Origin of the sequence: Mesotoga sp. UBA6090, from assembly GCF_002435945.1 — a bacterium.
Lineage (GTDB): Bacteria > Thermotogota > Thermotogae > Petrotogales > Kosmotogaceae > Mesotoga.
In genome coordinates this window covers 1-57,671 of record NZ_DIXC01000040.1, presented here as the reverse complement: position 1 = coordinate 57,671, position 57,671 = coordinate 1, and the positions used below count along the sequence as shown (strand labels likewise).

The window sequence follows — 57,671 nt, the reverse complement described above, 5'->3', positions numbered from 1 at the left end:
CCCCTTCTCCTCTATTACTTCTCCATCTAGATAGAATCCAGTGATCACGGGCATTCTGGAGTCAAGATTGTTCTTGACCGAGAAGACCAGATTCACCTTGTCACCTGCAATGAGGAACTCCGGAAGAAAGCTACTGACAGTCATGGGCTTCCAGGTTTCAAAGCTTGATTTCTCGTAGCTGAAGTCTCCGCCCAGGTCGGCAGCCAGAGCCCTGATTGTCCAGGTGTCAAGATCTTCGGGCACAACAAAGGACAATTCCGCAATTCCATTTTCGTCAGTGAAGGTTCCAGTTGACCAGAAAGCGCTGTCACTGAAAAGCTTTCTTGCCCTTACGTCTGAAGTCAAGCTCTCGTCTTTTCTTCCAAGATCGCCCATTCCAAGAGGGGCACCGCCAGTTACTTTGGATTCAGCGGCAGGCGGCTGAGATTCCAGCAGGTCACCAAGTTTAGCAATAGAAGGGTAGGCAGAATAGTAGAGATCATTGATACTAATTGTATTGAACCCTCTATTGAATGGACTGCCCAGGGACGCTTTCCACTGATCGTAGTCACCTTCAAATAGTGAAAGCATCGCCTGAGAAACCACTGCAACTGTAAGCCCCACACTGGCGGGATCTCCTTCAGCATCGCTTACATGGACTTTCATGTTGACAGTATCACCTGGTCCATATCTATCTTGAGTGAGCAAGCTTATTTTCAGGTCTCTCGAAACCGTCTGGACTCCAATCAGTTGTGACTGAACAATCTGATAGTTCTTGTATCCGACAACAAAGAGCATGAAATTGTCGTATGCATAGTTCTCTGGAATTTCAACCTCAATGGTGTTCTTTCCCTCAGTTGAGCTGAACGGAAACTGTTTGAAATCGCCTGAGAAGTCGGCAATAATCCATAAATCCATTGGTGATGACGTGTAGAATGTGACTTTCGCCTCAGATCCAGGAGCGGCAGATTCGACGGAGTCTATGAGTATGGATCCGTAGTAGTCATAATAACCGCTAGTGTAAACCGAATAGCTGTTCACCACTTCCGGTTCACCTGAAGGCGATCCGTTTATCTCGAAATAAACAACCGTGTCTGACGGTACATCTCTTAGATCAATCAGCACCTCTGCCTTTCCACCACTGTCGGTTGAAAGCTCTTTGCTAAAGATGTTGATTTTCAACTTCTTCTCAATCTGTTTGCCCTTGTCCATAAGAATCACGGGCTCTTCGTACCAGACCTTGATTTCGCACGCCTTTGAAACTGGCGTATCGTCATTCAGCTTCGTTTCAATTTTCACTACTGCCTCTATGTCAGTGAATCTGTAATCTACATCGAAGTCGAAAGTTCCCTGCACTACCTTGAACTCAACCATACTTCTTGATTGCATACCGGTATCGTCTGATACAGTGACAATTGCGTAGTATGATCCACTCTCAAGCTCTTCAACATATCCGATTACCGTATTTCCCAAACCGTCAAGCCGAGCCGATCCATTGTCAACATACTGTTTTCCTTTGTATATTGTGTAATCAACCCTGCCTAGAGAGACTGGGTCCCCAAAATAGTATTGAGACGAGACTTTTATTGTGATGGGTTCTCCTTTTCTGAAGGCCCCGATCGTAGGTTCTGATGTGGTGAAGAACGTAGGTTTCTTGTAGTCGGCAATCTGGAAGTAATAGTAGTCCTCGTTTCCTTCCCATCGGATAATAATCCTGTACGAACCTCTCGTAATCTCCGAGTAAGTTCGGAACGTCCCGCTTACGGAACCCAGATTGTCAGGTTCCAACACTTCACTGAAAACCCCTCTGTTCAAAGGATCAACTATCTCGACTTCGACAGAGTCAATTTCAGGTACTTTATAACCTGCAGGAGTAATCTCTCTTATGAATGACCTGAAGTTCACTACTTCTCCTGCTTTATATGCAGGACGATCAGTGAAAGTCAAGCAAATATCTTTCGATGAGAAGTAGTAATCATACTCTCCGGGTCTCCAGAGAATCGAACCCTCTGCTGACTGAACAAGAATCGCATCATCGACAGTGGGGAGGTAACTAAAGACAAACACTCCATTTTCTGTCCTTCCGATCAGCTCACCGTCTTTAAGTCTGTAAAGGGCAAACCTCTCAATAAAGTTCGAATCGTCTTTCTTCCAGAGTCTAAGCATTGCCCCATCTTCATGAGCAAGCAGCTGTGCACCAACCATCCGATAGCTTGTCATGAGCTTAGCGCTACCTGACTGCGATGAAACAACAATAAGCCTGAGGCCCATTAGAGCTTTCTCGGGCAAGTATATCCTTTGTTTCTCCTGTACTGTCTGTCTGAAAGCAAACAGTGGATCGCCGGAGATCCTGACATCTCCTGTGGTAATCGCCCCTGTAAGGTCCTGCTCATCAAGATCATAAATCTTGATATCGATGTAGTTATCCTTACCGTCTGTGTATATGCTAGGCAAATCGTCCAGAGAATACAGTTCTAAGAAAGATGATCTAAGCTCATAGCCGTACTGCTGAATCTGAAAGGCAATTGCCGTCAATCCAGTAAATAGAATAATCAGAAGAATCAATGAAGCCTTTCTCATCGCGTTCACCCTCCATTATTGCCGGGGTAGAAACTTGAAAGCGTATACCCCGAGATAGTTTTCGTTATTGTGTATCGGTAACCACTGATAAGGCATTGTTCTCAGATAATCTTCCATTCTCCAGAGCTTAAGAACACCTGAATCGGTTTCGGAAAGGGGTCCGGTATGATAGATTAACCCATCGCCAGTGTAAATCATCGAGTGAAAAGTTGATGGAGAGGGGTGGTGAAAAAAGATTATATCTCCAGGTCTTGCGACGCTGAGATCCCTGCCCTTAAATACCATACTACTACGGACAAGGTTGTAGGCATCTGCAAAATAAGTGAATTCTCCTTTATTGCTAATGAAAATTCTGTTCTTCAAGATTGGAATATCCGGGTAGTTATACTTCTTAACGTCGGGAATTGCCTGAAAATCTATCCCTGTCTTTTCATACCAAAGCTCTTTATCAATGTCCGAATCAAAAAACCATTGTTCGTCGTGCCTTTTAAGCGCCTCTCTGGCTGCGAATCTAATCAGCCCACTGCAATCTCTTTCTTGTGAGCTCCATCTGCTTGAGAATTCAATGACCTGATAGGCTGAGATGTTCACGAACCATGCTCTAAAACTTTCGGCGTCTTCCAAATCAAGGACCAGTTTGTCAGGAAAGCCGTCTGAGTCACTATCGATAAACTCTTCGAACTCAAGGGAAAGACTCTTGCGAGCCCTAAAGAGTCCCGAGAACGAAATAACTATTACGGCATCCTCGTCATCTGCACGAAAAGAATAGACCGAAGAGTTACTTTCGCTTGTGAACCGTTCCAGAGTTGCTCCTCTAACATGGGAGAGTATGGGTCTCTCATAAGCCGAATGAGGTACTGAAATTGAGAAAAACTCACCCCGTCTGATGGGGCCTGGCTTTGCTGTTATTGCAGTGTAATCACGTTTGAAATTCAGATAAGTTGCAGAGATGGCAATGGTTGTTAAGGCAATCAAAAAAAGATAGACGATGTTGATCCTATTCAAAAAAATCTCCCCTCAGAAATCCCCTCGCAATGACTTACCGTCTATAAGACTGAAGGCAAAGTTTTTGGTTCGAGGACTGTCTCTGACAAAACGACCACTCCTCTCCTATATCTTTCCATCTAATTGAGGATTTCCATCTCATCGAGGGAATGAAAAATTGGCCTTGTCAATCTGTTATTATTAGAGCAGAAGAGAACCGGGAGGTGACGATTTGCGAAAGAAAAACGCTCTATTCACTTTAGCAGCCATTATATTCTTTATTTTGCTTACTTCTGGTTGCACTGGATATATACTGGCAAAACCAGATAGCATAGTAACTAGACTGGAGAGGGAGATCAACAGGGGAAGGGAAGACAGAATTCTTGAGCTTTATGCAGAAAAGATTTGGGTCGCCACTTCGGGAAGTCCTTCGGGAAGGCTCCTTTCAAAACAAGACGTCGCCTATTTCTATAGTGAGTTTTTTGAGCTCTACGATGGTATTACTTACAGAGTGGAAGTTCATGGAACTGAAAGAGATTCGCGAGAAGCAACAATAAGTGTGTTCTTCACTCTAGACTACTCGTATGAAGAGAAGAAGGACTCAAAGAGCGGTGAGAGTACTATCTTACTTACGGGAATCGGAAGTCATTGGAAGATTTCGGGAGAATTCAACAATCCGATAATTAGTTTCTTTTAACCCGCCTCCATGTAATAATAGACTGAGGGCTATCCCCAATTCTGCAAAGATGTAAACGTTGCGCTGAGTGGTACATTGACCTGTTCTCTGGAATCACTTTTTCTTTGATGAACAGCAATCTATTTCTCGGTTTCACCTATTGCTGCCATCACTGAAGCGACAATCGATTCACTTGATGCAGTCGCTCCAGTTACAAGATCCACTTCAAGACTCTGGGCTTCGACAATTCTGTCTGTTAAGACTTCTGCACTTCGGGCATATCTGTCCGAACGATTCTGAACAATTCTTATCTCGACTATGCTCCCATCCCGTATCTCAACCTCAAGTGCAACGTAACCTTCTCTTCCAAGATAAACTCCATCCTCCAGATTACCAGCTGTGAACTCATCTGCTGAGTCTTCTCCTGTCTAGTGATCTGCCAGTTGAATTGAATACTACTCCGATTATTACCATCGAGATAACTAAGAAAAGAGAAACACTAACCGTGTATTTCATTTATACCTCTCGTCTGCCATCACTAATCAAGGAAATTATCTCTCGCATCTAGGCAAAAGAGACTTCCTGAATGAAATATTCTGATTACAGTTATCGGATTTATTGTATGATTCAGAGCATTCACCAGGGAGAGATCTTGAAAGACTCTATACAGCAGCAGAACTGGAGGAAATGATCCCCATGATGTCGTCAAACAGCAGCTTAGTCGCGCCCTTACCCATCATGACGCTCTTATCTATCTTCTTCACTGAATGTATCACAGTCGAATGCTGTTTCCCGGTTTCTCTAGCTATCTCCGTTACTTGCTTTCCAAAATGATTCTTCAGGATGTACATTGTCAGCTGTCTTGCCAGAACAATGTCTTTGCTTCTGCTTCCTGACTCGATCTCTTTTCTCGTCACTTTCATGATTTTCTCGATTGCAGAGTAGATCTGGTCGATAGGTCTTTGAGAAACAGGAACATTCACTGATCCTGTGAACGACTGAAGAATCTGAGTCGCCAGAGAAAGATCTATCTGAGATCTGAAAACACTGCTGTGAACAATGAGCTTTATAATCGCCCCCCGCAATCTTCTCAAGTTCCCGTCAATGTTGTCTGCAAGGACTTTCGCAACATCGTCAGGCAGTGAAACCGATTCTCTCTGCGCCAGTTGCTTAGCAATATGGAACCTCGTTGAAGGTTGAGGCTCCTGGATCGACATAAGCATCCCCATCTGGAACCTTGATTTGAGCCTGCTGTGAAAGGTTTCCAGCTCCTCAGGATTTCTGTCAGAACAGATTATCAGCTGCTTTCTAGAGTCATGAAGCTCATTGAACGAGTGGAAAAACTCATTCTGAACCCCCTTCTTTCCAATGAGAAACTGTATATCATCAATCAGAAGAATATCGGACTTCTTTCGATAGTGATCTCTGAACTTCTGAATGTTGTTCTCTTTTATCGACTGAATCATGTCGTTCATGAACTGCTCGCTGGTGATATAGAGCACTTTCTTATCGGGAAAATTGCTCATGGTTTCTTGAGCGATAGCTTGAAGAAGGTGTGTCTTGCCTAGACCTACGCCTCCATAAACGAAGAAGGGGTTGTACTTTCCTGGACTTTGAGCTACATCCAGTGCAACTTCATAGAGAGCCTTATTTTCGCTACCGACGACGAAATTGCCGAAAGTGTATTCGGGGTTTAGATTTGAGATCATTAGCGGTTTTCTCTTCAACAATGAGCCGGAGGTCTGCGGACCGGTGGAATCCTCTGAGGGCATCGCTTTGTTTTTGTAGATGATTTCAAAGGGTATTCTCTTGCCGAGGAGCTCGGCTATAGAATCGGAAATTGCTCCCCCATACTTCGTCTGAAGCCAGTCCTTTATAAATAGATTTGCAACAGAGAAAACGACCTTCTCTTCTTCAACTTCCTTCAATTCGAATGTGGAGAACCAGTTGTCCCAAGTTTTCTTTGAGACCTTCTTCTTCAGAGTGCTTATGATCGAATTAGACACAACGACCTCCACGGGATATTAGCTGTAACCCTGAAGTGAACCGCATAATAGGAAATACAGAATAATAAGTAGTACCGAAGCACTTACTACTATACCAGACTTAACACTCAGAAAAAATAGACAAATTTTGTGTTCCACTACAGAAAGGGGCAGACCATTTGTCTGCCCCTACATGTGATCGTTAAGAATTGGAAACTATTCTACTTTTATTGACTGAACTGGACAGGAATCAGCGGCATCCTGTGCACAAGCGGCTTCTGTTTCCGGGACAATCGCTTCTGCCTTTCCGTCATCATTCATCCTGAAAACGTCGGGACAAATCCCTTCGCATACTCCGCATCCAATACAAGTATCTTTGTCTACGTATACTTTCACACTCACACCTCCACCAGAAAAATCATGTGCATTATATCATGACCTTGCATTCTTCTACTATTATCTTGGCCATCTCCAGACCAACTCTCTTCTGACCCTCCGACGTACTTGCTCCTACATGAGGAACACAGATGACGTTCCCCAGTCCGATAAGTTTCCTTCTCAACTCGTCGGACGGCGGCTCCACCTCAAAAACATCAAGGGCGGCTCCAGAAACCTTGCCTGAAACGAGCCCATTATAGAGCGCCTGCTCGTCTATTGTTCCTCCTCGGCTTGCATTGATAATGATAACGCCGTCCTTCATCAGGGAGATCTCTTTTTCGCCAATTATATGTTTCGTTTCCGGTGTCAGAGGGATGTGAAGAGAAATCACGTCGGACTTCTCTAGCAGGGATTCAATTGTGGTCATGAGCTCAACTTTCATGTCCGTTTCCTTGACAAATGGATCGAAGGCACAGACATTCATGCCAAAGGCAATCGCTCTCCTCGCAACTTCTCGTCCAATAGCTCCGAAACCTATCAGCCCAATAGTCTTGCCAAAGATTTCGACACCCTTGAGCTCCTTCTTCTCCCACTTTCCTTCCTTAATTCCGTATGTACCTCTTGGAATATGCCTGACAAGTCCAAGAAGCAATCCGAAAGTCAGCTCTGCCACCGATATCGCATTTGCGCCAGGAGTATTTCTAACAATGATATTGTGTTTCCTTGCCGACTCAACATCAACGTTGTCCAGTCCAACTCCGGCTCTGGCAATTAGCTTAAGCTTCTTTCCAGCTTCAATGACTTCAGAGGTGACCTTTGTCGCGCTTCTTACAACTAGCACTTCAATCTCGGGCATTATCTTCATCAACTGATCTTTGTCGAGATGCTCTGCAGATATCTGGAAGAGATTGCTGTCTTCGAGTATCTTCATAGCGGTTTTGTCAAGAGGATCGTTAGCATGAAGTCTGAGCATCACGCACCCTCCTCTTCAAATATCTCCATAGCTACTCTTGCTCCAGTGCCAAACTCAACCTTGAATCCAAGCCTTCTCAAGACCTTTTCCAGAGAAGTAAGCGCAGTCACAACATCATAGTCAGACATGTAGCCTAGATGAGCAATTCTGAAGATGTTCCCTTTCATTGTCCCCTGTCCGCCGGCGATTGTCACTCCATATTCATCTCTCATGATAGAAACGATTTTGCCTCCGTCAACACCTTCCGGCACTTTGACAGAAGTGAGAACGTTTCCCGGTCTTCTGGAAAACAGCTCCAGTCCCATGGCCTTTATAGCTTCTCTTGTTGCCTTTCCCATAAGTTCGTGCCTTGCCCAGACATTCTCCATTCCTTCTTCAAGGAGCATTTTAACTGCGAGACTCTGCTGATAGATCAGATTTACCGCAGGCGTCCATGGAAGAGGGTCTTTGAGATATTTCTTGAGATTGAAATAAAAGCTTGTAGATTTAGTGTTCTTTGCCTTTTCAACAGCCTCTTTGCTGAAAGATATGAAAGCCAATCCAGGAGGCAGCATAAAGCCCTTTTGAGAACCGGAAACGACAATGTCCAATCCCCATTCGTCAGTGAGCAAGGGCTCGGCAACCAGACCGCTAATACCATCAACGGCGATCAGCTTTCCTGCCCTCTTGACGACTTTGCTGATGCCTTCGATATCCATTACGGTACCTGTAGATGTTTCACTAAGAGTTGTCAGAACCGCAACCGCATCGGGATTATCATTAAGAGCCTTTTCAACCAATTCGGGTGTGTAGAAATCCCCATACTCTCTCTCGATCAAGACAATCTCTGCACCGAAAGTCTTTGCGAGCTCTAGCCATCTTTCGCCAAACTTTCCAACACTGCAGACTATGACTTTCTCGCCAGGATTTACAATGTTCGTTACGGCCATCTCCATGGCACCTGTTCCTGAAGAAGCAAGAATGAACAGATCGTTCTCAGTCTTGAAAACCTTCTTGGTACCGCTTACTGCATCTTCATAGATCTTCTTGAACTGTGGAGTCCTGTGGTGAATAGTATCCCTAGCGCCTTCAAGGAGTACATCGATAGGAACCGGCGTGGGCCCGGGAGCAAGTAAGTAGTTCTTCTTAATCATCTTTGCCAATTTTGGCACCTCCAATTCAATCTCGTTTGGTTTGATTTCTGTATCGAAATAATCCACTTGATGTACTATCAAAGACAATAATGAGAAACAGAGAACATTCGATTTCTCATCTATAGTTTAGAACACGAATGTTTCTATCGCAACGCCCAGAATCTTCAAACAAAGACAATGATTATTGGTAGAAGCATTGCATCACTCTTTTACTTTGTTTTGCGCCCTACAGATTGCCGTCCCCATTTATTGAAGCGTTACGAAGAGCAATCGCCGGAACGACTGTCCTGTAGGGGAGCGTTTTATGTACTCATAATGCTAAGATGAGAGAAGCAATCAAAAAACTCGAAGGAGTGAATCGTTTGAAAAATCTGGTTCTCTTGGTAGTCTGGCTTTTCGTAGCTCTTTCACTCTTTGGGGTTTCAGCAATTCATGAGGCGTCCTGGGGTGTTCAGGGCGCCACCGATGGTCAGTTAAGTGATCCGCATGGTCTTGCCTCCGATAACAAAGGCATGATCTATGTGGCCGATACCTTGAACCATCGAATCCAGATCTTTGACAGCAATGGAAAGTATAAGGCTTCCTTCGGCAATTATGGAAGCGCAAACGGTGAATTCCTTTTCCCACATGATGTTGTAGTGGATTCGGAGGGATACATCTATGTTGCAGACTCCCAGAATGGGAGGGTTCAGAAATTTGACAACCGGAACGAATTCGTGAAAGCCTGGGGCACGAAAGGACCTGAGCCAGGTCAGTTCGATGGTCAGATGTTCATGGCAATCGACGGTTCCGACAAGATATACATTGGGGATACATTCAATCAAAGAGTTCAGGTCTTTGACAATGAAGGAACCCTCTTGATGACGATGGGGGCAAAGGTGAACATGTTCGATGCAATGAATCCCGGTAATCTTGCTTCGGTATCCGGTGTCGGAGTAGACATAAAGGGGAACGTCTACATTTCCGACGATATAGTGAGAAGAATCCAGAAGTTTGATGGCAAAGGGAATTATTCGGCTGAATGGGCCGCAAGCTATGCTGGAAATTGGGGACAACCCGGAGAATCAGTAATCGACCACCTCGGAAACCTTATCTACATAAATAAAATGACCAGCAAGATTGTTGTCTTGGATCCAGAAGGAAGCTTTCTTTATGAGTGGGGAGGCTCAGGAACAACTGTCGGTTTCTTTTCGAGGCCAATTGATATATCTCTCGGCAGCTATGGACACGTGTTTGTTCTTGAGCAGTCGGGCAACAGGATTCAGAGGTTCAGGATAGCTAACTGATACTACTTCTAACAACCAAGTGCAAGAAATCACCGTGGAACAAGTCGAAAGGAAAAGGAGGCTGATTTATGAAGAAGTTTATGGTCATATTGCTACTGGCTGTGTTGATTACGAGTTTTGCACATTCACAGAGGCTTCTGCCACAGGACAGCGCCAGATTCATTAGTATCGTGACAGAGGGTACTTTCAACAACTTCCCGGACAAACTTATCGGAGAGTCATTTGAATCATTCTTCGAGGTAACGAGGTGGAAGTACTCCAGAGTAGGGAGTGAGAACTTCGTAGAATTCACCGGAACCTTCACAGATGAAAACAACGAAACGACCACAGTTACGATGCGCTTCTCTGTTAAGGAAGAGGACTCGACTTTCCTGATGGACTACTGGGAGATTAATGGAGTCCCACAAGACAACGCAAATCAATTTGCATTCCTTGAGAAGATCTTCCTTCCTGACAGGGCCGACGTAGCGATTTCGATCGTCAAAGACGGGTACTTCTATGACTTTCCAGACAAGTTCATCGGAGAATCATTCAGCGTCTTTTTCATCGATGGTTACTGGGATTACTTCGTTTCTTCAGACAATCCAGATGTTGTAGAATTCGTGGGATCTTTCTACAATGAAAATGGGTTGGCACAAGCGGTTTTTCAGTTTGTGGTCGATGTCGAGCAGAGAACATTTGAAATCGAGTATCTGGGAATCGACGATGTTACTCAGGACGAGACAATGATTGACGCTACGCTTAATTCGATCTTCGCAACCAAGATCGCAGAAGTCAAGAATTCTTATTTCGACGTCTACTACAACTGGATGACTCTGGGAGAAGCTTTCGATGGCTTCTTCTATGACGCATACTGGGACTACTTCGTCTCTACCGATGATCTTGACATTGTAGAGTTTAATGGGAGTTTTGATCTAGGAGGTATTCCTGCAGAAGTATTCGTCCAATTTGAAGTGTATGATGATGGAAGCTTCGACCTCTATTACTGGGAAATTGACGGATACTATGAAAGTATAAATGCATTCTATTTGCTTCTTGAACTGATTTACTATTGATGCTCCAGAATAGGAGGCCCTAACGGGCCTTCTATTCTTTACTGAATGCTCGGGAAATCCCTCCCTGTATACAACGGTTACGTATTAACAGAACTAAACTCAACTGTCTCGCTCGAGTTCATCTCTTCTACTGAACAGTCATTATGACATCTTCCAAACCAACAAACGCTGATTTTGCAATTTCTAGTATATTCTGGCTGTCTTATGAAAAGATAACTCTCATTAATTACCGTTCGGCTACCTTGACAGATTGAAGAGGAGATTTACTATGAGAGCAGTTTTTTCGTTTGCGCAATTTCAGTTCTGGTCTTTTTCACCTTAGGATCGATCGCTTTAGCCGGACTTGAAGATGTTTCTCTTAATGATCTTGACCTTCTAACCTTCTCGACAAGTGAGTCGATGTTTACAATTCAGCATCATCGAAATTCGATAAAAGTCCGGCAATTCAGCTTACGTTTTGGTAGAAGGAGAAATCTTTGACCTGTCATCTTTGCGTCTCTGGTCTACCGGCAACCACATGGGACTCCATAATTCCGGCCAGGAACTGACATACGAACTGAAAACACACTCTCTCCTCACAAGGAGGCGAAGACCTCCGATATCAAGTCGGTAGGATTGCAGGTTGTGACTCTTGAAGAACTTGAGAGTTAAGACGGCAAGGACGGCAAAAAGAGCTACGTTGCAGTAGAGGGTAAGGTCTATGACTTTTCCAGATTCAGCAGGTGGCCGAGTGGCTCGCACCAACTCGGTACTCATCTCGGCGGAAACGAGTTAGCCTCTGAGTTGCTGAAAGACTCTCCGCATGGTATCCGTAAGATTTCGGGAGTCGATGTGATTGCGGCACTTGGTATCACAATTGATAAGCTCAAGAAAATGGACGGGCATGACGGCAAAAAAGCATACGTGTCCGTGGAAGGGAAAGTCTACGACGTCTCTGAGCTATCCTTCTGGCGGAACGGTTCTCATCAGGGCGATCTCCATCTCGCCGGCAACGATATCACAAAGGAAATTCTCACCGACTCTCCTCATGGGTTAGCCATACTTGACAGAGCCTATCTGGTAGGGCTTCTGGTATTTACTCGCGAACAGCTTGCTCGATTCAACGAGATGGCTGAAAACAAGAGGTATGTAGCATACGATGGCACAGTATTCGATGTCTCCGACTTGGAACTCTGGGAATTGGATTCCGGGATGGAGTTGAGTGGTGAAGAGGATGATACAGAGATCGAGCGACTCCAACAGGCAATAAAAATCGGCTACCTTGTCAATAACTGAGCTGAAGATTGGGTTTCAGCAGATAATTGGGAGTCTCTGACTTCGATCTAGAAGAGAACCGAAACAGTTTCTCCAGAATTTCGGAGAAGCGTACAATCATCTGACGCAATTTGGAAAATGCAGTTGGGATCGTTTGGGAGAAAGGATTTCCAGAAGGGCCGGTTTTCGAGAGCATTTGCCTTCTCATGAGCAGAGTTAATTATCTGAATGAAGGCAGCTGAGAAATGCGGCCCGGAAAACTGCCAGATCCATGTGCTGACAAAGGAGAGCGAGCCTTGCTCCCGAAGAGTCCAGGTCAGATCTTCCGAACTTCGAATTCTTTGAGGGAATAAGCTATACCGTCAACTTCCAGCCTTGTCTTGTGCGAAGACGAATTCAGAAGGATAGTGTGAGATTCCGTTCTTGTGATCCTACCAAACCCGTCTAATCTCCTTCGGATTCCCGCTTCGACGAGCAGGCTTTCGAGAAACTCCGTATGGGGAACTGAACTCAGGTAGTACTTGTTCACGCTCCTTACCAGGGCGGGATGACCAGGATATGGCCCGTCAAGATAGACTCCAAGTATTTCACAGTCGTCCGCTGGGAGGATTCTTTCCGCAACAAAAGAACAGGAGAAAACACGATCAGCGAACGATATCTTCACTGTCTCTTCAATCCCGCCGGCATCACCGACTCGAATGCCGATCAATTCCTCTAGAAAGCTGTCTTCGCTTTTCTTGATGAAATTGTGACCATCTTTTTGATCTGTAAGTGCCGTGAAGAAAACCTTCCCTCTAAACCTCTTCAACTCTTCAACGAAACATCGCTCAAGCTTAAGACTCGAAGGAACGAAAGCAACCGAGTACCCTTCCAGCGAGTCTCCGGGAAAAACAAAATCGACGTTGTAGCCAAGATTCCTTATTGCCCTGTAAACTGGCAGAATCGCATCGAGTAAGAGATCGAATCTATTGTTGAGATTGTCCGTCTCGTTTATCCAGAAGTTCTCATAATCATAATAAATTGCCGCTTCTCTCTGTGGAACGACCGCATCCCAGTTACTCAGTTCCTGAATGACTCTTGAAAAAACCTTTGCACGTTCAGTAGGTTCGCCGTCATAATCCAGAAGACCTGTGTGAAACTGCTCGGCACCAAATGGCAGTTGCCTGAATCTGAAGATGAGAGATCCGAAAGCACCGTGCGCGAAAGACTGCTTGACCCAGAATGCCAGTTGATCGGCATTGTGAGAGGAATTTATCGCGCGCCAATTTACCCTTCCAGGTTGTTGCTCCATCACGAGAAATGGCTGCTTCTTGAGACAGCGCATCAGGTCATGATTAAGTGCTTGAAGATCCGGGTCATAATCGGCCACAATGTAGTTGTCCCAAGATACGAAGTCGATGGAGTCCGAGAGTTTCTTATAGTCAATTTCCGTGAAATTGACCATAAGATTATGAGTTATTGGCGCCTCGCTCTTCGTTTCAATGATTTCTCTCTGCAAATTATGATAATCTATCGCAGAATCAGAGGAAAACCTCCTATAATCTAGTACCAGCGAAGGGTTAGGCGATGTCAAAGTTCTTCTGGGCGGGTCTATCTCTTCCCATTCATTGAAAATCTGACTCCAAAAGACAGTCCCCCAAGCTCTGTTGAGGTTCTCGATGGAACCATACTTTTTCTTAAGCCAGTATCTGAATGAAGCGGCGCAGTCTTCACAATAGCAGACCGTCGAATTATGGCATCCGTATTCGTTATCGATTTGCCATGCGACTATCCTGGGGTCTTTCCCAAAGTGGTCTGCAAAAGCCTCGACTATTCTTGCCGTTTCCTCGCGATAGATCTTCGAGTTGAAGCAGTAATGCCTACGGCTTCCACTTGCGATCACCAGTCCATTGACATCCTTCTGAAGTATCTCGGGATACTTCTTCGTCAGCCATGGTGGGGGCGCACACGTAGGAGTTCCCATAATTACCTTTATTCCTTCTGAATCGAGAAGATCAATCACCTCGTCAAGAGTGGAAAAATCGATTTCATCTCTTCTTCTTTCGACTACGCTCCAGGAGAACTCTCCTATACGTATCACGTTTAAACCCATTTCCCTCATCATTTTGACGTCTTCTTTCCAGCGCTCGCGAGGCCAGTGCTCCGGATAGTAAGCTGCTCCAAACCAATTCATCCCTTAACACTCCCAACTGTAAGTCCTTCTATGAAGTACCTCTGGAAAAGAAGGAATACTACCAGAGGAACAACTGCTGCAATTATAGACCCTGCAGCCATCACATTCCAGCTCGTAATCCATTGACCCTGAAGATTGACAAGACCCAAGGTAACCGGCTTGAATCTGTCGCTTTGTATCAGTATTAGAGACCAAAGATAGTCGTTCCATATCCATGTGAACTCGAGAATTCCCAAAGCTGCCATAGCAGGTACTACGAGAGGCAAAACGATTCTTCTGTATATCAAGAAGTGACCCGCTCCGTCAATCATCGCGGCGTCGAATATACTTGCAGGAATTGTCTTCATGAAGTTTCTCAGGAAGAACGTGCAGAAACCAAGCTGAAATGCAATATGAAAGAGAATAACACCGATATAGCTATCGTAGATTCCGAAAGAGATCGACATACGATATACGGGTATCAAAAGCATCTGAAAAGGAATCAGCATACCTCCGACAAAGATCATCAAAATAGTTTTGGAAAGTCTGAAATCGTACCATGCCAGCGCGAATGCACCTAGACTGGAAAGGAACAGAGCGCCAAGAACGGATGGTACCGTAATTATGAAGGTGTTCATGAAGTACCGGCCCATATTCGCGTCCTGCCAAGCAGTTGCGTAATTCTCGAATCTTAGTTCTTTTGGTGGTTCCCACCATCTTCTTCCCATCATGAGTTCATCCATGCTTTTCAGTGAAGTAAACATCGTTATGACAAAAGGCATTAGCCAGACTAGCACCAGGAGGGTGGCGAATATGTAGAAAAGGGTCTTCTTCATTCGTTTCCGACCTCCTTTTTCAACACATTCCGCATATATACCACAATGAATACCAGAGTAATCAAGAACTGAATTGTTGCAATTGATGATCCGTAGCCCATCCTGTAATTGTTGAATGCCTTAATGTACATGTAATTCGCCATCACAGATGATGAGTAGAAAGGTCCACCGCGTGTCAGAACATAGACAATATCGAAAGCCCTGAGAGAATCGATAACGCTTACTGTAACAGCCACAACGGTCGCGGGCTTGAGCATCGGAAGAACGACATTCCAGAATCTCTTCCAGGGACCAGCGCCATCAACCGTGGCAGCTTCGACCAGTTCTTTCGGAACACCCTTTAGCCCGGCAAGAAAAAGAACCATAGCGTAAGAGATCTGCCTCCAAGACGCTGCCATTATCAGAGAGTAGGTTACCACGGAGGGGTCGCTCAACCACGAAACACCTTTGAATCCCAGCAACGCCAAAAGACTGTTCAAAACGCCGTTTCTAGGCTCGAGAATCCAGGACCAGATTTGTCCAATGACAACGAAGGAAAGGGTCATAGGAAGGTAGATTAGTGTCTTGTACACTTTGTTTCCCTTGAAGCCTTGGTCAAGCAGAAGAGCAATCCCCAGGCCCGCAGGTACACATACCACCGCAAATCCAATCAGCCACTTAATATTGTTGATCAATGAAACAATAAAATATGGGTCTCTGAACAACTCTCTGAAGTTGTCCAGGCCGATAATATCTTTGGACATCGAGACCCCGTCCCAGCTGGTGAAGCTGAGAAGAAGCGTACTGATCAAGGGATATATGACCCATATAGAATACATCGTAAGAGGAAGGGCAAGGAAAGCCCATGGAACCCATCTCTTGCTTCTCATTATTTCCTCCAAATGAAGGGTGGGTCCTGCGGACCCACCCTGTACAGAAGCCTTATTTGTATATTCTGTTTCGTTCTGCTTCGAGGTTCTTCAGAATCGTATCGAGTCTGGAAGGGAAGGTCATGAATTCCACAAAGCCGTTCATACCCGCATTAGCCATTTCTGGATCAGTATCTCGATCATAGAACTGCATTACTCCGTCAGATGAAAGTATCATTTCCAGGCCTTTCTTAGCATGGTCGTCCGGTGCGGGAACATGCTTATTGGCAGCCAATCTTCCAAGTTCCGTGGCAAAGTATTCTTGCGCTTCCTTCGAAGCGATGAATTTGAGGAATGTCTTGCCTGCCTCTTTGTTCTTGGCATTTGCCGGCATCATGAAGCCGTCGATTGGTGTATCCTCGAACAGACCTACATTCCCGTCAATGACCGGGAACCTGAAGAAGTCAAGATCATCCTTCACATCAGGTGGAGCAACATCCTTTATGAACTGCCCCATCAGGTACATGCCTGCTTCACCTGTGAAGAGATAAGTGGCGGCTTCCTGCCATGTGTAGGATGTTGCATCCTCAATGAAATAACCGTTTTCGACAAGCTGTTTCCAGTAAGCGAAAACCTCCTTCATTCCATCATCCGTGTAGGGGATTTCCCCATTTGTAAGCTTAAGCGCATAGTCAATTCCGTTTACTCTCATGTTGAGGTAATCAAAGACCCCGGCTGCTGTCCAGAGATACTTCGTTCCTATAGTTATCGGGATCATGTTGTTTGTCTTGAAAGTCTCGCAGACATCCAAGAATTGCTTCCAAGTTACGGGAACAGTAATCCCAAGCTCTTCGAAAATGGATTTCCTATAGTACACGCCCCACCAATACCATGATTGTGGCAGGAAATAGATTTCGTCACCATAACTGGAAGCACTTACAAAGGCCTTTGGGAAGTCAGCTTCGAAACCATTCTCGAAAATATCGCCAATTGGTTCCAGGAGATCCTTGCTGGCAAAGTATCTCATTCTCTCTCCTGCAAACCAGGTGACAACGTCTGGCGGATTAGATGAAGTAAGCCAGGTTCTTAGGAGCACTTTGAAATCTTCGTGAGCAAATGTGTTGACGGTTACCTCAAAATCGGGGTACATGGATTCGAATTGCTGTACTAGTTCCCCAAACACTCTCTTCGGTTCCGGGTCGGACATGTAGGAATTAACAACAAGTTTTTGAACCCCCAAGCCAACCAGAGCCAATGAAACTAGCAGAACAGTTAGTAAGACTCTTTTCACTTTCGCCACCTCCTGTTTACGCACTCTTGCGCTGTATGAATTCCGGGGTGAAGACTATTTTTCTGACATCTTCACCCAATATAGTTTTGAAGGCTTCTTCCACCATGCTTCGAATCGGAATTCTTAAAGTAGTTATTCCTGCTATTTCGGCCATATATACATCGTCATAGCCGATTACTCTAACTTCACTTCCAAGCTTCACTCCTCTCTCTTCCAATGCCTTCATCACCCCCAGAGCCATCATGTCGTTATAACAGAAGAAGGCTTCTGGAAGCTTGTGTAGTTCCTTAACCCTTCTGCAAGATGCTTTCCAGTCTACTTCACAATACAAAACCTTATCCTCGGATACTTCTCCAAAACCTTTTCGAAATCCTTTCATTCTTCCTCTTGTAGTGAACTTTCGCGGATTTCCCATGATCATTACAGCATCACTAATTCCAGCGCTCCTAAGATAGGCACCGGCCTTCGACGCACCAGAAATCTCATCGATCGAAACCTCGGAAATCTCTTCATTTTCAAAATGAACTCCGAAAGATACTACTTCTGTTCCGGAACTTATCACATCTATTAGATGAGCGCTTTCATATCCTTCAGGAGCAACTACTATGGCATCAACCTTGATGTCGAGAAGCGACTTTATCGCCTTCTTTTCCTGGTCAAGCCTCTTGCTCGTGTCCGATACAATAACAGCCATATTGTTCTCTTCTGCAAGGTCTTCAAGATCTCCAACCACCTGCGAATAGAAGGGGTTTCTAATGTCTGAGACCACAATTCCGATTCTCCCCGCTTTCCCGCCCCTGAGAATTCTGGCATCCTTGTGAGGTTCGTACCCGAGCTCCTTTATGGCTCTTAATACTCTCTCTCTGGTCTCGTCGCTCACAGAATCCCTAGAATTTATCACTCTGGATACGGTCATCATAGATGTGCCCGCCTTCTGTGCAACTTCTCGCAAGGTGGCTCTCTTCAAGACTGATGATCCCCCTTTCACTTGTTAACGTTAACTGTTAACGTTAACATTATACATTCTTCTTTTCAGTTATCTAAGCCTTGTTATTTCTGATTGTGATCAGAGAGAGGCAATCTAGACCGAACGGAGGCGATTTTCTCTTTAGAGCGCATCCATAGATGAGCAGGCTGTTTGAACCAATAGGTATTTGCTGTCCAGAATCGAAGTAAATCACTAAACTACAGACGGTGTTCTGCAAAACAAAGGATCCACGAAGTACCTTAATTAATCCAATTCCCACTGGACGCTCGAAGTAATTCGAAGGATACTCGAAATTGTTTTGAGAAGCCTTTCCAGAGATTTCGGCCGACTCTCGAAAATTCGAAGACTTTGATATGAAGTGAAGCAGACTTCAGTCCGGAAAGTCTTCCGCAAAGTTCCCATTCTTCGAAGGTTACGGTTCTTTAGTACTGTGAGACTATGAGAAAAACGTTGACTTTCGATTTGATTCAGTTCACTGAGGGCTTTTCAGCGAAAATCAGATGACAGGTCTCATATAAGCAAGTACTGAAAACTCAGAGTACTAATGGATGGTATCACCTAATTCTCTGCAGAAAAAGAAATGCCGAAAAGTCAGGACCTTGAAAGGGTTGAGAATAGTCTTTGCCAGAGCTTTCTTCCGGAAGAAGCTACGAAAAACACTTTTGCGAGAATACGACACAGTAGTTAGAGACCTTAAGTCTTGTTTTCTGATATAAAGCTGGCACTATGCTTTTATTCTGGACGAGCATTGCCATTCAGGCAGATGTTTTGGGAGCCTAAGAATTACAAGTAGAATACGCATTTTTCCTTCTCGACCGGAACCGTCAGATGTCGTCTTCTCAGATGGGAATGATACTCTTGACAGACAATGAAGCTGAAAGCGGAATCTCATATTCTCTTACCAGAAGTGTGTAGATTATCCTTTTTCTTTGAAAGCCAAATCTAAGGAAACTCTAAGGAATGAATTGTAAAATAACTTGTATTGCTTGGACGAAGGGAGGTGCACAGGGATGAAGAAAGTAGTCATAATCGCAGTTGTACTTCTTCTGATAGCAACTCTCACGTATGCTGTTGGCCAGCAACTCAGAGGAAACAAAGGTTCTAAACTTGCTCCTGAAGAATGCCCGCGTTTTGTTGACGAGGATGGAGACACCGTCAATGACCTTTGCCCGAACGAAGGGGAGATGTTTCACAAACGTTTGAGGGCCGGCACTTGCGAAAACGAAAAGGCCTTTGGCGGAGGAAGAGGACTACGAAGAGGCCTGGGTAATCGCTGAGTGTGAGAATATGCATCTAGAGAGGGGGCCTATGCCCTCCTCTTTATTGTTTGCTCAGACTTGCTTTCGACCAGTACCAAGAGAGATTCAAGCTACTTACCTCTCTTTAGCCGGGGATCCTTGTGTGCGGCATCATGATCAGGCTACTCGTCTCAACGGTTTTGTGAAAAGAAAGATGGTTTATTACAATCAATAAGATAACCTGCCATGACAAAAGCCACGCTAACAACCGAAATGAAGATAAACAAAATAGCAAACGAACCGATTCCTTGCGAATATTCATCTACAGTGTTTAGAAACCAGTAAGGGTAAAAACCTGTAAGACTTCCCGTATGACGGCGACCGCTGCGTAAGCAGAGAATACATTGCCCACAAGATGGGATAGGGGAGTTTGCAAGAACTCTTCTCTTTAAGCTGAAGTTCCCCGACAGGAAATGAATGAAATCCTTTGTCAGAGAGAAAAAGACAAATAAATGTTGTGAAAGTGTAGACAGTAAGTAGTCAATTGTTAATTGACTTCACTCTTTCCTTTGTGTTATCATTCTGTTATGAAGAGCAAGCCTAAAGGCCTTTATTTAGCGAAGATTGTGAGTAAGTACAAGGACAGAGAATACTTCACTTATCTTCTCAGAAGAAGTTATCGCGAAGACGGTAAGGTGAAACAGCAAACAATAGCCAATCTTACTGAATTGCCAGAAGTTACTAGAAAATTAGTCAAAGAGAGTCTCCAGGGAAGAGTCTTCCTTCCTTCCGAAGAGGCTATAGAGATTACTCGTTCGAGGGCACATGGTAATGTTGCCGTGATAAAGAAGGTAATGGAGGATCTGGGTATTTCCAAATTGCTTTCTTCTCGAAGGAGTAGAGAAAGCAATCTGGTAGAGGCGATGATAGCTGCAAGGATAATAAACCCTCAGACTAAGCTTTCCACAATACGCTGGTGGGACAACACCACTATTCCAGAAGAGTTCTCTGTGGAAGATGCAGATGAAGATGAGTTATATATTGCTCTGGACTGGTTGCTCCAAAGGCAAGAGACGATAGAAAGGAAACTTGCGCAGAGACATTTAAGCGAAGGTGGTCTTGTTCTTTACGAAGTCTCTTCGAGTTACTATGAAGGAAGTCATTGTGAGCTTTCGAGTTATGGTTATAACAGAGACAGGAAGAAGGGAAAGAAACAGATAGTCTATGGACTCATGACGGATTCTAAGGGTATACCCATTTCCATACAGGTATATCCGGGCTGTACGAGTGATACCAAAACGATAGGGGAACAGGTAGAGAAGGTAAGAAAAGAATTCAAAGTAGAAAGGTTCGTCGTGGTTGGAGACAGAGGGATATTAACGCAGGGACAGATAGACGGATTGAAGGCTCTCGGTGGAGTTGACTGGATTAGTGCCTTCAGAGGGCCTACGATTAAGAGTCTCTACGAGAATGGGGAGTTACAGCTTAGCTTATTTGACGAGAGAGACCTTCTTGAGATAGACTCACCCGATTATCCTGGAGAGAGGTTAATAGTCTGCAGGAATCCCCTTCTTGCAGAAGAGAGAAGGAGAACGAGAGAAGACTTACTCAGGGCGAGCGAAGAAAAGTTGAACAAACTCATGAGGAGGGTCGCTTCAGGAAGGTTGAGGGAAGCGGGGAAGATAGGGCAGGCACTGGGGAGGATAGAGAACAGGTGCAAGATGGCCAAGCATTTCATCTTCACGATAGAGGATGGGAAGTTCGATTACAGGAGAAATGAAGAGAGTATAGCCTTTGAAGCTTCCCTTGACGGATTCTATATAATCCGAACCAGTGTAGAGAAAGAGAAGTTGACTGCAGAAGAAGTGGTGTACAGTTGCAAGTGTCTATCCAGAGTTGAGAGGGCATTCAGAACACTCAAGGGAGTGGATCTGAAGATACGGCCAATACACCACTGGCTTGAAAAAAGAGTAAGGGCTCACATATTTCTCTGCATGCTCGCTTATTATGTTGAATGGCATTTGAGGGAGTCATGGAAGAGCATGATCTTCACTGACGAATATGCCGATAGAGAACATGTACTACAGGCTGCTAGATCCGAAAGCGCGCTTGAGAAGACGAGAAAGAAGAAGTTGAGTGACGGGACACCGGTACACAGCTTTCAGACTCTTCTATCTGAAATGAGCACGATTGTCTGTAACGATGCCAGGGTACCTGCAGTACCGGAGATACCTTCATTCACGATAATAACAACTCCAAACGAGGTACAAAGAAAAGCACTTGAACTTGTCGGATTGAAACAACTCAGCAAACGTAGACAGAAATAACCGCTTCATTTCTCTGAAATCCTTTCAGATAGCTATTTCTTGCTTGTTCAGTTCTGGAACTTCAATTTAAGCAGCAACCAGCAAATTATCGCGCTGACGGTATAATATAGTGCAACAGGTTATTTGCCATCAAAGCCAGCCCTTCGGGGCGGTAGAGCCCGAAAGAAGAAAATGGAAACAGTCATCGTGACCATTATTCATAGCACTGACCCACCGGTCAAGATTTGTAATATTTCGTCGGCTCCAGGTGACTCTTGGCGTCTTCCGTCGAATACGATATTTGCAAACGCAACTACTAGGATGATAAGGTTAGTCTGCAACGTGTAGTAGCTGAACTGAGCGATGGCATCAGAAGGTCCTTTAGAAAGTGATAACTGCGAGACTATTACCAAAAGGGAAAGGCTGAGTACTGATAGTTCTGCAATTAGTCTTGCGTCTTTCTTCATCAAAGCATATCCCTTTCTTCGGAGTGAAGTCAACTGCTCGTAAGTGCTCCCCAATTTCCGTTGCCTAACGATGATTAGGCAATAGAGAATACTGTCTCTTCCTTAGGAAGCCACTCGCTTCAGCAATAATAGCAAGTCTCTTTACGAAAGAGATTTCAACCGTAACTTCATTAAGAATAGTTATTTCGTTAATTAGATTGAGGCTCGCTTATGATCTTACTTTTTGAAACGAAGAAGTATAATAAAGTAGATGTTACAGAGTTTTCAAAGGAGAAGATCGATGAGCTTATTCGATATGATATCGGAAAAGCTAAATGACGAGGAAACATCTTCAATGGTTGCGAAGTCTGTTGGAACTACTCCAGACAAGGTACAGAAGGTAACTCAGCTGGGACTGCCAGCACTATCGCAGGGGCTCGTACGAAACTCCTCTACCAAAGAAGGAGCCGAATCACTAAACAGAGCTCTGGATAAGCATCAAGATGAAAGCTTTGATAACGTGAAATTCGTCATTTGAAATTCTGACAGGAGCGAAGGGCAGAGGATTCTGAGCCACATTTTCCAGAAGCAAAAGAAAGACGTGGATTCCGGAATTCTTTCACAGATAGCGCCTTTGCTTCTGGCAGCACTGGGAAATGAGAAGAGGAAAAGCAATGTCGATTCATCGGGAATCGATAGTTTTCTTAGTAATATCGCAGCTAACAGCAACAGTGGCGGCATGATGTGAAAGACGACTGATTTGCTGGACAAGGATAAAGCCGGTAGTTTTCTCGATGATGCCGGTAGTTTCTTTGGAAAGCGCTTTAAGAAATAATTCGACAATTTCTACTGACGATCAGTCAGTATCCGCAATACAGGATTTTAGAAATAGCACAAATAGAAGGGAGGAATTTGGATGGCAAAGCTTACTATTGTTGAAGGAATCGGACCGGTATTTGAAAAGAAACTCAAGGATGCGGGTGTAAATTCAATCGAGGCTCTTCTGAAGACCTGCGCAACAAAGAAAGCACGGGCTGAACTTGCTAAGAAAACCGATATTCTTGAAGAGACTATCCTTACCTGGGTGAATCACGCAGACTTGATGAGAATCAAAGGAATCGGGGGGGAATACTCCGAGCTTCTTGAAGCCGCCGGAGTCGACACGGTGCCAGAACTTTCTAAGAGAAACGGTGATAACCTATATGAAAAGATAGTAGAAGTAAATGGGGCTAAGAAGCTTGTGCGAAAACTTCCAGCTAAGAAGCAGGTTCTTAACTGGATAGAACAGGCTAAGAAGCTGCCAAGAGCAATACAGTACTGACTTCAGCAAGACGTATTACGTAATACTGTGTGTGGAGAATGGCCGGGTTTACCCGGTCATTCTATTTGGAAGACCTAGGAGTTCTAGCGCCTGAAAACCAGTTGGAATTGTGTCAATGGTATAATTCTAAGTATTCGTATCCTCTAACTCTTCCAACACTTTTTGGAGGGATCAAAGTGAGAGTATCTGACAGAACAGACTATGTGAGAATTGAAACTTTGATAGTCAAATCATTTTCCAAATACTGGGGTTCTTCCAACTGGTGGATCGACCGGAGATATTCCTGAAGATTTTTTGTAGTTTGTTTTCGCAAATACAATTTCACAGGTTATTCGGCGTTCCAACGAGGACGAGAATGAGAATCAATCTAAGAGATGATCTCCCTATGCAGCAAGTTTCTTTTGGAGTCTGGGAGAAAGATGACAGAAGGGTATTTGCAGCAACTCATTCTGGAAACGATAGAACGGGGGAAAAAATGGATATAGCTTCATACAGCAAACAAAAACCTCCATCCAGATATTATTGATAAGGAAGGGCCTCAACATATGAAGTCGTTTCGTTTGGAGTGAACGTGAGTGTATCCATCTCTAGAACTAAACAATAGCACTGATCAGAAGAAACCTCCAGATCGGCCTCGAGCTAAGTATTTCGAAAACCCAATCAGCTGAGGTCAGTTCTTTCGAGGGCCTTCTCCAAACCAGGAAGTGCGAATTCCAGTTTATGCAGGGGGAAATAATGCAGAAGAGTTCTGAGAACACAAAATGGTATAAGCTTTCGGTAGAAGAAACACTCCAGAATTTGGACAGTTCGAAGCAGGGAATCTCATCAGAAGAAGCGACAGAGAGGTTAAGTAAGTTCGGCCCAAATGAACTTCCGAAGAAGAAACCCGTCACTATTCTGCAGATAGTTCTCTCACAGTTCAAGGATCCCTTGATCTACATTCTTCTAATTGCCGGCTTCATTTCCATAGTAATTGGCGAACCCGATGATGCTATCTTCATACTTGCTGTTGTGATCTTGAATGCAATACTCGGAACAACTCAAGAATACAAGGCCGAGAAGAGCGCTGAGGCTCTGCTGAACATCATGAAAGAAGAATCAAGAGTAATACGCAACGGGGAGACCAGAAAAGTGAACTCGAAGGAATTAGTGCCTGGGGACATCATTCTTGCCGAATCGGGCGATAGGCTGTCTGCCGACATCAGGTTGATAGAAACGAACAATCTCTCTTGCGACGAATCATTTCTCACAGGCGAATCTACCACAGTTGAGAAAAACACAGATCAACTGGATGAAGATCTTGAGATTGGCGATCGAAAGAATCTGGCTTTTGCCGGTTCAACAGTAATAACGGGTCGAGCAAAAGGGGTTGTAATTGCAACAGGCAGAAACACTGAGATCGGAAAGATTGCAGAAGTAGTTACCGGGGCCGAGCAAGGAAAAGCCCCTCTTGTAATAAGAATGGAGAAATTTACGCGTAGGATCGCGTATATAGTACTAGTTGCGGCGGCTGGATTCGCTCTCATCAGACTTCTTCAGGGATACCCTCTGTCTGACGTTTTCTTTCTCGCCGTGGCGCTCTCCGTTTCTGCCATACCCGAGGGGCTTCCCGTTGCTTTGACTGTTGCCCTTTCGGTCGCAACAAGCAGGATGGCAAAAAGGAACGTGATTGTTAGGAAGCTCGAAGCAGTTGAGAGCCTGGGAAGTTGCACGGTTATTGCGAGTGACAAAACTGGGACGCTAACTGTAAATCAGCAAACCGCCAGATTGGTGAAACTTGCTTCTGGAAAGGAATATGAGATAACTGGCGAGGGATACAACGACGAAGGGCAGTTTCAGGGAATCGATCATGAGATTCCGAAAGCTCTGAAGGAATTAATAAAAATCTCTGTCGTCGCGAATGAAGGCACTCTTGAAAAGACGAACGATCAGTGGCATCAAAGTGGCGACGCTATGGATGTTGCTCTTCTTTCGATGGCTTACAAATCGCGACTTTCGCCAAAGTCACTTCGCGAAGAGACTCGGGTTCTAAGAGAAGTTCCGTACGAATCGGAGAACAGATACTCTGCAGCCTTTTATGAAGAAGAAGGAAGGACGATTTGTGCTATGAAGGGCGCAACCGAGACGATCCTCGTGAAATGCAAAACCATGTTGAATGACAATGGAGGCAACGATAAACTCGACAGTAAAGCGATTGAAGCAAAAGCACTTTCATTAGCTGAAGACGGGTACAGAGTGTTGGCCTTTGCTTCAGGGAAAGTGGAAAATGAGGATGTTGAGATTGAGGAGATCAACGATCTTGTGTTCATCGGGCTCGTTGGATTCATAGATCCACTGAGAGCTGAAGTCAAAGATGCAGTGAGAGAAAGCCAGGAGGCGGGAGTTAGGGTCATCATGATAACCGGAGATCACCCGTCCACGGCCTTGGCAATTGCAAAAGAACTCAAAATCATCGCAGCAAACGACAAGGTTGTTACCGGCAAGGATCTGGAGAACGCCGGCGACCACGAAGGTAAGGAGTTCACTGACCTATGCCTTTCTTCTACTGTCTTTGCAAGAGTATCTCCTGTCCAGAAGCTTCATATTGTTGAAGCGCTGAAGAGAGAAGGACACTTCGTAGCAGTTACGGGTGACGGTGTAAATGACGCGCCAGCACTGCAAAGGGCGAACATTGGCGTAGCAATGGGGTCAGGTACGGATGTTGCCAAAGATACCGGTTCGATAATCATAACAGATGACAACTTCGCTTCAATAGTATCGGGAATAGAGGAAGGTAGATTCGCGTTCGCAAATGTGCGCAAAGTGATCTACCTGCTAATATCTACGGGCGCTGCGGAACTCCTGCTATTTGTTCTTGCCGTGCTGTTCAACGTTCCTCTCCCATTGGTTGCTGTCCAGATTCTTTGGTTGAATCTTGTTACCAACGGAATTCAAGATGTTGCTCTAGCCTTCGAAAAAGGCGAGCCCGGAGTCATGCGGAAGCCACCAAGAAGAACCGACCAGGGTATTTTCGACCGACTGATGATTGGAGAGACGATTTTGTCAGGGTTCTCGATGGGACTTATCGCTTTTGTTGCCTGGATGGTGCTTCTGGCTTCAGGAATGGAAGAAGGCTATGCAAGAAACTTGCTTCTTCTCCTCTTAGTCCTGATGCAGAACGTTCATGTTTTCAACTGTAGATCAGAAACTGAGTCAGCCTTTAGAGTACCCCTTAGCAGAAACTACATTCTCATTTTCGGAGTCTTTGCAGCACATGGACTTCATCTGCTTGCGATGAACACTTCCTTATTCCAGAATCTGCTCGGAGTTTCTCCGGTTTCGATTTCGCAGTGGCTTATTTTGCTGGCATGTGCGACGCCTTTGCTGATAGTAATGGAGCTTTTCAAGGCGTTTCAGAGAAAAAAGACGCATAACTGATTGCGATATCTTAAAGACGACTTCGACTCAGAAATCAGAGTTCTTCATGATGAAACCCAAGAGCATGCTGTTCAACACATCCGGCTTTTCAAATATCGTCACATGGCCGCTATCGGGAATTACTGCAAACTCGGCCTTCTGGATTCGATCGGCTATAATCTTGGAAAACTTTCTGGGCTTCAGAATATCTTCTTCCCCGCAGACTACAAGGGTTGGACAGCTAATTCTCTCGAGCAGGTCAGTCATGTAAACGTCCCCCAAAAAAGTTTCATATAGGGCAATCTGGCCTTCAAAGTAATCGGAATTGACTTTTTCAAGGGACATCGCTCTCTCTTCAAGCATCTTCAAGTTGTTTCTAATGAAGGAATCACCATAGATTGTCGGCACCATGTCCCAGAAGAACTTCTTTGGATTTCCACCTTTGGCTGCATTCTTCCAACCTCTAACAAAAAGCTTGAGAACTTCGTCGAGCTCGCTTACCGAATCGATGACCGAAATCGATTTCACGGTGTCCGGAAAATCTATCGCAAACCTTAGGGCAACTTCTCCGCCGTAAGAAGTACCGATAATGTGTACTTCATCGATACCAAGCTCCTTCATGAGAAGATAGGCTTCTTGAGCATGTTCTTCGAAAGTGTAGGGACCCTCAGGTTTTTCCGAGAGAAGCTGGCCCTTGAAATCGTGAAGGAGAATCTTGTACCCGAATTTCTCAAAGACACCCGTCTGAAGCGACCAGCTGTTTGCAGAAGCCATAACTCCATTGAAAAAGGCGACCGTTCTTTTCCCTTCTTCGTTCCCTCGGATCTCATAATAAAGTCGAGTTCCATTAATTGTTTTGTAAGCCATTTTGTCCTCCCCTCAATACTTTACTGTTTAACGACATAACATAAACTACGGGATTACGACATTGCTGTTCAAGAATGCTCATCTCCAAATGAACGGATTGCTTCGCTGAAGGAGTTCCTGAAGCCATTACGACAGTGACAAGCACTGGATCTTTCTTCGTCGGTGAGATCAACAAAGTACTTACCAGACTGAATATCTACAGAGGGCGAATTCAGAAGAAAACCTTCAACTCTTGCCGGTTGAGGTCTGCTCACAAGATAAAACGTCTCTTCAATCGTGTCATCCATCAGCCAGCGTTTCTGATCGTCGCTCAAGATAAGAAAGATGGTGTTTCTATAATGAGTCACTGATAGCCCTCGAGTTCAGCTGAGAGTTCCTTTAGTGGTTGATCATCTCCTCATCATTCAAAGGCTTGTCACCCAGCCTTCTGAACTTCACTCTCGGCTGAAGTTCAGAATCAAGTTCTTCAACGAAAAGCCCGGAATCACAAGCAAACGTAGGTCTGCCGATGAAGCGGTAGTAAGTTTCCGCCTTTGCTCGAACATTGTCGAGCGGACTTGATCCGATCTCTTCGACAATTGGAAGATGCTTGGATGAACATAAACCTCTTAACTGCATATACAATCCGGAAAGCATCTTCCTCATGCTCATCACTTTAGCCGGGTTTCTTGTTCCGTAGATGAGTTCCATACCTACGATCCTCCGAACCACATTGTATTCCTTTCTTCAATGATAACACCCTCAGCCTTTTGCGATTTCTCATCCAGATGAGTCCATTCGCTCTTAAGCAGTCTTTTACCTATTGGTATAAATGCTGAGAGAAATCGTTGAGCGAGAACTCCGCTGGAGAGAACGGATTACCGAGGACCCGTTCCAGTTGAATTGTCTGTGTCGCTTGTGTTGGGACCTCAAAAGCATGTACTGAAAACGCAAGGAAGTCGACTTCTCACTGCTGTAATGACGGCATTCATAACGGCATGCTATCCGCTCTAGGTATAACGGGCGGACAGGGACCAGGTCAGAAACTCGGTAAATTGATGGAAGCAGTCGGAGGGATTGTGTTGATCTCGATTGGCACAAAAATTCTCTTCGAACATCTCCACTAGATCTTTTGCACTAGTCTTTCGATGGTTCCGGCTAGTTGTTTCCCGCTTTCTATAAGATTAGATTCAACCTCCTTCAAATCCTGTTTCATCTGTAATCCTTTGAAGTTTTTCGTCCCGACTACATTCGCACCGGCCTTTTCAGCTTTTGCGGAGAATCTCTTTAGAGCTTTCTTATTTTTCTCACCGGCTCCTACACCTACTAGGAACACACTCTTGCCTTTCAAATCGGCCTTGTTGACAAAGGTATTCATCTGAGATGAAGGATGCCAGGCGAAAATTGGAGTTAGCAGCACCAAGAACTCGAAACCGCCGACATCTGGAAGAGGTTCTTTCAAAGGACTTCCCAGGCCAAGCAGCGCAGAGAACCCGGATATCGATTTCCCTGGCTTTTCATCTTCAAGTTTGAAAAGCTTTGCACCAACAGAATCGGCAAAGTTTTCCGCAATTTTCTTTGTCGAACCAGATCTACTGTAATATACTGCACAGAGTTTCACACCGATCATCCCCTGTTTTCCAAAATTGATCTTCCACTGGAAATTACTTCGACTATCTGGAAATCCCGATCAATGAATAAGATGTTTGCAGAGCCTCCCCTCTTGAGCAGTCCAATTCCCTTTTTCTGAAGATGATAGAATGCAGCCGGGTTTGCTGTAAACGGCTTCAAAGCTTCATGTACAGGAAGACCTCTGTCTTTGACCAATGTTGTGAAGGTCTTCAAAAGAGTATCGACCGGAGCCGACCTTATCCCGACCAGATTCTTTTCTTCATCGAATCTGGGAAGAGAACCGAGGCCATCAGAAGAGACACAGATCCTGTCGAATCTGATCTTCTTGCTGTAGATGTCTTTTAGAACCAGGTGTGTGCTGTGTTCATTGGCAGTGATGTCAATATATCCGCCCTTGTTGCTCACCCAGTCGATACCCTGACTTAAGAGTTCCTCCGATCGACAGATGTGCGTAGGGATAATCTGTCGGGGATTAAGAGTTCCGTCGGCAACTGCTTCATAAAGAGGTTTAAGCTTCTCCTGACCATCTCCAAGATGCAGGACGGTCACTCCAGCCTTGCCGGAAAGCATTCCGGCCACACGCGCGTCCATAGCAAATCTCTGAAGCTCTGTGGAACTAAGGTTGCTGCTTCTATGATCCGAGACGGCCACCTCACCCACGCCGATTATCTCGGGAATGAATACAATATCCCTCATGACATCCCCCGTTAGCGTCATCAAAGGGTATCTGTAAGAGCCTGTCAGCATGTAAGAATCTATCCCGGAGTTTCGGAAGTCCCTAACCTTTGCAAGCAACGAAGCGTGCTCTCTGGTAACACCATCGGTGCCCAACATTCCGACAACTGTGGTAGTACCGACTTCGGCGAATTGCTGTGCAGAACCTTCAGGAGTTCTTGTCGAAAAGCCTCCTTCTCCGCCTCCCCCAATTAGATGCACGTGTCCGTCAACAAATCCGGGAACCGCATACGACTCACCCAGGTCGAATACATCTCCGCTGAGCGACCGCACGGCCGATTCATCAATCCCTTCATCGATTTCGACAATCCTCTCTCCAGAAATCAGAATGTCTTTCCTTCCGAGAGGTTCTGGAGCATATACCTGAACGTTCTTAAACAGAGTTAACATTTATTCCTCCCCTTCCGATCCATAGGCCATAACAGCTTCAAAGGCTAGATCGCGCATTTCGTAATAGTCCTGGAAGGATCTCACCGCCAATATGTCCGGCATAAAAGCTTCCGATGTATCGGATGTCGTCTTCCAATAGGTGGTTGAACAACTTACTAAAATTCCAGAGTTAGGCAGCTGAAATCTCTCTACCTCACCATAGTGCCTCGGACTGCCTCCGGTTGGTTCACCCACAAAGATCGCGTTTGTGCGTTTTCTCATGGAAATGGCATTGAGAACTGCCGAAGAGAAGGTTCCGCGATCGATTAGAACAAAGAGCTTTCCAGTTCTGTTCAATCTCCAATCTATCATCATTCTTAGAATGAAGGGTTCCAGAACAACCGAGCTGCCTCCTCCATTTCCCCTGAGATCAAGAACGAACTTGTCTACTGGGTTTGTCCAGGTGAATAGAAACATTTTCCAATTAAACAGTATGAACGGGTTTCCTTTTTCCGAACCACATGAAGCGTAATGAAAGTGGAGTGTCTTTGAATCAGGGTAGTACTGATACCAGTACTTCCTTCCTTGATAGGTTCTGTCAATCTCATCCACTCTCTTCTGTATCCAATGAAATCCTTCTTGTTGAGGCTTTACGACGGCTTCAATTATCTCTCCTTCCTTTTCGACCTTAAGAAGAAGATCTCCATCCATGTCAACCATTCCCAGGCCCTTCATAATCTCTTCTTTATTCAAATAGTCAGAGTGAGAATGGAGAAATCCCCACTCATTGTCATATGATACAACCTTCCTCAATCTTTCCAACGCGTCTTCGACTTCCATGCCCGCAATCTCAACTACTCTGCAGTTCAGTAGATACTGTTCACTATCCGATGTGGCAACTATATAAAGCCCATCAGTGAACCAGTAAGTGTAAACTGGATACACAGCAAGCCTGCTATCAGGGTAGATCGCCGTGTGGCCGTCTCCAAGCGATGCGACGATCTCTGTAAGCCTTGTGTAGATCTCGCTGGACGACAGGTCGTCCAGATCGCGTTCCAGGCTTTTCAGAAGGCTTCTGAACATACCCTCATCTGTATTGAAAAAGGGATTAGGGTGAGTGCTCAACAGCTTCTCTTCGAGAAACCTGATGTCCTGCCTCCACTCCTCTGTAGATAGATCTTCCAGGCCCTGAGCGAAAAGTGGCAGTGCTAATGAGAGCAGAAGGAAACACATGGATAGAATTCTCTTCATCTTCACCATCCTTTCTGATATTCTACGAGATTTTATCATTTACGTTGGGTCTGAAAGACATCCAGCCAGTTGTTCTCAAGAAAAGAGCCTTATTGAATCAACTATGTATAATTCTTACATAAGTAGTAATGCACCAATAAAGGCAAACACATAACATCTTAGAATTTGACTCATGCAACAGACAGTCTGTTCTCTGCTTGGCAAGTCGATTCGCAGAATTGAAAAGGCTTTCATTGAGAGCGTGACCTGACGAAGAGTCCAGACTGGCAACGGTAGAGAAATATCTCCTTCGTCAAGCATATCAGGCGTCAAGAGAATGAAGAAAGTGATTTTCTCAATCCCGGAGGGGAGGTCTCAATGTTTATCCTGTGGACTCTCATTGGCTTTTTTTCTGGCTCCATAATGTATTCCAAAATAATATACGAAAAAAAGACTCGTCAAAAGATCTCGAAGATTGGCGACGGCAACCCGGGATCTTCCAATGTGTTAAGAGGAGCAGGGCTGTTACTCGGGCTTCTTGCAATGGCTCTCGACTATTTCAAGGGGTATCTGCCCGTGTTGCTTGCCCTCTCGATTGGAGGCATTTCCGGCTGGGAGATGGTACCCGTCGCAGTATCTCCGGTCCTGGGTCACGCTTTTTCACCCTTTCTGAGAATGAATGGAGGTAAGGCTGTGGCGGTCTCTTTCGGCATCTGGTCGGGTCTAACCCAATGGGTTGGACCTTCAATAATCGGAGCGTTCATGTTGGGGTTCTCGTTCGTCATAAATCCCAGGACCGATGGCTGGAAGGTAATTCTGAGCATGTGCGGTCTCCTAATCTTTCTCGTCATTCAAATGAACACCCTCGCTATCTTTATATGGGCGATTAACACTTCAGTTCTTGCTTTCAAACACAGAAATCAGCTTGCTTTTCCCATAGCACTCAAGCTTCGGAGGAAGATTAAATGACCTCTCTCCTCTTTCAGTCAATATCGATTACCCTATTCCTGGGGATGATGTTTGTAATTTCAGTCTCTAATGCGATACTGATGAAAAAGATCAGCCGTTTCGAAGGAATTCTCCACGGCCCTTTGGTTTCCGTACTGATTCCCGCTAGAAACGAAGAGAAAAACATCTCGAGGTGCGTTTACTCCCTTCTGAATCAAGATTACCGCAATCTCGAATTAATCGTACTCGACGACAGCTCATCCGACGCCACACTCCAAATCCTTGAATCAATGACAAGCGAGTTTAGCAACCTCAGAGTAATTAAGGGAGAAGCTTTGCCCGAAGGATGGCTTGGAAAGCACTGGGCATGCCACCAGCTTGCAAGAGAAGCGAAGGGAGAGATCCTACTTTTTACAGACGCCGATACCGTTCACGCTTCCTCCACAGTTTCTCACGCGATAGGCGTCATGATTGGAGAAAAAACGGATCTGTTGACGGCCATTGTCAAGGAGAGGACAGATACGCTAGGTGAATTGATAACTATACCATTCATGATTCACAGTGTCTTCTCGATCTTTCCACTCGCAATCGCATATGGCAAGAGGTTTAAATCACTCGCGGTAACAAGCGGTCAGTTCATGATGTTCAGAAAACAATCCTATCTCTCAATCGGAGGCCATGAGGCAGTGAAGGACCACGGGGTCGATGATATCTCTCTTGGCAGACTGATAAAAAAGGCAGGAATGAAATGGAGATTGTACGATGCTTCCGATCTTGTAGAGTGCAAAATGTATGATGGATTCAAAGCTGCATATTTTGGGTTTCTTAAAAACTACTTCTCCCTCTTTGACTACAGAATCATTCCCGCGGCCTTTGTTTGGAGTTGGATGCTAACTTTAGATTTCTTTCCTCTCATAGTAGCTTTACTATTCATCTTTGGAGTTGCTATTCCAGAGTCTGCAGGAATTCTGTCTCTGATTAGTCTGACTCTCTCGTTCAGCATGTGGTTTTTCGCCAGCGCAAAGTTTTCACTCAGGCCCCTGGTGATTTTTTTGTATCCGCTAATCACGATCATCTCATCAATTATCGGATTCCATTCGATAATTGTTCACCTTTGTGGAGCTGCGAAATGGAAAGGTAGGGTGCTTGTAAAGAAGAAATCACGCTTATTTTTGTGATTGTCTGAACCGACTACTGAATAATCATGTAGAATCGGTTCGTATGACACAACTTTCTGAGGGAATGGTATTTTGAAGCGTTTGAAGATCTGGTTGGTAGTTGCCGGCATAATCGCCTACGTTTTTTTGATAGAACCAAACATCCTGACGGTCGAAAGGCTTACTTTCTCGGAAGAACCTTCGGCGAAAATTGCTTTCTTTGCCGATATTCACATCTGGACGAAGAAACCTATTTACGATCATCTTCTTGAAAGGCTCGTCGAAGAAGGGGTAGATCTGATTCTTTTTGGGGGCGATGTTTTGTCGCCTTACACAGATATGGAGTACATGAAAAGTTACTTCTCCGAACTTGCCAGAATAGCGCCGGTGTATGCCGTGTACGGCAACTGGGAAGAATCGGAAACTGACGTGATGGGGAAGATCTATGAGGAACTGGGGATAAACGTGGTCCATACTCGTTCGGCAATAATCCAGATTGCAGACAAGAAACTGGGATTGACAGGGACTCCGTCTCACCATTACTTTTCATGGACAAGATTTCTACCCGAAGACAATTACGATCTAAAGATACTGATGGTACACGCGCCAAATCTGCTTGAAGAACACATGGACATTCTAGAGGGGTATGACCTGGTACTGGCCGGACATACACATGGTGGTCAGTTCTATATACCCTGGTTGACCGAGGCTATACTGAAGACTTCAAGGGGATTTAGCGGGGACTACTTCAGAGGTCTCTACGAAACCGACGGAACAAAGATCTTCGTGACCAGGGGAGTCGGAGGATGGTTTCCGGGAAGATTGGCAAGTCCTCCCGAGATCATATTCATCGAGTTCTAAATTCCACTAGTCTTCATTCGATTCCTCCTCAGTTCCTGCTGCCTTCATCTCTTTCTGCTCGATCTTTCAAAGCTTCGAATCTATGTAATACCGTGATATAATCGATCAACTTTTCTTTCTCCCAATGGAGGTCAATATGTTCTTTGCGATAATTCCGGCCATTGTTTTCGGCTGGGCATTAGGGGCAAATGACGCTGCAAATGTCTATGGTACGGCGGTTACTTCGGGACTTGTGAAATACCGCCTGGCTGTGGTGTTGTCCGCAATATTCATACTAATAGGCGCTCTTCTAGAAGGTTCAAGGGGTCTTGAGACCATTTCCAGCGTCAGTAGCCAGACGCTCCTCACTGCTTCCGTAAGCACCATTGGCGCGGCGATCTCGATGACGTTAATGACTTACTTGGGAATCCCATCTTCTTCATCTCAGGCAATGATGGGGGCAATTCTGGGAATCGGAATACTTAACTCCACGGTGGATTGGTCTGTACTTACGAAAGTTGTGATCTGCTGGATAACAACACCAATCGGAGCCGCAATCGGTTCCTTCCTTCTATACAAGATCTTTGCAGTAATGTTCAGAAGAATAAAGACCGTTCAGGCTCAAGATCTTTCCTTGAAAATTGGAGCTCTCATAATTGGCGCGTATGGTTCCTACGCCTTGGGTGCGAACAATGTTGCGAATGTTACAGGACCCTTTGTCGGAATAATACCCCTGGAGGTAGCTGCACTTGTAGGGGGACTGAGTATTGCTCTCGGCGTACTTACTTTCAGCAAGAGGGTTATGTACACCGTCGGAAAGCAGATCACATCACTCGACCACTTCTCAGCTGTGATTGCTACCTTTTCTCAAGCGATTACTGTGTGGATCTATGCCTTGATTGGCGTGCCGGTCTCGACCTCACAGGCCATTGTTGGAGCGGTGATCGGTGCCGGGCTGGCAAGAGGTTCAAGAGACATCAATTACAAGATTCTTCGAAACATCGCTCTTGGTTGGCTGCAGACGCCTTTAATTGCCGGTTTAGTCTCCCTTGGCCTCTATCTGCTCATAAAAGCTGTCGGGGGCCTTTTCTGATCACACTCTTCTCTTAAGAACAATTATCTCCATACGATCGGAGCAGTCCTCAGAGAGATTCGCAATATCTCCAATTGAGAGAACAAGTTCGCGGAGCTGCCTTTTCTCAGCGAGTGAGAGATTCATCTCGAAAATCTTCTTCACAAGCGCCCGCTCATGACTATCCTCAGTATTCTCGAGGCGTTCCGTTTCCTTTATCTTTTCTTCAGCGACACTTAGCTCTTGGAAGAGATTTACTGCCGCCTCCTTGGCTGCCTCAAACGTCTCTGCTGCAAGCTGAACCTGTTTCAAGAGGTCTGTTTTCAACTCAGAAGGTATTACGAGATGCTGCAATACAATCTGATCAACCACGTTCTCCGCCTCATTTGCGACTTTGTCGAAAGACTCTGCAAGACCTAGGAAGTCGCCACGGAAATTCGGGAGGAACGCTCCCTGATACATCGAGTTTTCCATTTCGCGTCTCTTTGCATCGGCGGCCGACTCCATTTTTCGCACCTCTTCCGAATAGATCTCCACAGAAGATAAATCATCATTCTGGCTGGCAAGAAAGACCTTTTCAAGGTTTTCCAGGGTTCTCGATATGAAATCCAGATGCTCATTAAACAGCTGAATGATCGCCATTTCTTTCTTACCAAAAAACATTAGAGGTCCACCTCCGGGCTTCAATATACTGACAAATCCATTAGAGCCTCCGATTCCTTTCACTTCATCACACCCAGTCCTTAGAATTTTCCATGGTGTACTTGACAGACTCTAATAGATTCTATTATTTATATATTATGCCACTTTTATCCTAAAGTTATCTGGTAAGCATTAAATGAGATTCTTGACTTGACTTCGAAATCGTCACTGTGAAAGAAGTCCCAACATAACGAATAGATCGCAAATTATGAAGATCAAAGACGAGTGGAGGCGATAAAATGCAAATAGCAGGCTACTCGAAGGAATACACAGAACAGATGCTTCGCATTCAGCGTGTCTATGAAATGGAGCACCCTCTAGCGGAGAGATTCGCATTTGAAGATCTGAAGAACCCATTGCTGAATGGAAGAAAGAACATCTTCCTCGCTGTGGACAATGGACGTGTAGTAGGTTTCTTACGGTTTCTTACGAGACAGAATTTCAGTACAGCCCATTTCCATCACATCTGGCTTGATATAACTGTAGACGAAGGAGCTGACAATAACTTGATGTCGCTTCTTTATGAAACTGCGCTTCCTTCGATTGTGGATACGACCAGTAACTTCTTTCCTGCAGCGGGAACGAAAATTTGTGTCAGAATTGCCGACAGCGAGAGTGAAAAAAAGGATTTCTTCTCCAACAAGGGCTTCGCTCACTGGATAGACTTCGAGTATATGGAAAGAGACTTGAAAAGAGAAATTAGCTCTCACCCATTTCCATCAGGTCTTATAATCTCTCAAATGAAGCCGAGGAAGTCGCCAGAAATCCTGAAATACCTCCTGGCAGAGCAATCCTGTTTTCCAGACTCACCTCTCGAGTACAAGTATCTCCACTATTTCTTCAGCAGACCTGAGTGGAAGAATGAAGGTCTTATCCTTGCCTCACTGGACCTAAAACGGAATATCGCAGGAAGCGTCATGCTTTACCCGGACAATACTGACAATTCAAAGTTTCACACCGAAGAGATCTTCGTTGTCGAAAGATGGAGGAATAAAGGCCTTGCAAGAGCGCTTCTGGCTGAGTCTCTGAAGTACCTTAAGAAAAAGGGAAAGGACAGAGCCTTTCTCTCGGTCACTTCGGACCGCACTTCAGCAAAGAGATTGTACGAAGAAGCCGGATTCAGATTTCTTTACAAGAGAGAAGTACTGACTCTCAAGATCTGAAATACTCTCTTTTCTTCGGTATTATTCCAGAAGCTTTGCCAAGACTTTTCGAGATTCAACGGCCATATCGTAGACAATTCACCTTATTGTTTATCTTTGTGTAGATGCTTATTCTAAGTGTTTGCCATAATGCTTTCTTTCTGTTATACTCTTTTGGGAGGTGAAATCATGGAATCGTCTGAACTTTTCTGGGAAAGTAGTATCGAAGAACTGGAGGCCGGTTACAAGCTCCTGGACGGGGCTTATATTTGTCTCTTATGCGGGAAGTCTTTCGAGGAAGGATTGATATATCGAATCAGCGGCGATAAACTTATGGACGCTGAGAGAGCTGTTAAGGAGCACATTGCAATAGACCACAGATCTTCCTTTGATTCATTTTTGCAGCTAGATAGAAAATACACTGGACTCTCGGAACAACAGCAGACCATGATGCAGTATTTCTACGAAGGTGTGGGTGATAAGGACATCTCGAAACGCCTGGGATTGACACAATCTACAGTAAGGAACTATCGTTTCAGACTCAAGGAAAAAGCAAGACAGGCAAAAATCTTCCTGGTTCTCCACCACATGATGGAGAAAAGCTTTAACGAAGAAGACAGAATAGTTGACGTTCATAGAAGTGCTACTATGATCGACGAACGCTATTCAGTAACTGAATCTGAGCGGCTCGAACGCCTATCAAGATTCTTCAATGAGAATGGTGAGCTTATCAGGTTCCCGAAGAAAGAGAAGGACAAGATAATCGTCTTAAGGGAAATTGTCAGAGTCTTCAAACCCGGTCTCAATTATAGTGAAGAACAAGCCAACGAAATGCTGAAAGCATTCTATGATGACTACGTTCTTCTGAGAAGATATCTGATCGAATATGGACTGATCGACAGGAAACCGGACGGTAGCGCTTACTGGCTGGTATTCTAATGAATGTTAATGTCAGTTTAAGTTGACGAGCTTAATTCCCTATATAGGCAAATAACGGAGATCTCCATAACAGGACTTTACAGTTGTTAACACACAGGAGTGTTATAATTGATTTAGCTATACAAACGAATAGCTATTTCACAAACGGAGGTGATTCTTTGAAGTTGCTTACAAAGACTGAAAAGACAACGATTAAACGATTCCAGAATTTCGAAAGAATCGACAAAGAGATAGGAATCGACAGAATTGTCGAATTTCTTCACACTAATCTGGAAGAATACGGTGACGATAGATCTGCTATCAGAAGATCAATGGACTATGCCTTCTCCGATGAAAAGGGTAAAGGTGGATTTGTTCTGGTAGCCATGCAGGGAAAAGAGATCTGTGGAGCCTCTGTGGTGAATGACACGGGGATGAAAGGATATATACCGGAACACATCCTCGTCTATATTGCTGTCGACAAGGCAGTGAGAGGGGCCGGTATTGGAAAGAGGCTGTTGGAACAGATAAAAACGCTTTGCAACGGTGATATAGCGCTTCATGTCGAACAGAACAATCCCGCAAGATTTCTGTACAAGAAAATGGGCTTCAAGACAAAGTATGCCGAGATGCGGTTTGCTCAAGAATAAAATAAATGGAAGATAGAATACAAACCTCTTGGAAAAAACGAGAACTTGTGAGAGAATTAATAGCGATAATAACAGTCGGCAATAGGAGGTTTGATCAATGCCTGATGAAAATGAAAAGAAGATACTCGTTGTCTACTACTCTCATGATGAAAGCACGAAATCGATTGCTGAGTCCATAGCAAACGAAACGAATGCCGATCTTCTCGAACTGAAACCTTTGGATGAAAAAGGTGGAAGGAGAGTCAGATACATCTGGGAGGGGGAAAGCGTAAGTATGAATCCCATTCCACCTCTCGAACCTTTTTCGGTAGATCCGAATGAGTACGACCTCATTTTTCTCGGTTCGCCGGTCTGGGCAATGAGCTACGCTCCGCCAGTGGAGAGTTTTTTGAGGAAAGCTACGCTTTCAAACAAAAACATAGCACTTTTTTGCACTCACGAAGGCCTAATGGGAATCGTCTTTCAAGAAATGATCAGCAAATTATCTGATAACAAGATCGTTGGTGCGATTGATTTCTACGATCCCATTGGTTCAGGTGTGAAGTACGCTGCAAATGCAAGTGCCAACTGGGCAAGGCAGGTATTGAAATCGATTAACTAAAGATCCTCGATAATCATCAATTGTGCGAGGCCCTTGCCTTTGAGCTATAGACAAGGGTCTTATTATTTGGAGTCCCACTCTAAAATGATCGAAGAACGAGAAACTCAAGAAGCCACCTGGACAATGGAATGAAGCATGACACTATTCCCGAACAAGTGCTCTTCCTCCAGGGTGACGGTGATAATAGCATAAAGCGTCATAATCAAATCTACTCAACAGAGAATAGTTCCGGTACGAAAGCAGGATGCGGTATAATCTTGGCGAATGAATCGAAAACCGTATCTAAGAGGGGTTGATTGTATTGGAAGATTACAGGTGGATCTATTTGATCATCCTTCTGCAGACAGTTTTTCTCGGGGCAGCGCTTTTCTTTGGACAGGACTTGACCCTCTCCTCTGCTCAGAGCGGTCTTTATCATGAGTCACACATTAGGGAAACAGCAGGAGAATTGCTCCACGAATATTTCGGAAGCTATGAAGATCGATCAGTTCCCTCAGATTCAAGATTGACCGGCTTCGTGATAGAAGACATCAAGATCCGTGAGGAATCCAGTGATTCGGCTGTTTTGTTGGCTTCAGTCTCCTTCAAGCCTTACGATATTGATGCTTCGAGATGGGCTTACCTAGCTACTCGTGATGGTCAGTGGATAAAAGACCTTCGCTTAACAGTGTACCTGGAAAGGGATCAGTCGGGTCGCTTTTCGATCGTCCACACCGACCCCTCTATTTAGAAGCAGTCTTTTTTGTAGACTTGAAGACGATTCTTTCCTTTGCTCTTTGCAGCACGAAGTGCCAGGTCGGCACGGTATATCATACCGTCGACACTGTCTCCATCTCCGAGATACTCTGTAATCCCTATGCTCACTGTAGCAGTGGTGTCCTCTTCCAAGCTTCTTTTCTCAAGCCGATCGAGGATTCTCTTCCCCATAGACTCGGCGCCTTCCATGGCAACCCCGGGCAGGATTATCAAGAACTCGTCTCCACCCCACCTGATTATCCGGTCGGAATTCCTGATGATCATCTTAACTGATTCGACCACCCATGAAAGAATAAAGTCACCATATATATGGCCCAGGGAATCGTTTATTGCCTTGAGGTCATCGACATCAAGCATCATCAATGAGAGAGGTGTGGAGAATCGATTCGATTTCTCGATCTCTGCGGCAGAAAACTCCTCGAGCCCGTACCTGCTCAGCGCGCCCGTTAGAGGATCGTAATAGGTGAGTCTTATGATCTCTCCTCTGCTTCGAATTCTGCTGATCGCCTCGGTGACATGCGCGGCCAGTAATTCTGCGAGCTCAACATCCTCGCTGTCAAACGCGTCCCGCTCAGTTGATATCGTTTGAAAAACTCCAAAGTTTCCAAGAGGTATGCTCAGCGCGGATTTGTAGTCGCTACTTCTTGGCCTTGCCTCTTGGCACGTCGTAATATCGGGAAAGACGAGAGTTTTTCCCTCCCAGAGGGTCCTCCCGGCGACTCCTTCGTACTTGCTGTAGCGTTCCTCACCATTATTTGGAACTGAATTGGTCACCCTCTTCACAACGAGATCTTCCCCCTCCACAATGTCTAGACTGTATACAGCGAATTCTAGAATTCTGCAGGACGCATTTATGAAGAGATCATAGACCTCTTCCTCCGTATCTGCCTTCGCCAGTTCAAGGGCTACCTCATGAAGTCTCCGTATCTTGTTCCTGCTCATCTGGAGCTTATACTTGGCTTTCTCACTATCGCTTATATCAATCGAGTACTTTACGCTAACGAATCCGGAATCTCTGTCTTTTAGATCTACCACGAAACTTCTAAAGTATTCGCTTTCTCCTTCATGTTGAACCATCTCAATGAAACTCTCTTTTCTGGGAGACATATCTTGATCTTGAGTAATGAAGCCAGCTTCCTTTGCCATCTCATTCAGCCATAACGAGTCGCAAGAACTATTTTTTATAGAGACTGCAACCGGTGCGTCCTGAACGATCTTTATGAAGGAGGAAAGAAGAGAGTTCCGGTAGCCTTCGCCGGCCAGGTGTCGACCTAACTCTTCAAATCTGATCTTGACTGTGCAATCGTTCTTCTCGGCCTTGACCAAATAATAACGCGGCACGCCAAAAGCCTTGGTACAACACGCTAAGTCAGTACTCTCTCCATTACTTGCCCTGAGAATGATTGAAGATAGATCTTCAATTCCCAGCATTGAGGAAAGCCTTCCAATGTCGTTGTACGTAGAGAAGATTTCGCTCAGCCTGGAGTCCGATTTTCCGGATCCAGTACTGTCAACAAGATCGATGCTATCTTCATTGACAGAAAAGACTAGCTCGAATTCCTCCATTTCTCGGTTATCGAGATGAAGAGACCTCGATTCAAAGTTCTTAAAAGGCATCCCAAAATTCTTTTCTCCGAACATTCTCAACCACCCTCCAACTTCTTAACTAAATCGTTGCAAAATCATGCCACCAGAAGAAAGAAGTCATTGAATGATCGCACTTAAGTTAGTATAATCTAAAACGTCGACACACATTAGGATTCTGGGATGAGATTAATTTGAAGAAGACTTATCAATGGACACCAAAGACCACTGCGTTAATAGTAGTTCTGATTATCGTGAAATCCCTTGTCTTTTACGCTTACACTGCTGAGCTTGCAAGGGCATCCCTGTTGCTTGGAACACTCTCCTGGTTGGCATTCCTTCTACTGCTTTTCTGGGTGGTGTTCAGAGGGAAGTTCTTTCTTCTGTACTGTGTTATCTCATGTATTCTCTTCGTTGATTTTTTATACTTCCAGTATTTCGGTTTTCTACCTTCGGTGAAGGAACTTGTTCATGTCGGACAAGTAGGTGCGGTAAAAGACAGCATAATCTACGTCCTTCATCCGGTAAGCTTCATATTTATAGTCGATTTGATACCCGTTGGTTTCTATCTGAGAAAAAAGACTTCTTCGGTAGAAGAATGGACAGGAAGAAAGCCGGGGTACACGGATATCCTTATTACGATTGTTATGTTGATAGGCCTTATTTTACCTTTTTCCTCTGAAGCGCTGCAATCTTACTTTGTCTTCAATAGATACGGCGTACTTGCCTATCACATGTTTGATCTGGTGAAAGCAGTCCCCGGAGTTGACAAAGGAATAGCCGTTGACGAAAGAGTCTCGTACAACGGTTACGTCAATAAGATGGCGGAGGCAGGCAAGTACTTTTCCATTGCAGAAGGCAGGAACATCATCGTGATACAATTGGAGTCATTCCAGGATTTCCTTGTTAACTTCTCTTACAATGGTCAGGAAATCACACCGAACCTAAATCGTCTGATCTCGGCCGATTCCCTATATTTTGATGAAGTATATCAACAGGTCGGAGCGGGAAATACTTCTGATTGCGAATTTGTTATTCTCAATTCAATGCATTCGCTCGGAGAAGTCTCCGTATATCAGACAAGAGAAGACAACAGTTTTTACAGTCTACCATCGCTTCTCAAGTCTGAAGGCTACCACACGGTTGCATTTCATGGCAACAACGGGTGGTTCTGGAACCGGGAGAAGATCTATCCAGCGTTAGGTTTTTCCGATTTCATTAGTCTAGAGGACATGGAAAGCGATGAGATTATCGGTTTTGGACTGAGTGATTTCTCGCTGTTCAGGCAAACGCTGGAGCATCTAGAAAGTTTGGTGGAACCGTTCTTTGCATTCATCGTGACGCTCACCAGCCACAATCCGTATGAAATTCCCGAGGAATTGAGAAGCATAGAGCTACTTCCCGAGCACGAAGAGACCCTATTCGGCAACTACATTCAGTCTGTCAATTATGCAGACAGGGCACTCGGTAAATTTGTCGAAGGTCTTGAGAAGGCCGGGCTGTATGAAGACTCCCTGATAGTCCTATATGGTGATCATGCGGGGCTGTACCCATTCAACAAAGAGAACAAAGACATCTTGACCGATCTTCTTCAAGACGAGTATGATTTCGCGCAGGCGATGAATATACCGCTGATCTTTCACATACCGGGTTCCGATCTTCGGATAGTCAACTCTACAGTTGGCGGTCAGATTGATTTCTTCCCGACTCTTCTGAATCTCATCGGAATAGTGGAGCGAAACGGGATCCTTTTCGGACGTGATCTTTTGAATGCTTCATCGGGATTTGCCGCATTGACTCATTACGTCCCCGAAGGCTCCTTCATCGATAATAGTAGAGTGTTTATCATGTCAAGCGACGGAGTACTCAACAACAGCAGCGCAATCAACAGGAACAGCGGAGTAGAGATAGCTCCTTTCAGTTGCCTGGATGGATATAAAGACTCCATACAGCAGATAGCAGCCTCGAAGTATTTCATTCTCAACAACTCGATTTCGAAGCTGACGAGCGGAACAGGCACCAAAGAAAACTAGACCCTGAAAGCGAAAGGATCACGAGAGCTTTAGCTTTGCCGCTCGGTATGAAGCATCGTTGTGTCCGGCTACAAAAGCTGTCAAGGGATCTATCGTTGTCTTCTATTCATTCTCAAATAAGTTGATATACCAAACAATTTGACCTGCTTTGTCTTGCTTTTCCTATACTCAATATCGGTCGGCTCTACCTATTCCTTTATGCCAGTGCCGACAAGACTTTTTACGAAGAGATTCTGCAACAGGAAGAAAACGACAAGCGTTGGAATGACTGCAATCATAGTACCGGCCATGATTATCCCCCAGTTGTTAGCAGATTCGGCATCGATCAGCATTTTCACTCCAATTTGCACTGTCTTCATCTTATCTTCCATCGTAACTATCAGAGGCCACAAATATATGTTCCACGAATAGACAAAGTTTATGATCGCCGAACCTGCAATGATCGATTTGGAAAGAGGCAGAAGGATCTTCAAGAAATACTTGATCGGACCGGCACCATCGATTCTGGCAGCGTCCTCCAGAGAAAGCGGAATCGTCATGAACTGCTGCCTCATTAAAAAAGTGTTTGTTGCACTCGCCATAAATGGGATTGTCAGCGCCCAGTAGGTATTTACCCACCCAAATCTGTTCATCAACGAGAATAGTGGAACAATCATAATAGTCTCCGCCGGCAGGAAGAGCGTTGCAAATAGAAAACCGAAGGCCAGCCCTCTTCCGGTGAACCTAAAGTTTGAAAAGGCGTATCCCGCAAGTGTTCCCGTTACGAGCTTGCCAAGAGTAATCGCAATTGACACGATTGCACTGTTTAGAAGCAGACGCGCAAAAGGAACAGTCTTGAAAGCATCGAAGTAATTCTTGATATGGAACGCTGTCGGGAAAAACTTCGGGGGAAAAGAAAAGACACTTTGAGGCGGCTGAAGACTCATAGTGATAGCAAGAATCAACGGCATTATGAAAATGAATGAAATCGAAATCAGGACGACTTCAATAATCACTGTATTCAGTAGTTTCCTAGTAGACTTCTTCATGGCCGCACCTCATTGGTAGTGAACTCGCCTTTCTGCAACCGTGAAATAGATAATAGTTACAACTATCATTATGAGAAACATGATAACACTTTGAGCTGAGGCAGGTCCCCTCTTCTGATAAGTGAAGGCGTCCAGGTACAGTCTGTAGATCATGTTTGTTGTATAGCCGCCGGGTCCGCCCTTAGTCATTACATCGACTATTGCAAACGACGTGAACATCGTGCTAACAATATTCATTATTACGAGATAGAACGTTATTGGTGAGACCAGGGGAAAGATGATTCTCCATGTTTTCTTCATCACCCCTGCACCATCTAGAGTAGCTGCTTCAAGCAGATCTCCTGAGACATTTTGGATGCTGGCAATATAAAAAATCATATTGAAGGGGAGTATTTTCCATACCGTGGCGAAGATCAAGGCATAGAATGCATACGGTTTCGAAGTCAACCATTCGACCTGAACTCCGAAAAGCTTCATGAATACATAGTTGACATGACCAACAACCGGGTTTAGGAGAAAAGTCCATAACGTACCGGCGATTGCCGGTGAAACCGCATAAGGAGCAAATAAAAACGTCCTATAGAGCTTTGTGCCCGGAACATTCTGAGTAAGAAGCATAGCAATTATGAAGCCTAGAAATATTGAGATTGTCACAGATAGTCCCACGTAAACCACTGTCATCCGCACCGATGAGAGATACTGCTCATTGTTGAATAAATTAATGTAGTTCTGAATCCCCACAAAAGTAGTCTTGTTACCGAAAGTAGACACCCTGTAAAGACTCAACCTGAAAGCCTCTACTGCGGGATAGTAGATAAACAAGACTATTATCAGAAAGGTAGGCACCAGCAAAAGATATGGTAACCACTTTCGCATTCTCCACCTCCAGATCAAAGGGAGCGGGCCTTGAACCCGCTCCACTCAGAAAAAGAAAAGACTAATAGTTTGCTTCGTTATAGTCGACTATTGCTCGTGTTGCACCGTCCTCGGCATATTTTAGCGCCTGCGCAGGTGTCATTTCCCCTGCAATCATTTTCTCGATGGCAGTGGTCACAACCGTCCTGATCTCAGGAAAAGCGCCAGTTATTGCACCGTTTGTATTGTAGCTTTGCACAGAAAGCAGCAGCTGCAGTAACGCCGTTAGGTGATCAGGATAATCACCGTAGTAACCACTTGCAACTAGCTTTTCAACTGAGTCTTTTCTGACTGGAAAGTAGCCAGTTGCCTTGTGCCATTCAATCTGCTGCTCAGTTCCGGCCATGAATTTTATGAATTCCCATGCTGCCTTTGTTTCTGCATCTGGATGGCCATCAATCAACCACAGACTCCCTCCGCCGATAATCGCTCCTCCGGCCTTTGAGTCTGCCGGTCTAGGCAAGAAAACACTGCCAAGTTCGAATCCGTTTGTCTCCGCAGATTCCATCATAAGAGCTACATCTGAAGTTGAAGTCATGAGCATTGCGGCTTTCTGAGAAATGAACAGGTTTCTTGCTGCGGTCCAATCCTCAAATTTGGTGTTAATCATGGTGCCTTCTTGGGACATGGCATTCCACCATTCAAAAATCGCAAGACCCTCTGGCGTGTTAAACACTGCTGCCGTAGGTCTCCCCGTTCTACCATTATTCTGATTGATAAGCGGAGCATCTTGAGCTGCCATAAGCTGTTCAAAGAACCAGGAATTCAAAGATACTGTAAAACCTGCCTGCTCAACATTCCCTGAGGCATCCTTCACAGTGAGCTTTCGCGCCACATCGATGAAGCTCTCGAAAGTCGTTGGTGGATCGTTGGGATCCAAGCCTGCTTTCTCAAAAAGCATCTTGTTATAGAATACGATGGCATTAGAAGAGTTGAAGGGCATGGAATAAAGCTTTCCGTTCACTCTGTAATAGTTTAGCACCTGAGGCATGAACTTCCCGATGTCAAAGGACGGATCGGCCTCCATCATCTCTTCGATTGGAATTGCGACCTCTCCATCTATCATCATCTGAGTACCGATTTCGAAGACCTGAACTACATGAGGAGCCGTTCCTGCCTGAACCCCGGCGATCATCTTGTTCAGAGTGTCTCTGTAGCTTCCAGTGTACTGCACTTCAACCTTGATGTCAGGGTGTAATTTCATAAATGCATCTGCCTGAGACTGCAGAAAATCGATTCTCCAGCCACCCATTGCATGCCAGAACTGGATTGTTGTTGCGGACAGTACGAGTGAGAAGATCAACACGATCGAAAGAAGAAGAAGCTTTCTCAAAAGAACCACCTCCATGTTTGGGATAGGACCTTAAGCCAAAGCAACTGCTCAGACAGACAAAGAGAAAACAGCCTCCAAAAAGGTAGGCAGTTTTCTCTTTGTCAGTACCACCATATGTTCATTGTACTACAAAGCTTACAAAAAACAAAACATAGAATTACGCTTCCAAACTATCTGGTTTTTTCGCGGTAATCAAGGAGGAGCCTGTCGATCCCACCAACCTTTTCCCTTTCAGCCTTCCAGAAATCCTGAGACATCGTGCCGTTGAGTTCTTCAACAGTTCTCCCCTGTTGTTCGACCCAGGTATAGTACTTCAAATTGTGCCATCTCATTCGGTTCTCCATGGTCCCTTCGAATATCCAGTCCGTCTTTGCTCCAAGGGCAAACGATTCGAACCTGTGCTTCGCTTCATCCATGGTGAGGCTACCGTAAGTCTTTGTCATGTTCGCCATTACAGAATGATAGCGATCCATGTTGTCTGTTGCAATGGTCACGATGTTGTCTTCGCCGGTCATTTTGTAGTGCTTTGCCATCTTTATAGCACCGACGACGTTCGCAACTCCCGAGATACCGAAAATATCTGCCATTGTCTCCACATCTTTTTCCTTTAGAAACTGCTTCAAGAATCTCTTGCCCTCGTCATCGGTCATGACCTGGAGCAGTTTCTTGCATTCGATGTCATCAAGCGCAACAACTGCATCGTTGTTCATCACATTGTGAATCCAGGTCACGTGTTTGTCTCCGATTCCCTGAATGTCATGGCCACCATAACCATTGAGCGAAAGAGTCGGGCACTGCACGGGTTCTCCTGCCACTATCTTCACTTCAGGATATACTTCCTTTATCCTGTCGCCGCAAGCGATAGTCCCTGCCGAGCCGACCGTCGCAACGACCGCGGAGACCCTGCCGTTACCGAGCCTGAGCTCGTCCATCATCTCCAGAATCGTGTTTCCTGTCACATAATAATGAAATCTATAGTTTCCGAGCTCCTCAAACTGATTGAGAACACGGACTTTCTCTGGATTGGCTGCCTTCAATTCCTTTGCTTTATCGTAAATCTCTTTCACGTTCGACTCACAACCTGGGGTTGCTATAACTCTCGCGCCATACTCTCTAATTATGTCGAATCTCTCAGAGGACATCTCTTCGGGAAGAATGACTACTGAATCGAACTTCATTCTGCATCCGACCCAAGCGCCTCCGATTCCATAGTTGCCTGTAGAAGGCCAAACCAAAGTGTGGTAAGTTGGATCCACTTCGCCTCTCAAAACCTTTTCCATCAAAATCGAATAAGTCGCTCCCACCTTGTGGCTGCCAGTGGGGAAATCCTTTCCGTACAGAATGACGATATTTGCATCGACTCCAGTAAATTCCTTCGGAAGAACGAAATAGTAGATCCTGTTATCGATGTCTCTCCAGGAAATGTTGTACAGATTTATCGGATCCAGAGGATCTTCCTCCCTCATCTTCCAGGCGATCTCTCTCGTTTTTCTGTCGATCTTCTCTGGATGCAGCATTTCCTCGAACGTTGGACCAAGCACAAACTTACCCATGTTAATCCTCCTTGTCAAACACCAACTATACTAATTACTCGAATTTCCTTCGATTAGACTCAGCACGTACTCAGGAGTTACGGGTATTCTTCTTACCCGCTTTCCAACTGCCATGGAAACGGCATTGGCAACCGCGGCAGGAACCGGCATGAGTGATGGTTCACCAATTCCCTTAGCGCCGTACGGCCCTTCGGGGAAGGGATCCTCCACCACATCAATAACGAGCTCAGAGGGAACTTCATGGACAGTTGGGATAATGTATGTGTTGAAGTTGTCGGAGATAATTTTGCCATCTCTATGCTTCAGATCTTCATATATTGCGTACCCCATACCCTGAGCGAATCCTCCCTGTATCTGACCTATCACTCCTTCGGGATTTACGGACTTTCCTACGTCATGAGCTGTGAAAGCCTTCAAAACTTTGGTTGAGCCCGTTGCTAAATCAACTTCAACCTGTACAACCTGACTCGCATACGAGTACGTTACATAAGCCTCTCCGATCCCATTTTCCATATCGAAATTCAATTTCGGAGTCTCATACCAACCGGTCTCAAACAACTTGACATTTCTCTTGTAAGCCTCTTCGACTATTTCATCAAATCTCATTCTCTTTCCGTCTTCATCATAAACAGAGCCGCCTGCAAACTTCACGCCGGCGGAGCTGCTACCCGTTATTTCACGGAACACGGGAATCAATTTTTCCCGCAAAGCAATACAGGCACTTCTTACCGCGTTTCCTGAATAGATAGTAGTCCTGGAGGCTACTGTCGGTCCGCTGTCCGGGACAAAGGCCGTGTCCGGCTGATGGACCAGGATTCTTTCTATTCTCTGACCCAGCTCTTCGGCAGCCATTATCGCGATTACTGTCTTTGCCCCCTGTCCCATTTCCGTTCCACCGATTCTTACTTCTACAGAACCGTCTTTATTTATCAGGACGTGCGCGCCGGACTTGTCAAGAGCCTGTCCACCGGCGCCAAGACTTACCCCATAGAAGATGTGAGAAACTCCCACACCCCTCTTGAAGTCCTCGTTGTCCTTGTTGAACTGCTCTGTCTCTGCCACCAGTCTCTGCCAGTTCGAGGCCTTCTTGACTCTCGATAGAGTCTCCGGTGCTCCGACACTGTGAAGCAGAAGATGATCTGTAGAAGTTCTCGATCCTCTCTTCAGCGTGTTGATTTCTCTGAACTCCATGGGATCGAACCCCATTTGAGAAGCTATATCATCAAGCATACTTTCGACAGCAAAGAGAACCTGTGGCGATCCAAAGCCCCTGAAAGCTCCGGGCGGAACCTTGTTAGTGTAGACGGCGCAAACATCAACATCGACATTTTCAATCTCGTAAGCGCCGGCTGCATGCACAAGCGTTCTAAACATGACGATTGGCGTGAGCGTGGCATAAGCTCCCATATCCATACAGGCCTCTATCTGCATCGCCTTGATTTTCTTTCCTTCAAGAGCAACTTTATAATGAGACTTGACCGGATGACGCTTTGAGGTGGTTTGAATATCGATCTCTCTCGAATATATCAGTTTCGCAGGCCTTTTGAGATTGTAGGAAGCAACCGCTGCGTAAGCAGCGACGTAAGAGGGAACATCTTCCTTGCCTCCAAATGCTCCACCCGTTTCGGTCTGTATGACTCTCACCCTGCTCATTGGAATGCCCAGAACATGCGAAAGCGCTCCCTGCACATAGTAAGGGCACTGCATAGTACCGTAGACCGTAAAACCGTAGTCAATATCCGGTACTACTATTACTCCCTGGGTCTCCATGTAGGCCTGCTCCTGATAGTGCGCATAGAACTCTCCTTCAAAAACAAGTTCACAGTTCTCAAAATATCCAGATGGATTTCCTTTTCGTATTTTCTTCGAAACTCCGATATTTGACTTTCCATGAACAAGAACCTCGTCCTTCAAGGCATCTTCTATTGTCAGTACCGGCCGGAGCTCTTCGACCTCTATCTTCACAAGATCAGCGGCTTCTTCGGCAGTTTTCTTATCCTTCGCAGCAACTACCGCCACTACGTCACCGTAAAATCTGATCTTCTCTCCTTCCTTCACAAGACAAGGCATATCTCTTATTACGTCGCCAAGCTGATTCTCACCGGGAATATCCTTCCAGGTGAAGACACCTTCCACACCGGGAAGCCTTATGGCGGCTGAAGCGTCAATCGTCTTGAGAACCCCGTGAGCTTTCTTCGCAATAACCAGAGCACAGTAAACCTGTCTGTCAAAAGAAACATCGGCAGCAAATTTCGCCCGGCCATCAACCTTTTCCAGGGCATCTACCCTCTTGATTCTTCTGCCAACAACTCTCTCTTGCAAATCAGACATCTTCACCCTCCCCAACGAAAAGCGGTACAAAGCCATTCTTCTCGATATCAACCAAGCCGAGATTCGTCAACTTCAATTTCGGAATAACTGAAAGCTGAACAAATGACAGGGTCATGAAGAGATCTGGTAGACTGCTTCCCATTGATTTTGCCGCTTCCTTCAGTTCAACCAACCTCTCTGCAACTTCTCTACTGGTGAGGTCCGACATGAGGCCGGCTATCTTCAGAGGCAGCTCAGATATTATCTTTCCGTCAACTACAGCCACAAGACCTCCGCCCATCTCAATCACCCTGTTGGCAGCGAAGACCATATCGGAATCACTTACACCGAGCACACCCAAATTATGCGAATCATGACCGACCGAAGTGGCCACAGCTCCCTTTTTCAATCCCGAACCCTTTGCAAATGCAACCGACATGGATTTTTCCTCGTTGTAACGACAGATCGCCGCAAGTTTCAATATATCTTGCGAAGGGTCGCTGACCACAAAATCGTCTTGAATTCTCGCAACCTCAACCGAAGCTCCCGTCAAGACTTCACTTCCCAGAAGCTCGATAACTCTGATTCGCCTTCCTTTAGCCACCACTTTGAGATCGTTCTCACTTATCTTCTGACACTTGAATGTGTTGATCTTCTCCTGAGGAAAGCTCCTGGAAATCACATCTGCTACAAGCTTGCCGTCTCTCGCGACAACCTTCGAGTCCTTGAAGACTATTCTTGGACTGAAGAAATTGAGATCGTCGACCACAACAAGGTCCGCCTTATATCCGGGCGCAATTGCTCCCATAGACCTGAGATTGTAGTGCCTTGCCGTGTTTATCGTCGCCGCCCTTATCGCAATTATTGGATCAATACCGTGCTTAATGGCCTTTCTGACATTGTGATCGATGTGACCCTCTCTGATAATGTCGTCAGGGTGCTTGTCGTCAGTGCAGAAAGAGACGAATGGATAAGTCTTGTCATTTATGAGTGGAAGAAGCGGAACGAGGTTTCTCTCAACACTGCCTTCCCTAATTAGAATCTGCATTCCTCTTGCGAGTTTTTCACGAGCTTCCTCGACGTTTGTACACTCGTGTTCAGACCTCACAAATGCACATATGTAAGCGTTGAGGGGCTTCCCAAGGACGCCAGGGATGTGTCCGTCTATCTTCTTGTATTTATGCCGAATCAATTCGATCTTTGCTATTGAGTCTCGATCACCATTGATGATGTCGGGAAAGTTCATCACTTCGCCCAGACCAAGAACCCTATTTTGAAATTTCTCAACGAACCCAATCATATCCATGACACTGATAGTTGCTCCCGATGTTTCCATGGTGGAAGCGGGCACTGCAGAAGGAATCATTATGTATAGATTAACAGGAACGCCCTCTGTCGACCTTATCATGTACTCTATTCCGGCGAGACCCATGACGTTGGCGATTTCGTGAGGATCTGCTATCGCTGTCGTGGTTCCTCGTGCAAGAATTGTCTTGGAGAATTCGACGGGCGATACCATCGATGATTCTATGTGCAAATGGGCATCAATAAGGCCAGGTACTACGTACGAACCTTGGAGGTCGATGACCTCCACGCCTTCTTCGTAATCGCCAATTCCGGCTATTCTCTTCCTGAAAAGAGCGAGATTCGCCTCTTCCACCTCGCCACTGAACACGTTGACTACTTTGCAGTTCTTAAGCAGAACGTCAGCCGGCTTATCACCCCGAGCTACCGGAATTATATCAATAATATTCGTGCCAATCGCCTCCTTTCGAGGAGTTCTTGGATAGGAAAACAAGACCCCCGCATTGCAGGGGTCTCTCTGTCATTCAAAAACACTCGTGACCCTTCTAGTCTTGATCTCTTCAGAGAGCTTCTCGATAAACGAGTCGAGTTCAATGGATCCAAGATCTTTTTCACTTCGCAGTCTTACCGATACGGTGCCGTACTCTCTTTCTCTATCCCCGACTATCAACATATAGGGCACTTTGAGCATCTGCGCGTCCCGAATTTTGTAATTTGTGGATTTCTGCCTGTCATCAACCTCGACTCTGAACCCCTTGTTCTTCAGTTCAGAAGCGACTGACTCAGCGTATTCGATGTGTCTGTCGGCTATGGGGATAACTGCAACCTGGGTCGGAGCAAACCACGTTGGGAAGGCTCCTGCGAAGTGCTCGATAAGTATCCCCATGAATCTCTCAACTGAACCGAAGATGGCTCTGTGAATCATAACGGGCTGATACTCCTCGTTGTCAGGACCGATATACTTGATTCCAAATCGTTCCGGCATCATGAAATCCAGCTGAATGGTCGCGCACTGCCATTCTCTTCCGAGTGAATCCTTTATGTGATAATCTATCTTCGGACCGTAAAAGGCACCATCGCCTTCATTCACCTTAAACTCCATATTCTTTGCCTTCAGGGAATCCTCAAGTGCCTTTGTAGCAATATCCCAGAGCTCCACTTCGCCCATGTAATCTTCAGGCCTCGTCGAAAGCTCCGCCCTGTACTCGAAATTGAAAGGCGAATATATCTTCTCTACGAAGTCGATCACTCCCATGATCTCCTGCTGTATCTGTTCTCTGGTACAGAATATGTGAGCATCGTCCTGAACGAATCCCCTCACTCTGAACAGACCGTGCAGAACACCGGAACGTTCGTATCTGTGGACCTTTCCGAACTCAAAGAGTTTCATTGGAAGATCTCTGTAGCTCACAGACGAGGACTTGTAGACTATGATATGACCGGGACAATTCATTGGCTTCACCGCAAACTGCTGGTCCTCTTTCTCCGTGAAGTACATGTTGTCCCTGTAATGATCCCAGTGACCTGATGTTCTCCACAGGGCATCCGACATAACCTGTGGCGTACTCACTTCTCTGTAGCCGTCTTCAATGTGCTTCTCTCTCGAGAATTGAAGTAGCTGATTGAGCATCTCCGTTCCCTTTGGAAGGAATACAGGCATTCCGGGCGCGTATTCGTAATTGATTGTGAAGAGGCCAAGCGCCGGACCAAGCTTCCTGTGATCCCTCTTCTTTGCCTCTTCAATCATCTTGAGATAATCCTCGAGATCGCTCTTCTTTGCGAAGGCCGTTCCATAAACTCTCTGAAGCATTTTGTTCTTCTCATCGCCTCTCCAGTACGCACCGGATACCGATGTGAGCTTGAAATACTTGACCTTGCCAGTCGAAGAAATGTGAGGACCCCTGCAAAGATCGACGAATTCTCCCTGCCTGTAGAATGTGACGGTTTTTGCGCCGGTGTCCTTTATCAGATCCTCAATGAGCTCTACCTTATAAGGCTGGTCCTCCTTCTTCATGAGAGCTACTGCATCACTCACGGGCAACTCAAACCTCTCCACGGTGAGATCTTCTTTGATTATCCTGTTCATCTCAGATTCGATCTTCGGCAAATCCTCTTCAGTTATTCTTATATCGCCCAGATCTATGTCGTAGTAAAATCCATTCTCGATTGTAGGCCCTATGGCAAGCTTGACTTTCTCCTTACCATAAATTCTTATTACTGCCTGAGCAAGAATATGCGACATTGTATGTCTGAAAAAGACTGCCGCTTCAGGATCCTTATCAAGTACCAATCTAACCGAAGCGTCACTCTCAATAGGTCTTTCCAGATCCCACAGCTCTTCATCAACTACCGCACCGAAAGTTCGCCTGGCCAGCCCCTCGGAAATGTCTCTTGCAATCTCCGCTGGTGTCACTCTTCGCCCGTATTCTCTTATAGAACCGTCGGGCAGTTTTATAGAAATACCCATAATATCCTCCTGATTACGGTATTATCGCCACAGCTTCCATTTCTACCGGCGCATTCTTGGGCAAGTTAGAGACTTCAACGACAGCTCTCGCGGGCTTGTGTTCCTTGAAATACGTCATGTAGATTTCATTTAGTATCGAGAATTTCCCCATATCCCTAACATAGATGTTCACTTTCACGATATTGTCCAGACTCGACCCGCCGGCGGCGACAACCGCGAATAAATTCTCCAGTGACTGTCTGCATGCTCCTTCGAAATCTGTCACCAGCTCACCGGTCAACGGGTTGAGGGGGATCTGTCCAGAAACAAAGAGAAAACCACCCGCCGCAATTGCTTGAGAATATGGTCCAACCGCCGCCGGCGCCTTGTCAGTACTGATAACCCTCAACACAGTAACACCTCCTATTTTGGTTAATTATATCATTACAGAATAGATGAAGCGACGCATATGCACTTTCAAAAACGCATTCGTGAAGAGAAACAATGTAGAATCGATCCGTATATGATTGAAGAGATAAGAGCAAGCAAAGCCCTTACAAAATCAAGCATTCCTTTAACCGATTTCACGGTCAATCCTTATGTTGGATGCACAATTGGCTGCAAATACTGTTTTGCAAGGTTCATCGGCTCTTTCAAGTACTGCCACGGCAGATGGGGCAGAGACGTTCAGGTTCGTAAGAATATTGTCTCTCTTCTGCGAAAAGAGATTACTTACCATCCCAAGCGAGCCGTGTTTCTCAGCACGGCCTGTGATCCATATCAGCATATAGAAGAGAAGTATGAAATCACCCGTGAAATACTGAGAATACTTATCTCCCATCGGATTCCTGTATTAGTAATGTCAAAGTCCGCTTTGGTCAGAAGAGATATAGACCTGCTGAGAGCCTCTGAAGGAGAAGCGAGGGTTTTAATAACGGTAACTACGGACATAGACGATGTCAGAAAGATTCTTGAACCAGGTTCATCTTCCTTTGAAGAAAGGCTCGAGACAATCGACATGCTTATTGCCAACGGCATCGAGGTCGGTGCCTTTGTCGGTCCGGTTCTCCCGATGAACGCGACCAGAGTTGCCTTTGAGCTTTCAAAGAGGGTCGAAGAAGTACACTTAGATCCAATGAACTACACTTTTCAGGTTAGAGGCATCTACAGAGAATTCGGCTGGCAGAGATGGCTCAGCACCGAGGCTTACGAAAATGTCAGAGAAGAATTCTCCCGATTACTGCAGGTCGATTAGCTAAAACACCAATCCCGCCGCAATATAAGGACAGAATTCCAAATTCTCGAGTGAAGGCGTGAAATCGAGATTCAAACCACCCTCAAGAAACAGGCCGGAATCAGACACACCTAAGCCGGCCCGAACTCTGGCCGGGAGATCCCAGCCTTCGATTTTGCCTCCAAGTACGTCAATCAATCCCCTGACCTGAACCCCCAAGCCAGCCTTTATATATAGAACAGTTATGGGAAGTTTGAAATTCAGGCCTGCATAACTTAAGAACGGATCTGAAAACTCAATCCTTCTTTCCGAGGGCCACACCTGAGCGAAAGGTACATCCAGAGAGATAAGCCCGATACTGCCGATAAGCGAAAGTCTGGCGCAGCTAAGGCTGCTTTGATCAGATTGAATAACGTCAACGCCTATCCCAAGATCGATCTCTACAGCAATCATAGTAGAAACCAGGACTAGAGAAAGAATCATCAAAAAGAACACTCTCACAGACAACACCCCCAGATGAGAACGTTTCAGAAACAACAACCGAATACACAACCTATTATAAACCAAGCGCAAGGAAGAGCAAGAAAAAGTCATACGATGAATCCTCCCTCTTTTCACTATAAACCGGGCAATAGCGCGATGGTTTTTAGAAAGCATTTGCCGTGGCAGTCGATTCTTCTTTTCTAGCTGAAAAGTGAAGCTATTATCACTGATAGGCTTCACCGAAAAACAATTCGCAGCTGCGAACAGTCGAACTATAGCCAAATAATCAGTGTTATTTTCTCCTCTTTGATCGTGGTTGGCTATAACGGCATTGACGAACTGAACGAAAGAGATGGTACACTTTGCATGATGTATAATGCATCATGTTCATTATTTGTTAATCTTTCTTCACGAAGAGCGGGGCGTTCTACGACGGTTCCGCACAAGGAGGTGTTTGGATGAAGCTAAACAAGGTACTCGTAGTCGCAATGGTCATGCTAATTGGGGTTTCTGCACTTGGCGCAACGATCAAGGTAGCATTGGTTGCACCATTCACAGGACTGGGTTCTATTCTTGGCGACTACATCAAGATGGGCGCACAGTTGGCGCTTGAAGAGATCAACGCTGCAGGAGGAGTCAACGGTGATCTGCTCGAAATGGTCGTGTATGACGACGCAGCAAATCCAAGCACGGCTGCAAATGTCATAAGAAGAGCTCTTTTTCAGGACAACGTTGTGGCCGTAT

At 45.2% G+C, this 57,671-nt stretch carries 53 protein-coding genes (1 of these 53 running past the window's edge); 23 read left to right on the top strand and 30 right to left on the bottom strand.

Annotated features, from left to right (window positions below):
• Both B3K42_RS05915 and B3K42_RS05910 read right to left on the bottom strand, forming a co-directional pair.
• Nucleotides 1-2,559, bottom strand: partial view of an MG2 domain-containing protein gene (locus B3K42_RS05915; protein ID WP_292597522.1) — the 5' portion only. The gene continues 1,923 nt to the left of window position 1, outside the view; only the first 2,559 of its 4,482 coding nucleotides appear in the window; the start codon lies at nt 2,557-2,559; the stop codon falls past the left edge of the window.
• A gap of 15 nt (nt 2,560-2,574) precedes the next feature.
• The gene (locus tag B3K42_RS05910) at nt 2,575-3,564 is read right to left on the bottom strand and encodes a DUF1175 domain-containing protein (RefSeq protein ID WP_292597519.1); all 990 of its coding nucleotides are present in this window, start codon (nt 3,562-3,564) and stop codon (nt 2,575-2,577) included.
• A 211-nt stretch (nt 3,565-3,775) separates the two neighbouring features.
• Between B3K42_RS05910 and B3K42_RS05905 the strand changes: the two genes are divergently transcribed.
• Nucleotides 3,776-4,240, top strand: a complete 465-nt coding sequence (locus B3K42_RS05905) for a hypothetical protein (RefSeq protein WP_292597516.1) — start codon at nt 3,776-3,778, stop codon at nt 4,238-4,240.
• 119 nt (nt 4,241-4,359) lie between these two features.
• Here B3K42_RS05905 and B3K42_RS13855 read toward each other — a convergent pair whose 3' ends face one another.
• From B3K42_RS13855 to B3K42_RS05885, 5 genes are all read right to left on the bottom strand, one after another.
• Nucleotides 4,360-4,608: an FMN-binding protein gene (locus B3K42_RS13855; protein WP_414674511.1), complete on the bottom strand. Its 249-nt coding sequence runs from the start codon at nt 4,606-4,608 to the stop codon at nt 4,360-4,362.
• A 273-nt stretch (nt 4,609-4,881) separates the two neighbouring features.
• Nucleotides 4,882-6,225 carry a chromosomal replication initiator protein DnaA gene (dnaA, locus tag B3K42_RS05900; protein ID WP_292597513.1) on the bottom strand — a complete coding sequence of 448 codons (1,344 nt, stop codon included), beginning with the start codon at nt 6,223-6,225 and terminating at the stop codon, nt 4,882-4,884.
• 195 nt (nt 6,226-6,420) lie between these two features.
• The gene (locus tag B3K42_RS05895; protein WP_292597509.1) at nt 6,421-6,600 is read right to left on the bottom strand and encodes a ferredoxin; all 180 of its coding nucleotides are present in this window, start codon (nt 6,598-6,600) and stop codon (nt 6,421-6,423) included.
• Nucleotides 6,601-6,631: 31 nt separating this feature from the next.
• Nucleotides 6,632-7,555, bottom strand: coding sequence for a hydroxyacid dehydrogenase (locus B3K42_RS05890; protein ID WP_292597506.1), 924 nt, complete (start codon nt 7,553-7,555; stop codon nt 6,632-6,634).
• The gene (locus tag B3K42_RS05885) at nt 7,555-8,697 is read right to left on the bottom strand and encodes an alanine--glyoxylate aminotransferase family protein (protein WP_349680959.1); all 1,143 of its coding nucleotides are present in this window, start codon (nt 8,695-8,697) and stop codon (nt 7,555-7,557) included. Before B3K42_RS05885 ends, B3K42_RS05890 begins: the two co-directional genes overlap by 1 nt.
• 353 nt (nt 8,698-9,050) lie before the next feature.
• Here B3K42_RS05885 and B3K42_RS05880 point away from each other — a divergent pair, with 353 nt between their 5' ends.
• The 3 genes from B3K42_RS05880 (at nt 9,051) to B3K42_RS05870 (ending at nt 12,304) form a co-directional block, all read left to right on the top strand.
• Nucleotides 9,051-9,974 carry an NHL repeat-containing protein gene (locus B3K42_RS05880; protein ID WP_292597503.1) on the top strand — a complete coding sequence of 308 codons (924 nt, stop codon included), beginning with the start codon at nt 9,051-9,053 and terminating at the stop codon, nt 9,972-9,974.
• 68 nt (nt 9,975-10,042) lie between these two features.
• Nucleotides 10,043-11,029, top strand: coding sequence for a hypothetical protein (locus tag B3K42_RS05875; RefSeq protein ID WP_292597500.1), 987 nt, complete (start codon nt 10,043-10,045; stop codon nt 11,027-11,029).
• 831 nt (nt 11,030-11,860) lie between these two features.
• The gene (locus tag B3K42_RS05870) at nt 11,861-12,304 is read left to right on the top strand and encodes a cytochrome b5 domain-containing protein (protein WP_292597498.1); all 444 of its coding nucleotides are present in this window, start codon (nt 11,861-11,863) and stop codon (nt 12,302-12,304) included.
• Between the two features lie 295 nt (nt 12,305-12,599).
• Here the strand turns inward: B3K42_RS05870 and B3K42_RS05865 are convergent, their stop codons facing one another.
• From B3K42_RS05865 to B3K42_RS05845, 5 genes are read right to left on the bottom strand one after another with little or no spacing between them, the layout of a single operon-like run.
• The gene (locus B3K42_RS05865) at nt 12,600-14,456 is read right to left on the bottom strand and encodes a beta-galactosidase (protein ID WP_292597495.1); all 1,857 of its coding nucleotides are present in this window, start codon (nt 14,454-14,456) and stop codon (nt 12,600-12,602) included.
• On the bottom strand, nt 14,453-15,271 hold the full coding sequence (locus tag B3K42_RS05860) for a carbohydrate ABC transporter permease (protein WP_292597492.1): 819 nt from the start codon (nt 15,269-15,271) through the stop codon (nt 14,453-14,455). Before B3K42_RS05860 ends, B3K42_RS05865 begins: the two co-directional genes overlap by 4 nt.
• The gene (locus B3K42_RS05855; RefSeq protein ID WP_292597488.1) at nt 15,268-16,140 is read right to left on the bottom strand and encodes a carbohydrate ABC transporter permease; all 873 of its coding nucleotides are present in this window, start codon (nt 16,138-16,140) and stop codon (nt 15,268-15,270) included. Before B3K42_RS05855 ends, B3K42_RS05860 begins: the two co-directional genes overlap by 4 nt.
• Nucleotides 16,141-16,192: 52 nt before the next feature.
• Nucleotides 16,193-17,410: an ABC transporter substrate-binding protein gene (locus B3K42_RS05850; RefSeq protein ID WP_292597485.1), complete on the bottom strand. Its 1,218-nt coding sequence runs from the start codon at nt 17,408-17,410 to the stop codon at nt 16,193-16,195.
• 16 nt (nt 17,411-17,426) lie between these two features.
• Nucleotides 17,427-18,377, bottom strand: coding sequence for a LacI family DNA-binding transcriptional regulator (locus B3K42_RS05845; protein WP_292597482.1), 951 nt, complete (start codon nt 18,375-18,377; stop codon nt 17,427-17,429).
• 1,031 nt (nt 18,378-19,408) lie between these two features.
• Here B3K42_RS05845 and B3K42_RS05840 point away from each other — a divergent pair.
• A complete protein-coding gene (locus B3K42_RS05840) occupies nt 19,409-19,675 on the top strand; it encodes a hypothetical protein (RefSeq protein ID WP_292597479.1) in 267 nt (88 codons plus the stop codon).
• Between the two features lie 587 nt (nt 19,676-20,262).
• Nucleotides 20,263-21,963 carry an IS1634 family transposase gene (locus tag B3K42_RS05835; protein ID WP_292597476.1) on the top strand — a complete coding sequence of 567 codons (1,701 nt, stop codon included), beginning with the start codon at nt 20,263-20,265 and terminating at the stop codon, nt 21,961-21,963.
• Nucleotides 21,964-22,160: 197 nt separating this feature from the next.
• On the opposite strand, the gene B3K42_RS05830 is transcribed toward B3K42_RS05835, so the two are convergent.
• The gene (locus tag B3K42_RS05830; RefSeq protein WP_292597474.1) at nt 22,161-22,409 is read right to left on the bottom strand and encodes a hypothetical protein; all 249 of its coding nucleotides are present in this window, start codon (nt 22,407-22,409) and stop codon (nt 22,161-22,163) included.
• 280 nt (nt 22,410-22,689) lie between these two features.
• Between B3K42_RS05830 and B3K42_RS05825 the strand changes: the two genes are divergently transcribed.
• The 4 genes from B3K42_RS05825 to B3K42_RS05810 all read left to right on the top strand — a co-directional run bounded on the left by B3K42_RS05825 (nt 22,690) and on the right by B3K42_RS05810 (nt 27,126).
• Nucleotides 22,690-22,926, top strand: coding sequence for a DUF937 domain-containing protein (locus B3K42_RS05825; RefSeq protein ID WP_292597471.1), 237 nt, complete (start codon nt 22,690-22,692; stop codon nt 22,924-22,926).
• Nucleotides 22,927-23,304: 378 nt separating this feature from the next.
• Nucleotides 23,305-23,709 (top strand): DUF4332 domain-containing protein, encoded by a 405-nt coding sequence (locus B3K42_RS05820; protein ID WP_110991309.1) that lies wholly within the window; start codon nt 23,305-23,307, stop codon nt 23,707-23,709.
• Nucleotides 23,710-24,064: 355 nt separating this feature from the next.
• Entirely contained in the window at nt 24,065-24,235 is a 171-nt protein-coding gene (locus B3K42_RS05815) for a hypothetical protein (protein ID WP_181419151.1), read from the top strand.
• A 209-nt stretch (nt 24,236-24,444) separates the two neighbouring features.
• Complete coding sequence (locus B3K42_RS05810; RefSeq protein WP_292597465.1) at nt 24,445-27,126, top strand: cation-translocating P-type ATPase; 2,682 nt, start codon at nt 24,445-24,447, stop codon at nt 27,124-27,126.
• Nucleotides 27,127-27,153: 27 nt separating this feature from the next.
• On the opposite strand, the gene B3K42_RS05805 is transcribed toward B3K42_RS05810, so the two are convergent.
• From B3K42_RS05805 to B3K42_RS05795, 3 genes are all read right to left on the bottom strand, one after another.
• The gene (locus B3K42_RS05805; RefSeq protein WP_292597462.1) at nt 27,154-27,972 is read right to left on the bottom strand and encodes an alpha/beta fold hydrolase; all 819 of its coding nucleotides are present in this window, start codon (nt 27,970-27,972) and stop codon (nt 27,154-27,156) included.
• A 68-nt stretch (nt 27,973-28,040) separates the two neighbouring features.
• Entirely contained in the window at nt 28,041-28,319 is a 279-nt protein-coding gene (locus B3K42_RS05800; protein ID WP_292597459.1) for a hypothetical protein, read from the bottom strand.
• Between the two features lie 31 nt (nt 28,320-28,350).
• Nucleotides 28,351-28,662 (bottom strand): non-canonical purine NTP pyrophosphatase, encoded by a 312-nt coding sequence (locus tag B3K42_RS05795; protein WP_292597456.1) that lies wholly within the window; start codon nt 28,660-28,662, stop codon nt 28,351-28,353.
• Between the two features lie 287 nt (nt 28,663-28,949).
• On the opposite strand from B3K42_RS05795, the gene B3K42_RS13850 reads away from it, so the two are divergent.
• A complete protein-coding gene (locus B3K42_RS13850) occupies nt 28,950-29,078 on the top strand; it encodes a manganese efflux pump (protein ID WP_414674509.1) in 129 nt (42 codons plus the stop codon).
• Here the strand turns inward: B3K42_RS13850 and B3K42_RS05785 are convergent.
• From B3K42_RS05785 to B3K42_RS05775, 3 genes are read right to left on the bottom strand one after another with little or no spacing between them, the layout of a single operon-like run.
• Entirely contained in the window at nt 29,075-29,572 is a 498-nt protein-coding gene (locus tag B3K42_RS05785; protein WP_110991243.1) for a flavodoxin family protein, read from the bottom strand. The genes B3K42_RS13850 and B3K42_RS05785 overlap by 4 nt on opposite strands.
• Nucleotides 29,573-29,577: 5 nt before the next feature.
• On the bottom strand, nt 29,578-30,708 hold the full coding sequence (gene iadA / locus B3K42_RS05780; RefSeq protein WP_292597453.1) for a beta-aspartyl-peptidase: 1,131 nt from the start codon (nt 30,706-30,708) through the stop codon (nt 29,578-29,580).
• Nucleotides 30,709-31,938 carry a S41 family peptidase gene (locus B3K42_RS05775; protein WP_292597451.1) on the bottom strand — a complete coding sequence of 410 codons (1,230 nt, stop codon included), beginning with the start codon at nt 31,936-31,938 and terminating at the stop codon, nt 30,709-30,711. It lies immediately after the preceding gene.
• A 357-nt stretch (nt 31,939-32,295) separates the two neighbouring features.
• On the opposite strand from B3K42_RS05775, the gene B3K42_RS05770 reads away from it, so the two are divergent.
• The 4 genes from B3K42_RS05770 (at nt 32,296) to B3K42_RS05755 (ending at nt 35,955) form a co-directional block, all read left to right on the top strand.
• Nucleotides 32,296-32,886, top strand: coding sequence for a glycerol-3-phosphate acyltransferase (locus B3K42_RS05770; protein ID WP_292597448.1), 591 nt, complete (start codon nt 32,296-32,298; stop codon nt 32,884-32,886).
• Complete coding sequence (locus B3K42_RS05765; RefSeq protein WP_292597445.1) at nt 32,883-34,043, top strand: glycosyltransferase; 1,161 nt, start codon at nt 32,883-32,885, stop codon at nt 34,041-34,043. The genes B3K42_RS05770 and B3K42_RS05765 overlap by 4 nt, the downstream gene beginning before the upstream one ends.
• Before the next feature lie 72 nt (nt 34,044-34,115).
• Entirely contained in the window at nt 34,116-34,883 is a 768-nt protein-coding gene (locus B3K42_RS05760) for a metallophosphoesterase (protein WP_292597442.1), read from the top strand.
• Between the two features lie 136 nt (nt 34,884-35,019).
• The gene (locus tag B3K42_RS05755; RefSeq protein ID WP_292597440.1) at nt 35,020-35,955 is read left to right on the top strand and encodes an inorganic phosphate transporter; all 936 of its coding nucleotides are present in this window, start codon (nt 35,020-35,022) and stop codon (nt 35,953-35,955) included.
• Here the strand turns inward: B3K42_RS05755 and B3K42_RS05750 are convergent, their stop codons facing one another.
• Entirely contained in the window at nt 35,956-36,660 is a 705-nt protein-coding gene (locus tag B3K42_RS05750) for a TIGR00153 family protein (RefSeq protein ID WP_292597438.1), read from the bottom strand.
• A gap of 215 nt (nt 36,661-36,875) precedes the next feature.
• Here B3K42_RS05750 and B3K42_RS05745 point away from each other — a divergent pair, with 215 nt between their 5' ends.
• From B3K42_RS05745 to B3K42_RS05725, 5 genes are all read left to right on the top strand, one after another.
• Nucleotides 36,876-37,799, top strand: coding sequence for a GNAT family N-acetyltransferase (locus tag B3K42_RS05745; RefSeq protein WP_292597435.1), 924 nt, complete (start codon nt 36,876-36,878; stop codon nt 37,797-37,799).
• A gap of 168 nt (nt 37,800-37,967) precedes the next feature.
• Nucleotides 37,968-38,717: a DUF2087 domain-containing protein gene (locus tag B3K42_RS05740; RefSeq protein ID WP_292597432.1), complete on the top strand. Its 750-nt coding sequence runs from the start codon at nt 37,968-37,970 to the stop codon at nt 38,715-38,717.
• A gap of 158 nt (nt 38,718-38,875) precedes the next feature.
• On the top strand, nt 38,876-39,346 hold the full coding sequence (locus tag B3K42_RS05735; protein ID WP_292597429.1) for a GNAT family N-acetyltransferase: 471 nt from the start codon (nt 38,876-38,878) through the stop codon (nt 39,344-39,346).
• A gap of 97 nt (nt 39,347-39,443) precedes the next feature.
• A complete protein-coding gene (locus B3K42_RS05730; protein WP_292597426.1) occupies nt 39,444-39,947 on the top strand; it encodes a flavodoxin family protein in 504 nt (167 codons plus the stop codon).
• 301 nt (nt 39,948-40,248) lie between these two features.
• Nucleotides 40,249-40,677, top strand: a complete 429-nt coding sequence (locus B3K42_RS05725) for a hypothetical protein (protein ID WP_292597424.1) — start codon at nt 40,249-40,251, stop codon at nt 40,675-40,677.
• On the opposite strand, the gene B3K42_RS05720 is transcribed toward B3K42_RS05725, so the two are convergent.
• A complete protein-coding gene (locus tag B3K42_RS05720) occupies nt 40,674-42,344 on the bottom strand; it encodes a sensor domain-containing diguanylate cyclase (RefSeq protein WP_292597422.1) in 1,671 nt (556 codons plus the stop codon). The two genes, B3K42_RS05725 and B3K42_RS05720, sit on opposite strands and share 4 nt — an antisense overlap.
• Nucleotides 42,345-42,481: 137 nt before the next feature.
• Here B3K42_RS05720 and B3K42_RS05715 point away from each other — a divergent pair, with 137 nt between their 5' ends.
• Entirely contained in the window at nt 42,482-44,320 is a 1,839-nt protein-coding gene (locus B3K42_RS05715) for an LTA synthase family protein (RefSeq protein WP_292597420.1), read from the top strand.
• Nucleotides 44,321-44,508: 188 nt separating this feature from the next.
• Here the strand turns inward: B3K42_RS05715 and B3K42_RS05710 are convergent, their stop codons facing one another.
• From B3K42_RS05710 to B3K42_RS05675, 8 genes are all read right to left on the bottom strand, one after another.
• Nucleotides 44,509-45,348, bottom strand: a complete 840-nt coding sequence (locus tag B3K42_RS05710) for a carbohydrate ABC transporter permease (RefSeq protein ID WP_292597417.1) — start codon at nt 45,346-45,348, stop codon at nt 44,509-44,511.
• A 9-nt stretch (nt 45,349-45,357) separates the two neighbouring features.
• The gene (locus tag B3K42_RS05705; protein WP_292597415.1) at nt 45,358-46,224 is read right to left on the bottom strand and encodes a carbohydrate ABC transporter permease; all 867 of its coding nucleotides are present in this window, start codon (nt 46,222-46,224) and stop codon (nt 45,358-45,360) included.
• Nucleotides 46,225-46,285: 61 nt separating this feature from the next.
• A complete protein-coding gene (locus B3K42_RS05700; RefSeq protein WP_349680958.1) occupies nt 46,286-47,596 on the bottom strand; it encodes an ABC transporter substrate-binding protein in 1,311 nt (436 codons plus the stop codon).
• Nucleotides 47,597-47,766: 170 nt separating this feature from the next.
• Nucleotides 47,767-49,149: a PLP-dependent cysteine synthase family protein gene (locus tag B3K42_RS05695; protein WP_292597412.1), complete on the bottom strand. Its 1,383-nt coding sequence runs from the start codon at nt 49,147-49,149 to the stop codon at nt 47,767-47,769.
• Between the two features lie 30 nt (nt 49,150-49,179).
• Entirely contained in the window at nt 49,180-51,480 is a 2,301-nt protein-coding gene (locus B3K42_RS05690; RefSeq protein WP_292597410.1) for a xanthine dehydrogenase family protein molybdopterin-binding subunit, read from the bottom strand.
• A complete protein-coding gene (gene ade / locus B3K42_RS05685) occupies nt 51,473-53,221 on the bottom strand; it encodes an adenine deaminase (RefSeq protein ID WP_349680960.1) in 1,749 nt (582 codons plus the stop codon). The genes B3K42_RS05690 and ade overlap by 8 nt, the downstream gene beginning before the upstream one ends.
• A gap of 63 nt (nt 53,222-53,284) precedes the next feature.
• Nucleotides 53,285-55,231, bottom strand: a complete 1,947-nt coding sequence (gene thrS, locus B3K42_RS05680; protein ID WP_292597406.1) for a threonine--tRNA ligase — start codon at nt 55,229-55,231, stop codon at nt 53,285-53,287.
• A 13-nt stretch (nt 55,232-55,244) separates the two neighbouring features.
• Nucleotides 55,245-55,622, bottom strand: coding sequence for a RidA family protein (locus B3K42_RS05675; RefSeq protein WP_121552334.1), 378 nt, complete (start codon nt 55,620-55,622; stop codon nt 55,245-55,247).
• A gap of 57 nt (nt 55,623-55,679) precedes the next feature.
• On the opposite strand from B3K42_RS05675, the gene B3K42_RS05670 reads away from it, so the two are divergent.
• The gene (locus B3K42_RS05670) at nt 55,680-56,465 is read left to right on the top strand and encodes an SPL family radical SAM protein (RefSeq protein WP_292597402.1); all 786 of its coding nucleotides are present in this window, start codon (nt 55,680-55,682) and stop codon (nt 56,463-56,465) included.
• Here the strand turns inward: B3K42_RS05670 and B3K42_RS05665 are convergent, their stop codons facing one another.
• Nucleotides 56,466-56,945, bottom strand: a complete 480-nt coding sequence (locus B3K42_RS05665) for a hypothetical protein (RefSeq protein ID WP_292597400.1) — start codon at nt 56,943-56,945, stop codon at nt 56,466-56,468.
• Nucleotides 56,946-57,385: 440 nt separating this feature from the next.
• Between B3K42_RS05665 and B3K42_RS05660 the strand changes: the two genes are divergently transcribed.
• A partial coding sequence (locus B3K42_RS05660; RefSeq protein ID WP_292597397.1) for an ABC transporter substrate-binding protein occupies nt 57,386-57,671 on the top strand: 286 nt, incomplete at its 3' end.

Bases quoted from the DNA above. Each gene is read 5' to 3' on its own strand.
- B3K42_RS05890 (WP_292597506.1), bottom strand. From the start codon at position 7,555: ATGCTCAGACTTCATGCTAACGATCCTCTTGACAAAACCGCTATGAAG.
- B3K42_RS05875 (WP_292597500.1), top strand. From the start codon at position 10,043: ATGAAGAAGTTTATGGTCATATTGCTACTGGCTGTGTTGATTACGAGT.
- B3K42_RS05865 (WP_292597495.1), bottom strand. From the start codon at position 14,456: ATGAATTGGTTTGGAGCAGCTTACTATCCGGAGCACTGGCCTCGCGAG.
- B3K42_RS05860 (WP_292597492.1), bottom strand. From the start codon at position 15,271: ATGAAGAAGACCCTTTTCTACATATTCGCCACCCTCCTGGTGCTAGTC.
- B3K42_RS05855 (WP_292597488.1), bottom strand. From the start codon at position 16,140: ATGAGAAGCAAGAGATGGGTTCCATGGGCTTTCCTTGCCCTTCCTCTT.
- B3K42_RS05840 (WP_292597479.1), top strand. From the start codon at position 19,409: ATGAAGAAAGTAGTCATAATCGCAGTTGTACTTCTTCTGATAGCAACT.
- B3K42_RS05830 (WP_292597474.1), bottom strand. From the start codon at position 22,409: ATGAAGAAAGACGCAAGACTAATTGCAGAACTATCAGTACTCAGCCTT.
- B3K42_RS05825 (WP_292597471.1), top strand. From the start codon at position 22,690: ATGAGCTTATTCGATATGATATCGGAAAAGCTAAATGACGAGGAAACA.
- B3K42_RS05820 (WP_110991309.1), top strand. From the start codon at position 23,305: ATGGCAAAGCTTACTATTGTTGAAGGAATCGGACCGGTATTTGAAAAG.
- B3K42_RS05815 (WP_181419151.1), top strand. From the start codon at position 24,065: ATGAGAATCAATCTAAGAGATGATCTCCCTATGCAGCAAGTTTCTTTT.
- B3K42_RS05810 (WP_292597465.1), top strand. From the start codon at position 24,445: ATGCAGAAGAGTTCTGAGAACACAAAATGGTATAAGCTTTCGGTAGAA.
- B3K42_RS05805 (WP_292597462.1), bottom strand. From the start codon at position 27,972: ATGGCTTACAAAACAATTAATGGAACTCGACTTTATTATGAGATCCGA.
- B3K42_RS05795 (WP_292597456.1), bottom strand. From the start codon at position 28,662: ATGGAACTCATCTACGGAACAAGAAACCCGGCTAAAGTGATGAGCATG.
- B3K42_RS13850 (WP_414674509.1), top strand. From the start codon at position 28,950: ATGCTATCCGCTCTAGGTATAACGGGCGGACAGGGACCAGGTCAGAAA.
- iadA (WP_292597453.1), bottom strand. From the start codon at position 30,708: ATGTTAACTCTGTTTAAGAACGTTCAGGTATATGCTCCAGAACCTCTC.
- B3K42_RS05775 (WP_292597451.1), bottom strand. From the start codon at position 31,938: ATGAAGAGAATTCTATCCATGTGTTTCCTTCTGCTCTCATTAGCACTG.
- B3K42_RS05770 (WP_292597448.1), top strand. From the start codon at position 32,296: ATGTTTATCCTGTGGACTCTCATTGGCTTTTTTTCTGGCTCCATAATG.
- B3K42_RS05765 (WP_292597445.1), top strand. From the start codon at position 32,883: ATGACCTCTCTCCTCTTTCAGTCAATATCGATTACCCTATTCCTGGGG.
- B3K42_RS05755 (WP_292597440.1), top strand. From the start codon at position 35,020: ATGTTCTTTGCGATAATTCCGGCCATTGTTTTCGGCTGGGCATTAGGG.
- B3K42_RS05745 (WP_292597435.1), top strand. From the start codon at position 36,876: ATGCAAATAGCAGGCTACTCGAAGGAATACACAGAACAGATGCTTCGC.
- B3K42_RS05740 (WP_292597432.1), top strand. From the start codon at position 37,968: ATGGAATCGTCTGAACTTTTCTGGGAAAGTAGTATCGAAGAACTGGAG.
- B3K42_RS05730 (WP_292597426.1), top strand. From the start codon at position 39,444: ATGCCTGATGAAAATGAAAAGAAGATACTCGTTGTCTACTACTCTCAT.
- B3K42_RS05720 (WP_292597422.1), bottom strand. From the start codon at position 42,344: ATGTTCGGAGAAAAGAATTTTGGGATGCCTTTTAAGAACTTTGAATCG.
- B3K42_RS05710 (WP_292597417.1), bottom strand. From the start codon at position 45,348: ATGAAGAAGTCTACTAGGAAACTACTGAATACAGTGATTATTGAAGTC.
- B3K42_RS05705 (WP_292597415.1), bottom strand. From the start codon at position 46,224: ATGCGAAAGTGGTTACCATATCTTTTGCTGGTGCCTACCTTTCTGATA.
- B3K42_RS05695 (WP_292597412.1), bottom strand. From the start codon at position 49,149: ATGGGTAAGTTTGTGCTTGGTCCAACGTTCGAGGAAATGCTGCATCCA.
- B3K42_RS05690 (WP_292597410.1), bottom strand. From the start codon at position 51,480: ATGTCTGATTTGCAAGAGAGAGTTGTTGGCAGAAGAATCAAGAGGGTA.
- thrS (WP_292597406.1), bottom strand. From the start codon at position 55,231: ATGGGTATTTCTATAAAACTGCCCGACGGTTCTATAAGAGAATACGGG.
- B3K42_RS05670 (WP_292597402.1), top strand. From the start codon at position 55,680: ATGCACTTTCAAAAACGCATTCGTGAAGAGAAACAATGTAGAATCGAT.